53 protein-coding genes and 1 tRNA gene (1 of these 54 running past the window's edge) are annotated in these 57,412 nt (G+C 75.4%); 34 read left to right on the forward strand and 20 right to left on the reverse strand.

Translation table 11 applies throughout. From position 1 onward, the window contains the following. From H9657_RS18990 to rsmD, 4 genes are all read left to right on the forward strand, one after another. Positions 1-498, forward strand: a 498-nt coding sequence (locus tag H9657_RS18990; RefSeq protein ID WP_263598881.1) for a helicase-related protein, incomplete at its 5' end; no start/stop codon positions are given. 47 nt (positions 499-545) lie between these two features. Continuing rightward, positions 546-1,232 (forward strand): ABC transporter ATP-binding protein, encoded by a 687-nt coding sequence (locus H9657_RS07195; protein WP_191781868.1) that lies wholly within the window; start codon positions 546-548, stop codon positions 1,230-1,232. Between the two features lie 11 nt (positions 1,233-1,243). After that, complete coding sequence (locus tag H9657_RS07200; RefSeq protein WP_191782208.1) at positions 1,244-2,890, forward strand: DUF6297 family protein; 1,647 nt, start codon at positions 1,244-1,246, stop codon at positions 2,888-2,890. Then, entirely contained in the window at positions 2,887-3,459 is a 573-nt protein-coding gene (rsmD, locus tag H9657_RS07205) for a 16S rRNA (guanine(966)-N(2))-methyltransferase RsmD (protein WP_191781870.1), read from the forward strand. Before H9657_RS07200 ends, rsmD begins: the two co-directional genes overlap by 4 nt. Positions 3,460-3,522: 63 nt before the next feature. On the opposite strand, the gene H9657_RS07210 is transcribed toward rsmD, so the two are convergent. The 3 genes from H9657_RS07210 to H9657_RS07220 are packed head-to-tail and all read right to left on the reverse strand — an operon-like array spanning position 3,523 to position 6,517. Then, positions 3,523-4,710 (reverse strand): PP2C family protein-serine/threonine phosphatase, encoded by a 1,188-nt coding sequence (locus H9657_RS07210; RefSeq protein WP_191781872.1) that lies wholly within the window; start codon positions 4,708-4,710, stop codon positions 3,523-3,525. Positions 4,711-4,717: 7 nt separating this feature from the next. After that, positions 4,718-5,512 carry an alpha/beta fold hydrolase gene (locus H9657_RS07215; RefSeq protein WP_191781874.1) on the reverse strand — a complete coding sequence of 265 codons (795 nt, stop codon included), beginning with the start codon at positions 5,510-5,512 and terminating at the stop codon, positions 4,718-4,720. Positions 5,513-5,560: 48 nt separating this feature from the next. Beyond that, the gene (locus H9657_RS07220) at positions 5,561-6,517 is read right to left on the reverse strand and encodes a GlxA family transcriptional regulator (protein WP_191781876.1); all 957 of its coding nucleotides are present in this window, start codon (positions 6,515-6,517) and stop codon (positions 5,561-5,563) included. 72 nt (positions 6,518-6,589) lie between these two features. On the opposite strand from H9657_RS07220, the gene H9657_RS07225 reads away from it, so the two are divergent. Then, the gene (locus tag H9657_RS07225; protein ID WP_191781878.1) at positions 6,590-7,276 is read left to right on the forward strand and encodes an HD domain-containing protein; all 687 of its coding nucleotides are present in this window, start codon (positions 6,590-6,592) and stop codon (positions 7,274-7,276) included. A 71-nt stretch (positions 7,277-7,347) separates the two neighbouring features. Beyond that, positions 7,348-8,298 carry a class A beta-lactamase gene (bla, locus tag H9657_RS07230; RefSeq protein ID WP_318241361.1) on the forward strand — a complete coding sequence of 317 codons (951 nt, stop codon included), beginning with the start codon at positions 7,348-7,350 and terminating at the stop codon, positions 8,296-8,298. A gap of 25 nt (positions 8,299-8,323) precedes the next feature. Here the strand turns inward: bla and H9657_RS07235 are convergent, their stop codons facing one another. Continuing rightward, on the reverse strand, positions 8,324-9,553 hold the full coding sequence (locus H9657_RS07235; RefSeq protein WP_191781882.1) for a saccharopine dehydrogenase family protein: 1,230 nt from the start codon (positions 9,551-9,553) through the stop codon (positions 8,324-8,326). A 4-nt stretch (positions 9,554-9,557) separates the two neighbouring features. After that, positions 9,558-10,187, reverse strand: coding sequence for a GNAT family N-acetyltransferase (locus tag H9657_RS07240; RefSeq protein ID WP_191781884.1), 630 nt, complete (start codon positions 10,185-10,187; stop codon positions 9,558-9,560). Positions 10,188-10,248: 61 nt separating this feature from the next. Between H9657_RS07240 and coaD the strand changes: the two genes are divergently transcribed. The 6 genes from coaD (at position 10,249) to mutM (ending at position 13,945) form a co-directional block, all read left to right on the forward strand. Beyond that, positions 10,249-10,755 carry a pantetheine-phosphate adenylyltransferase gene (coaD, locus tag H9657_RS07245; RefSeq protein ID WP_191781885.1) on the forward strand — a complete coding sequence of 169 codons (507 nt, stop codon included), beginning with the start codon at positions 10,249-10,251 and terminating at the stop codon, positions 10,753-10,755. Further along, positions 10,752-11,252, forward strand: a complete 501-nt coding sequence (locus H9657_RS07250; RefSeq protein ID WP_191781887.1) for a hypothetical protein — start codon at positions 10,752-10,754, stop codon at positions 11,250-11,252. The genes coaD and H9657_RS07250 overlap by 4 nt, the downstream gene beginning before the upstream one ends. A 254-nt stretch (positions 11,253-11,506) precedes the next feature. Beyond that, entirely contained in the window at positions 11,507-12,007 is a 501-nt protein-coding gene (locus H9657_RS07255; protein ID WP_225214852.1) for a YceD family protein, read from the forward strand. A 2-nt stretch (positions 12,008-12,009) separates the two neighbouring features. Continuing rightward, positions 12,010-12,207, forward strand: coding sequence for a 50S ribosomal protein L32 (gene rpmF / locus H9657_RS07260; RefSeq protein WP_191781891.1), 198 nt, complete (start codon positions 12,010-12,012; stop codon positions 12,205-12,207). Positions 12,208-12,253: 46 nt separating this feature from the next. Next, positions 12,254-12,979 carry a ribonuclease III gene (gene rnc / locus H9657_RS07265; RefSeq protein ID WP_191781893.1) on the forward strand — a complete coding sequence of 242 codons (726 nt, stop codon included), beginning with the start codon at positions 12,254-12,256 and terminating at the stop codon, positions 12,977-12,979. Between the two features lie 3 nt (positions 12,980-12,982). Then, on the forward strand, positions 12,983-13,945 hold the full coding sequence (gene mutM / locus H9657_RS07270) for a bifunctional DNA-formamidopyrimidine glycosylase/DNA-(apurinic or apyrimidinic site) lyase (RefSeq protein ID WP_191781895.1): 963 nt from the start codon (positions 12,983-12,985) through the stop codon (positions 13,943-13,945). Positions 13,946-13,975: 30 nt separating this feature from the next. On the opposite strand, the gene H9657_RS07275 is transcribed toward mutM, so the two are convergent. Then, the gene (locus H9657_RS07275) at positions 13,976-14,920 is read right to left on the reverse strand and encodes a phosphoglycerate dehydrogenase (protein WP_225214853.1); all 945 of its coding nucleotides are present in this window, start codon (positions 14,918-14,920) and stop codon (positions 13,976-13,978) included. 85 nt (positions 14,921-15,005) lie between these two features. On the opposite strand from H9657_RS07275, the gene H9657_RS07280 reads away from it, so the two are divergent. Then, complete coding sequence (locus H9657_RS07280; RefSeq protein WP_191782170.1) at positions 15,006-15,632, forward strand: response regulator; 627 nt, start codon at positions 15,006-15,008, stop codon at positions 15,630-15,632. Between the two features lie 20 nt (positions 15,633-15,652). On the opposite strand, the gene H9657_RS07285 is transcribed toward H9657_RS07280, so the two are convergent. The 5 genes from H9657_RS07285 to H9657_RS07305 are packed head-to-tail and all read right to left on the reverse strand — an operon-like array spanning position 15,653 to position 23,529. Beyond that, positions 15,653-17,404 carry a sensor histidine kinase gene (locus H9657_RS07285; RefSeq protein ID WP_225214891.1) on the reverse strand — a complete coding sequence of 584 codons (1,752 nt, stop codon included), beginning with the start codon at positions 17,402-17,404 and terminating at the stop codon, positions 15,653-15,655. Between the two features lie 17 nt (positions 17,405-17,421). After that, on the reverse strand, positions 17,422-19,233 hold the full coding sequence (gene cydC, locus H9657_RS07290; RefSeq protein WP_191781901.1) for a thiol reductant ABC exporter subunit CydC: 1,812 nt from the start codon (positions 19,231-19,233) through the stop codon (positions 17,422-17,424). Continuing rightward, positions 19,230-20,927, reverse strand: a complete 1,698-nt coding sequence (cydD, locus tag H9657_RS07295) for a thiol reductant ABC exporter subunit CydD (protein ID WP_191781903.1) — start codon at positions 20,925-20,927, stop codon at positions 19,230-19,232. The genes cydC and cydD overlap by 4 nt, the downstream gene beginning before the upstream one ends. An 18-nt stretch (positions 20,928-20,945) precedes the next feature. After that, entirely contained in the window at positions 20,946-21,995 is a 1,050-nt protein-coding gene (cydB, locus tag H9657_RS07300) for a cytochrome d ubiquinol oxidase subunit II (RefSeq protein WP_191781905.1), read from the reverse strand. A 10-nt stretch (positions 21,996-22,005) separates the two neighbouring features. Then, positions 22,006-23,529 carry a cytochrome ubiquinol oxidase subunit I gene (locus tag H9657_RS07305; RefSeq protein WP_191781907.1) on the reverse strand — a complete coding sequence of 508 codons (1,524 nt, stop codon included), beginning with the start codon at positions 23,527-23,529 and terminating at the stop codon, positions 22,006-22,008. 466 nt (positions 23,530-23,995) lie between these two features. Between H9657_RS07305 and H9657_RS07310 the strand changes: the two genes are divergently transcribed. The 12 genes from H9657_RS07310 to H9657_RS07365 all read left to right on the forward strand — a co-directional run bounded on the left by H9657_RS07310 (position 23,996) and on the right by H9657_RS07365 (position 35,998). Further along, the gene (locus H9657_RS07310) at positions 23,996-27,307 is read left to right on the forward strand and encodes an Rne/Rng family ribonuclease (protein WP_225214854.1); all 3,312 of its coding nucleotides are present in this window, start codon (positions 23,996-23,998) and stop codon (positions 27,305-27,307) included. A gap of 309 nt (positions 27,308-27,616) precedes the next feature. After that, on the forward strand, positions 27,617-27,925 hold the full coding sequence (gene rplU, locus H9657_RS07315; protein WP_208195757.1) for a 50S ribosomal protein L21: 309 nt from the start codon (positions 27,617-27,619) through the stop codon (positions 27,923-27,925). 58 nt (positions 27,926-27,983) lie between these two features. After that, positions 27,984-28,238 carry a 50S ribosomal protein L27 gene (gene rpmA, locus H9657_RS07320; RefSeq protein ID WP_191781913.1) on the forward strand — a complete coding sequence of 85 codons (255 nt, stop codon included), beginning with the start codon at positions 27,984-27,986 and terminating at the stop codon, positions 28,236-28,238. Between the two features lie 107 nt (positions 28,239-28,345). Then, the gene (gene obgE / locus H9657_RS07325) at positions 28,346-29,863 is read left to right on the forward strand and encodes a GTPase ObgE (RefSeq protein WP_191781915.1); all 1,518 of its coding nucleotides are present in this window, start codon (positions 28,346-28,348) and stop codon (positions 29,861-29,863) included. 73 nt (positions 29,864-29,936) lie between these two features. After that, the gene (gene proB, locus H9657_RS07330; protein ID WP_191781918.1) at positions 29,937-31,085 is read left to right on the forward strand and encodes a glutamate 5-kinase; all 1,149 of its coding nucleotides are present in this window, start codon (positions 29,937-29,939) and stop codon (positions 31,083-31,085) included. A gap of 79 nt (positions 31,086-31,164) precedes the next feature. Next, complete coding sequence (locus H9657_RS07335; RefSeq protein WP_191781920.1) at positions 31,165-32,469, forward strand: glutamate-5-semialdehyde dehydrogenase; 1,305 nt, start codon at positions 31,165-31,167, stop codon at positions 32,467-32,469. 129 nt (positions 32,470-32,598) lie between these two features. Further along, positions 32,599-32,754: a hypothetical protein gene (locus H9657_RS07340; protein ID WP_191781922.1), complete on the forward strand. Its 156-nt coding sequence runs from the start codon at positions 32,599-32,601 to the stop codon at positions 32,752-32,754. Positions 32,755-32,756: 2 nt separating this feature from the next. Beyond that, positions 32,757-33,374, forward strand: coding sequence for a nicotinate-nucleotide adenylyltransferase (gene nadD / locus H9657_RS07345; protein WP_191781924.1), 618 nt, complete (start codon positions 32,757-32,759; stop codon positions 33,372-33,374). A 124-nt stretch (positions 33,375-33,498) separates the two neighbouring features. Beyond that, a complete protein-coding gene (locus H9657_RS07350; protein ID WP_191781926.1) occupies positions 33,499-34,665 on the forward strand; it encodes a hypothetical protein in 1,167 nt (388 codons plus the stop codon). A gap of 68 nt (positions 34,666-34,733) precedes the next feature. Continuing rightward, complete coding sequence (gene rsfS, locus H9657_RS07355) at positions 34,734-35,117, forward strand: ribosome silencing factor (RefSeq protein ID WP_191781928.1); 384 nt, start codon at positions 34,734-34,736, stop codon at positions 35,115-35,117. Beyond that, a complete protein-coding gene (locus tag H9657_RS07360; RefSeq protein WP_191781931.1) occupies positions 35,114-35,812 on the forward strand; it encodes a histidine phosphatase family protein in 699 nt (232 codons plus the stop codon). The genes rsfS and H9657_RS07360 overlap by 4 nt, the downstream gene beginning before the upstream one ends. A gap of 113 nt (positions 35,813-35,925) precedes the next feature. Beyond that, positions 35,926-35,998: transfer RNA gene (locus tag H9657_RS07365), tRNA-Ala, on the forward strand. Between the two features lie 102 nt (positions 35,999-36,100). On the opposite strand, the gene H9657_RS07370 is transcribed toward H9657_RS07365, so the two are convergent. Continuing rightward, on the reverse strand, positions 36,101-36,391 hold the full coding sequence (locus H9657_RS07370) for a hypothetical protein (protein WP_191781933.1): 291 nt from the start codon (positions 36,389-36,391) through the stop codon (positions 36,101-36,103). A 244-nt stretch (positions 36,392-36,635) separates the two neighbouring features. Between H9657_RS07370 and H9657_RS19610 the strand changes: the two genes are divergently transcribed. Next, entirely contained in the window at positions 36,636-37,661 is a 1,026-nt protein-coding gene (locus H9657_RS19610; protein WP_191781935.1) for a glycoside hydrolase family 11 protein, read from the forward strand. 59 nt (positions 37,662-37,720) lie between these two features. Here the strand turns inward: H9657_RS19610 and H9657_RS07380 are convergent, their stop codons facing one another. Both H9657_RS07380 and H9657_RS07385 read right to left on the reverse strand, forming a co-directional pair. Then, positions 37,721-37,957, reverse strand: coding sequence for a hypothetical protein (locus H9657_RS07380; protein WP_191781937.1), 237 nt, complete (start codon positions 37,955-37,957; stop codon positions 37,721-37,723). After that, positions 37,954-38,454, reverse strand: coding sequence for a MarR family winged helix-turn-helix transcriptional regulator (locus H9657_RS07385; RefSeq protein ID WP_191781940.1), 501 nt, complete (start codon positions 38,452-38,454; stop codon positions 37,954-37,956). Before H9657_RS07385 ends, H9657_RS07380 begins: the two co-directional genes overlap by 4 nt. Before the next feature lie 133 nt (positions 38,455-38,587). Between H9657_RS07385 and H9657_RS07390 the strand changes: the two genes are divergently transcribed. Continuing rightward, on the forward strand, positions 38,588-41,263 hold the full coding sequence (locus tag H9657_RS07390) for a phosphoenolpyruvate carboxylase (RefSeq protein WP_191781942.1): 2,676 nt from the start codon (positions 38,588-38,590) through the stop codon (positions 41,261-41,263). A gap of 113 nt (positions 41,264-41,376) precedes the next feature. On the opposite strand, the gene H9657_RS19615 is transcribed toward H9657_RS07390, so the two are convergent. The 3 genes from H9657_RS19615 to H9657_RS07405 form a co-directional block, all read right to left on the reverse strand. Continuing rightward, positions 41,377-42,873 carry an AAA family ATPase gene (locus H9657_RS19615; protein ID WP_191781943.1) on the reverse strand — a complete coding sequence of 499 codons (1,497 nt, stop codon included), beginning with the start codon at positions 42,871-42,873 and terminating at the stop codon, positions 41,377-41,379. Positions 42,874-42,948: 75 nt separating this feature from the next. After that, complete coding sequence (locus tag H9657_RS07400) at positions 42,949-43,455, reverse strand: NUDIX domain-containing protein (protein WP_191781945.1); 507 nt, start codon at positions 43,453-43,455, stop codon at positions 42,949-42,951. A gap of 37 nt (positions 43,456-43,492) precedes the next feature. Continuing rightward, the gene (locus H9657_RS07405; RefSeq protein WP_191781947.1) at positions 43,493-43,894 is read right to left on the reverse strand and encodes a VOC family protein; all 402 of its coding nucleotides are present in this window, start codon (positions 43,892-43,894) and stop codon (positions 43,493-43,495) included. Positions 43,895-44,001: 107 nt separating this feature from the next. On the opposite strand from H9657_RS07405, the gene H9657_RS07410 reads away from it, so the two are divergent. After that, positions 44,002-45,024, forward strand: a complete 1,023-nt coding sequence (locus tag H9657_RS07410; RefSeq protein WP_191781949.1) for a sigma-70 family RNA polymerase sigma factor — start codon at positions 44,002-44,004, stop codon at positions 45,022-45,024. Between the two features lie 112 nt (positions 45,025-45,136). On the opposite strand, the gene H9657_RS07415 is transcribed toward H9657_RS07410, so the two are convergent. Continuing rightward, on the reverse strand, positions 45,137-46,786 hold the full coding sequence (locus H9657_RS07415) for a DEAD/DEAH box helicase (protein ID WP_191781951.1): 1,650 nt from the start codon (positions 46,784-46,786) through the stop codon (positions 45,137-45,139). 154 nt (positions 46,787-46,940) lie between these two features. Then, positions 46,941-48,701 carry an alpha/beta hydrolase gene (locus H9657_RS07420; RefSeq protein WP_191781953.1) on the reverse strand — a complete coding sequence of 587 codons (1,761 nt, stop codon included), beginning with the start codon at positions 48,699-48,701 and terminating at the stop codon, positions 46,941-46,943. Positions 48,702-48,819: 118 nt separating this feature from the next. Here H9657_RS07420 and H9657_RS07425 point away from each other — a divergent pair, with 118 nt between their 5' ends. Further along, on the forward strand, positions 48,820-49,452 hold the full coding sequence (locus H9657_RS07425; RefSeq protein ID WP_191781955.1) for a CYTH domain-containing protein: 633 nt from the start codon (positions 48,820-48,822) through the stop codon (positions 49,450-49,452). Between the two features lie 15 nt (positions 49,453-49,467). Here H9657_RS07425 and H9657_RS07430 read toward each other — a convergent pair whose 3' ends face one another. Further along, positions 49,468-50,529 carry a glutathione S-transferase family protein gene (locus H9657_RS07430; RefSeq protein WP_191781957.1) on the reverse strand — a complete coding sequence of 354 codons (1,062 nt, stop codon included), beginning with the start codon at positions 50,527-50,529 and terminating at the stop codon, positions 49,468-49,470. Between the two features lie 175 nt (positions 50,530-50,704). Here H9657_RS07430 and H9657_RS07435 point away from each other — a divergent pair, with 175 nt between their 5' ends. From H9657_RS07435 to H9657_RS07455, 5 genes are all read left to right on the forward strand, one after another. Beyond that, complete coding sequence (locus H9657_RS07435) at positions 50,705-52,453, forward strand: hypothetical protein (RefSeq protein ID WP_225214855.1); 1,749 nt, start codon at positions 50,705-50,707, stop codon at positions 52,451-52,453. A gap of 43 nt (positions 52,454-52,496) precedes the next feature. Then, complete coding sequence (locus H9657_RS07440) at positions 52,497-53,288, forward strand: LLM class F420-dependent oxidoreductase (RefSeq protein WP_191781959.1); 792 nt, start codon at positions 52,497-52,499, stop codon at positions 53,286-53,288. Positions 53,289-53,375: 87 nt separating this feature from the next. After that, positions 53,376-55,286 carry a metallophosphoesterase family protein gene (locus H9657_RS07445; protein ID WP_191781961.1) on the forward strand — a complete coding sequence of 637 codons (1,911 nt, stop codon included), beginning with the start codon at positions 53,376-53,378 and terminating at the stop codon, positions 55,284-55,286. Positions 55,287-55,435: 149 nt separating this feature from the next. After that, positions 55,436-57,046, forward strand: a complete 1,611-nt coding sequence (locus tag H9657_RS19620; RefSeq protein ID WP_191781963.1) for a D-alanyl-D-alanine carboxypeptidase family protein — start codon at positions 55,436-55,438, stop codon at positions 57,044-57,046. A 19-nt stretch (positions 57,047-57,065) separates the two neighbouring features. Further along, positions 57,066-57,412: the 5' portion of a metal-dependent transcriptional regulator gene (locus H9657_RS07455; RefSeq protein WP_191781965.1), read on the forward strand. 331 nt of this gene lie beyond the right edge of the window; the window shows 347 of its 678 coding nt (coding positions 1-347); its start codon is at positions 57,066-57,068; the stop codon falls past the right edge of the window.

A 57,412-nucleotide genomic window follows, 5' to 3' on the forward strand; every position in this document is an offset into this window, starting at 1 on the left:
GCGGCCTGCGCGGGGGGCGAGGCGCCCGTGCTCGTGTCGACCACGGTCGTCGAGGTCGGCGTCGACGTGCCCGACGCGACCGTCATGGTCGTCCTCGACGCCGACCGCTTCGGCATCTCCCAGCTGCACCAGCTGCGGGGTCGGGTCGGACGTGGCACCCGGCCCGGGCTGTGCCTGCTGGTCAGCTCCGCGGCGCCGGGTACGGACGCGCACACGCGACTCGAGACGCTCGCGGCGACGACCGACGGCTTCGAGCTGGCCGCCCTCGACCTCGAGCTGCGGCACGAGGGCGACGTCCTGGGCGCCGCGCAGCACGGACGCGGCAGCTCGCTGCGGCTGCTGCGGGTCACGCGGGACGCCGACGTCATCGGGCGGGCACGGACCGACGCGCGCGCGCTCGTCGAGCAGGACCCCGACCTCGAGGCGTGGCCGGCCCTGCGAGCGGCGATCGAGGCGTCGCTGGCGGGCGAGCGCGAGGAGTTCCTCGACCGGGCCTGACCCCCGTGCGGCGCGGGGACCCGTGCCGCGCTGACTACCCTGACGGCATGGCTCCGGTGGTGCGCGTTCGAGATCTGCAGGTCGGCTACGGCGCGGCGCCCGTGTGCGCCCCGGTGTCCTTCACGATCGACGAGGGGCAGGCGCTCGCCCTGGTCGGCGCGAACGGGTCCGGGAAGTCGACGGTGCTCAAGACGGTCCTCGGCCTGCTGGAGCCGCTGGTCGGCAGCGTCGAGGTCCTCGGCCGCCCGGTCGACGAGCGCGAGACCTGGTTCCGGCGCGAGGTCTCCAGCGTGCTCGACGACGACGCCTACTTCCCGGCGCTGACCGTGTCGGAGCACCTGTACCTGACCGCCCGCGGCCACGGGGTCCTCGGTGCGCAGGACGAGGTCGAGGTGCTGCTCGAGGAGTTCGGGCTCGCCGACCACGCGCGGGCCACGCCCGTGTCGCTGTCCTCGGGTCAGCGGCGCCGGCTGCTGCTGGCCGCCGGGTTCGCCCGGCCGCGGTCGCTGCTGGTCCTCGACGAGCCCGAGCAGCGGCTCGACCAGCGGATGCGCGCGCGGCTCGCCGACCGCCTGCGCGCCGAGCGCGAGGCGGGCGGCGCCGTGCTCCTCGCGACGCACGACCCCGACCTCGTGGCCGCCGTCTGCACGCGCGCGGTGCACGTCGCCGACGACCGGTCGCGGGTCCTGTCGCCCGCCGAGGCCGCGGACCGGATCGCCCGGGTCGCGCTGTGACGGGCCCCGCCGTGAGTCCGGCGGGCCCGGCCGGGGCGCCGCACGACGCGGCCGGCGACGAGCTGCCCGACGACCCGCGGGTCGGGGACTTCGACCTGGGCGAGGTGCCGTCGGCCCGCTCGATCCGCCGGTTCACGGCGCAGGCCGCGCGCGCGAAGGCCGGCGCGAGCCTCGGGTCGCTGCTGACCGACGTCTACACGGCGGTCACCAGCGTCGTGATCTCCGTGCTGATCGTGCTCGGTGTGGTCCAGCAGCTCGGGAGCGCGCTGCCCGCGGCGCCGCCCGCCCGCGCGCCGGGCGGCCTGAGCCTGCCTGCGCTCGTCGCACTGGTGCTGCTCGCCGCGGCCGGCGCGCTCCTGTCGACCGCCGGTCGGCTCGGCCCGGTGGGGGCCGAGGGTGCCCAGGCGGCCTGGTGGCTGCCGCTGCCCGTCGACCGCCGCGGCCTGCTGCGTCCGTCGGCCCGGCGGGTGCCGCTCGTCGCGGCGCTCGCGGGCGCGTCCGTCGTGGTGGTCCTGGAGGCGGGACTGCTGGCCCGCACGGGAGCGGACCTGCTGCGCGCCGGGCTCCTCGGCGCGTGCCTCGCGGGCGTCGTCGTGCTCGTCGCGGCGCTCGCGCAGACGCGTGGCGTGCCGCGCCGGGGCATCGCGCTCGCGGGCGACGTCGTGCTGGTGGCCGCCCCCGTGCTGGCCGCCCTCGTGGTGCTCACGGGCCGGACCCCCACCGCGCTGCCGTCCCCCTCGTGGCTCGTCGTCGCGGGCGCCGCCGTGACCGCGGCCGTGCTCGCGACGGCGGTCGACCGCCGGCTGGGCGTGCTGCCCGGCAGGACCCTGCGCGAGGGCGGCTCGGTCGCTACCCAGGCCGTCGGGGCCGTGGTCTCCCTCGACTCGCGCGAGCTGGGACGGGCGCTGACGGGCGGCGTCGCACCCTCGCTGCGGCGACGCGTCTCGCGGCTGCGCACCGCGCGAGGTCCGGCGACGGCCCTGGTGACGGCGGACCTCGTCGTCCTGCGCCGCTCGCTGCGGCACGTGGTGCAGCTCGTCGTGGCCGCCGGGCTGCCCGTGCTGGCCACCGCCGTGCCGCAGCTCGCGAGCACGGTCGGCATCCTCGTCGCGGTGCTCGCGGGCGGGTGGATGGCGGCCAGCGCGAGCGCCGAGGGGGCCCGTTGGGCCGAGATGGCGCCGGTCCTGGACCGCCTGCTGCCGCTGGGCCACCGCACTGTGCGCCGGCTGCGGATGGTGGTGCCGGGCGTCGTGGCGGTCATCTGGTCGGTGGTGGCGTTCACGGCGGTCGGGAGCTGGGCGGGGGCGACGCAGGACTGGCTCATGCTCGGCGTCGTCGCGGCGCCGGTGTGGGCCGCCGCGGCCGTCCGGGCCGCCTACCGTCCGGCCCCGCGCTGGGACAAGCCGCTCGTCGCGACGCCGGCCGGTGCGCTGCCCACCGGGGTGCTGACGGTGATCGCGCGGGGGCCCGACCTGGTGGCGTTCTGCCTGCTTCCCCTGTGGATCGCCATCGGCCTGGGCACGGTCTCGACGCTCATGGTGACGGCGCAGGTGTGGCTGTCGGTGATCGCGGTGATGATCGCGTCGTCCACCGCGGAGAAGGGCTGGATGGAGCGCATGCTCGACGACCAGGAGCAGCGCAAGGGAGCCGGCGCGTGACCCGGATCGTCGCCGGCAGCGCGGGCGGGCGGACCCTCGCGGTCCCGCCGGCCGGCACGCGGCCCACGAGCGAGCGGGTGCGCGAGGCGCTGTTCTCCCGGCTCGAGCACCTCGACGCGGTCGACGGCGCCCGGGTGCTGGACCTGTACGCCGGGTCCGGTGCGCTCGGCCTGGAGGCCGTGAGCCGCGGCGCGGCGCACGTCGTGCTCGTGGACGCCGCACGCGGCGCCGTCGACGTGTGCCGTCGCAACGCCCGCTCGCTGGGGCTGGCCGAGCGCGTGGACGTCGTCGCCGACCGCGTCGACAGGTACCTCGCGCGCGTCGCCCCGGCCGACGGCGCCGCCGCCGCGACGTTCGACCTCGTGCTGCTCGACCCGCCCTACGACCTCGCCGACGACGCGCTCGCGGACGCGGTCGCGGCGGTCGCGCGCTGCACGGCCCCCGGCGCGGTGGTCGTGGTCGAGCGCTCGTCGCGTGCGACGGCGCCGCGGTGGCCGGCGCCGCTCGTCGCGCTGGCCGACCGCCGCTACGGCGAGACGCAGGTGTGGTTCGCGGAGCACCCCGCCTGAGGGCGCGACGCCGCGGTCACGTGGCGCCGGACCTGGTGGCGCCGGAACGCGCGTGGTGCCGGATCACTCGACGGCGACGGTCACGACGGCGATGTCGTCACGCGCGTCGCCCGACTGGTACGCCATGACGTCCCGGAGGATCGCGTCGGTCACGTCCGCCGCAGGGCCGCGGTGCTCGTCGACCACGGCCGTGAGGCGGTCGTCGCCGTAGAGCTCGCCGCGTCGTCGCCGCGCCTCGGTGACGCCGTCGGTGTACAGCACGAGCGCGTCGCCCGGGCGCAGGGGGACGTCCGTGTCGGTGAACGCCGGCTGCGGGAACACGCCCAGCAGGGGACCGTGCCGGCCGACGCTCGTGGCGGGGCGCCCGCGCCGCCGCAGGAGCGGCAGCGGATGGCCGCCGCACGCGACGGTCGCCTGCCACGCCCCGTCGGCGCGGCGCAGCCGCGCGACCACCGCGGTGCAGAAGCGACCGGTGTCGGCGCTGCGCAGGACCTCGTCGAGCGTGCGCAGGACGTCCCTCGGGGCGTCGTGGTCGACGGACGCCGCCCGCACGGTGTACCGGGCGAGCGCGGTCACGGCCGCCGCGTCGGCACCCTTGCCCTGGACGTCGCCCAGCACCACGACCCAGTCGTCCGTCGACACCTGGAAGACGTCGTAGAAGTCGCCTCCGACGTGCCGGCCGTCGCCCGCGGGCCGGTACGCGGCCGCGACGTCGAGCCCCGGGACGTGCGGCGGGGTCGGCGGGATGAGCGTCTGCTGGAGCGTCTGCGCCAGCTGGAGCGCCCGCGCCTCGGACTCCTCGGCGCGGCGCTTGGCAGCCAGCACCTCCAGCTCGTAGCGCCGCCGCTCGGTGGCGTCGAACACGGCCGTCCGGACGACGAGGGGCACGCCGTCGGCGTCGTGGTCGAGCACCGAGTTGACGAGCACGGGCAGCCGCCGCCCGTCGGAGCAGACGATCTCGAGCGCGATCTCGCGCGCCGAGCCCTGCAGGCGCAGCGTCGGTGCGTAGTGCGTCTCGTGGTAGATCCGCCCGCCGACGGGCAGCAGATCGACGAACCGGCGTCGCCCCACGAGGTCCTCGCGGCGGTAGCCCGTCCAGGTGAGGAACGTCTCGTTCACGCGCACGACGAGCCCGTCGGGCGTCGTCGAGAGGTACCCGCACGGCGCGCGGTCGTACAGCAGCGCGGGGTCGTCCTGCCGCAGAGCCTCGCGGAAGGCGGCGTCGGAGGCGTCGCTCGGGGGGCTCGTCACGGTGCCCTCAGCGCACGAACTCGGCGATCGCGGCCGTCGTCGCCGCCGGTGCGCTCAGCTGGGGGCAGTGGCCGGTCGCGTCGAGCAGGACGAGCCGGGCGCCGGGGACGGCGTCGCGCACGTACTGCCCGACCGCCACGGGCGCGATGACGTCGTCGGTGCACTGCAGCACGAGCGTCGGGACCGTGACGCGCGGCAGGTCGGCGCGGTTGTCCGACAGGAACGTGACGTGCGCGAACCGGCGCGCGATGTCGGGGTCGGTGCGGCAGAAGCTCGCGGTCAGCTCGGCACCGAGCTCGGGGCGGTCAGGGTTGCCCATGATGAGGGGCGCCATCACGCTCGACCAGCCGAGGTAGTTGCTGTCGAGCGAGTCGAGCAGCTCGGTGATGTCCGCCTCGGTGAAGCCGCCGGTGTAGCCGTGGTCGTCGGTGTACCGGGGCGAGGGGCCGACGAGGACGAGCTTGTCGAAGTGCTCGGGCTCGGCGACCGCCGCCAGGACCCCGATCATCGCCGAGACCGAGTGCCCCACGAGCACGACGTCGTGCAGGTCGAGCTCGCGCAGGATCTCCAGGACGTCGTCGGCGTAGCCCTGCAGCGTGCCGTGGCGCACGGGGTCGTACGCCGACAGGTCGGACGCGCCGGCGCCGACGTGGTCGAAGGTCACGACCGTGAACGCGTCCTCGAACGCCGGGGCGACGTGACGCCACATGTTCTGGTCGCACCCGAACCCGTGGACGAACACGATCGGCTGCGCACCGGGAGCACCCGAGACCCGGACGTGGTGGCGGTCGAGCACGGTCACCCGACGAGGCTAACCGGCCCAGGTCGGGGCCGCAGAGCCGCCCGGCCGTCAGCGCGCCCGGGCCCCGAACGAGCGCCGGTACCCGGTCGGTGTCGTGCCCAGCAGCCGGCGCGTGTGCAGGCGCAGGTTGTCGCCCGTGCCCAGCCCGGTCCGTCGGGCGACCTCCTCGACGCCCATCGTCGCGTCGGTCTCGAGCAGCTCCCGGGCCCGGTGGACGCGCTGCTCGGTGAGCCAGTTCAGGGGCGAGGTGCCGGTCTCGGCGCGCCAGCGCCGCGCGAGCGTGCGGGTCGAGACCAGCGCGCGGCGCGCCAGGTCGTCGAGCGTGAGCGGCTCGGCCAGGTGGTCGAGCGCCCACGCCCGGGTGTCGGCCAGCGAGCCGTTGCCGATCTCGGGGACGGGCGTGGCGACGTACTGGGCCTGACCGCCCTCGCGGTGGGCGGCCACGACGAGGCGCCGCGCGACCGCGCGCGCCGTCCGGGCGCCGTGGTCGCGCCGGACGACGTGCAGGCACAGGTCGATGCCTGCCGCCATCCCCGCCGAGGTCAGGATGTCGCCGTCGTCGACGAACAGGACGTCCGGCACCACCGTGACCTGAGGGTGGGCTGCCGCGAGGTCGTCGGTGTGCTCCCAGTGGGTGGTCGCGGGGCGGCCGTCGAGCAGCCCGGCAGCGGCGAGCGCGAACGCGCCCGTGCAGATCGAGACCAGGCGCGCGCCGCGGCCGTGGGCGGCGCGGAGCAGGTCGAGCGCCGCAGCCGGGGGTGTCCCCGGGGCCGGCGAGAAGCCGGGCACGACGACGGTGCCCGCGTCGCGGAGCGCCTCGGGTCCGGCGTGCGGCGTCACGGTGAGGCCGGAGCTCGTCGTGACCGGTGCGCCGTCCGCCGTGACGAGCTGCACCGCGTACGGCGCGCCGGTCCCGGAGAAGACCTCGAGGGGGATGGCCATGTCGAAGGCGACCACGCCGGGCAGGGCGAGCACCGCCACCGGGTGGACCTGCTCACGCGGCATGTGGCGTGATCCTACGGAACCCTGGCGATCAGGACGGTGGGCGAGTGCGCCCGGCCCCGGGACGATCGGGTCATGACGACGCGCGCGCCGCTCCTGCCGGCCCTGCAGGACGAGCTCCTCGACGCCGGGGGCCTCGTCCTGCCGCCCGGCGGTGTGCCGCGAGCGGCCCTGGCACTGGCTCGGCACCTCGAGCCGGACTACCTCCTGCACCACAGCGTGCGCAGCTGGGTGCTCGCGCGCGTCGCCGCCGCCGCGCGGGGTTGGCACGTGCGGGCCGACTTCGACGACGAGGTCCTCTTCGTCGCGTGCGTCCTGCACGACACCGGGCTGCACGTGCCGTCCCGCGGCGACCGGCGCTTCGAGGTCGAGGGCGCCGACCTCGCGCGGTCCTTCGCGATCGACCAGGGCCTGCCGCAGCGCGCGGCGGACACCGTGTGGGACGCGGTCGCGCTGCACACGTCGGTCGGCATCGCCGAGCACAAGCAGCCCGAGGTCGCGCTCGCCCGCGCGGGCATCGCCATGGACTTCGGCGCCGGTGCCGAGGTCGTGCCCGGCGAGCTCGCGTCGGTCCTCGTGACGCAGCTGCCACGCCTGGACCTCTCGCGCCGGATCGTCGATGCCATCGTCGCGCACGCCGGCGACAGCGAGGTGCGCGCACCCGCCGCCAGCCTGCCGGGTCTGCTCGTGCGTGAGCGTCGCGAGCCGCCGCACGTCACGACGATGGAGCGTGCGGCGGCCGCCGGTCGGTGGGGCGCCTGAGGTGCGCCCGGGGCCGCCGCCCCGTGGCCCGGAGCTGGTCGGAGCGCGTCGGATGTCGCAGGATGTTCGTCGTGCCACGAACGCCGAGCCCGTGCCGCGCCCTCGTCGTGGGCCTGTTCCTCGCCCTCGTGGTCACCGGCTGCGGCGCTTCCCCCCAGGTCGCCCCCACCATCACCGGCACCGCGAGCAGCCCCGGCAGCACGCCGGCGGCCGCCGCGCCGACGACCACCCCGTCCCCGTCCCCGCTGCCGCTCGACGAGCTCGAGGCCCGTTACGACGCCCGCGTGGGCGTCCACGCCGTCGACACCGGCACCGGCGCCGCGGTTGTGTGGCGCGACGACGAGCGCTTCGCGTACGCCTCGACGATCAAGGCGCTCGCGGCCGGCGCGCTGCTGGACCTCGTCGGCGTCGACGGCCTCGGCCGGCAGGTACCGGTGGAGGCGGACGACCTCGTCGTGTTCTCGCCCGTTACCGAGACGCGGGTGGGCGGGACCATGACGCTCGCCGAGGTCGCCGAGGCGGCCGTCACACGCAGCGACAACACGGCCGCGAACCTGCTGCTGGAGGCGCTCGGGGGACCGGCCGCGCTCGACGCCGCGCTCGCGGCGCTGGGCGACGACGTCACGGTCGTCTCGCGCACGGAGCCCGACCTCAACGAGGCGGCGCGCGGTGACGAACGGGACACCACGACGCCGCGTGCGCTGGCCGAGGACCTGCGCGCCTACGCCCTCGGCGACATGCTCGACGACGACGAGCGGGCCGTCCTCACCGCGTGGCTGACCGGGACGCGCACGGGGGACGCGCTCGTGCGCGCGCGGCTGCCCGCCGACTGGGTCGTGGGCGACAAGTCCGGGACCGCCGGGTACGGCACGCGCAACGACGTGGCGGTCGTCTGGCCGCCGGGCGGCGCGCCGATCGTCGTCGCGGTCATGTCCGACCGCGCGGACCGGGACGCCGAGCACGACGACGCCCTGGTCGCCGAGGCGGCGGCGGCTGCCGTCGCCGCGCTGGGCCGGGGCTGAGCCGGCCCGCCGCGGGACGGCCCGGTCAGCGCTCGGCCGCCTCGTAGGTGTGCCCCGCGGCCCGGAGGCGCTCGACGAGCACGTCGCCGACGCCGGTCGTCGGCGTGAGGGACCCGGCGCGGTCCGGGAGGCGGTGACCGTCCAGCGCGAGGGCGAGCGCCGCCTCGCCGAGCATGACGGCGGTCGCGGCGTAGCCGGGGTCGCCCTGACCGGCCGCGAGCGCGCGGTAGCGCCGGCCCGTCGTGGTGACCGCGTGGACGTCCATCCGGAACCAGCCGTCGCGGCGCGTGGCGGCGTCCGGGCCGGTGCCCGGGGCCGGCAGCACACGGTCGAGGAGGGTGCGTGCGGGCGGGACCGTGAGCGCCGCCAGGGCCAGCGGCAGGCCGACGGTCAGCCCGACGGCGGCCGCGGCCCCGCGCAGGCCCCGGCCGGTCGCCGCGACCTCCTCGTATCGCAGGTCCCGCCCGTACGCCCAGCCCTGCAGCGCGTTCGACCGCCGCACCACGCGCGTGTTGAACGACCCCATGGGTGACGTGGCGACCCAGCGACCGTCGACGGTCCGTCCGGGCGCCGGCGTGTCGCGCGGCTGCGTCGTGGCGGGCTCGGCGGCACGGTCCGGGCTCAGCGCGTACGGGTCGGCCAGCAGCCGGCGGACGGACGCGTCGCGCACCGCGAGCTCGGCGATGCCGCGCACGGACGCGACCGTCCCCCCGCTCACGCCCCCGCGGGCGCTCGCGACCAGGCGGACGTGCCCGAGGGTGCCGGCGTCGTCGGCCGCGACACGGCGGTGCAGCGCCAGCACGGCCAGGTCCGACGGGACGGCGTCGTACCCGCACGCGTGGACCAGGCGCGCGCCCGTCGCGCGGGCGACCTCGCCGTGCGCGTCCGTGGCGCGTCGGACGAACGGGACCTCGCCGGTGAGGTCGGCGTAGTGCGTCCCCGCGCGGGCGCACGCCTCGACGACCGGCAGCCCCGACCTCAGGTACGGCCCGACGGTGGTGACGACCACCTGCGTCGCGGCGGCCAGGGCGCGCAGGGAGGCGTCGTCGTCCACGTCCGCGACGACGAGGGGCCAGCCCTGCGCACCGGCGGGGAGCCGGGCGCGCACGCGGGCGAGCCTGTCGCGGGACCGGCCGGCCAGCGCGATGCGGGTCCCCGCGGGCGCGGCCCGCGCGAGGTGCTCGGCGACGAGCGTCCCGACGAACCCGGTCGCGCCCAGGACCACGACGTCGTGCTCGCGTGCGCTGCCGGCCATCCGGTCAGGCTGGCGGTGCGGGCGGCGCGGTGCAACCGGGGCCGTGCAGGACCGTGAGCCCGGGTCCGTCGACGCCGAGGGTCCGCGTCCCCGCGCGCGCGAACCCGTGCCGCTCGTAGAACGGGACGTTGCGCGGGTCGGTCGTCGCGAGCCACGGCGTCCCCGCCTCGCCCCGCAGGGCGTCGAGCCCGTGCCGGAGCAGCCGGCCCCCGAACCCGCGCGACTGGTGCTCCGGGTGCACGGCGAGGTAGTTGAGGTAGGCGCCCGGCTCAGCGGGGGCGAGCGCGCCGGTACCGCCGAGGGCCTCGAGCACCTGCGCGGCTCGCGTCGCACCGACGAGCGCGCGCAGCACTCCCGCCGGTGACGGCAGGGTCGTGGCGCCGGTCCCCACGTCCGTGCCCGGTGGACGCCACGCGGCGACCGCGACCACGTGCTCGTCGACGACCAGCACGTCGAGGCGTCCCGTCGCCAGGTACCGCTCGAGCGACGGCCCCAGCCAGGCGGCGCACGCGTCCGCCCGGGTCGACGCGTCCGGCAGCACCCAGCGCATGAGCGGGTTCTCGTCGTAGGCGAGCGCGCAGACCGTGCGCAGGGACGGGACGTCCGCGGACGTCGCCGGACGGATCGTCGTCACAGCGCGACCCTAGCGAGCCGCTGCCGGGTCCGTCAGGGGGTCGTGACGTAGGTTGGCGTCCGTGAGCACCGCCGTCTGCCCCGGGTCGTTCGACCCGATCACGCTCGGTCACGTGGACGTCGTCCGGCGTGCGTCGTCGATGTTCGACGAGGTCGTGGTGGCCGTGGCGCACAACGCGTCGAAGCGGTCGCTGCTGCCCCCTGACGAACGCGTACGGCTCGCGGTCGACGCCCTGGGCGGGATGCCGGGCGTGCGGGTCGTGGCGACCGACGGTCTGCTGGTGGACCTGGTGCGCGACGTGGGGGCGCGTGCGGTCGTCAAGGGCCTGCGCAGCGGGGCGGACCTCGACGCGGAGCTCGCGATGGCACTCATGAACCGCCACCTCTCCGGGGTGGAGACCGTGTTCGTCCTGGGAGACCCGGGGCGCGCGCACATCGCGTCGTCCCTGGTGAAGGACGTGGCACGGCACGGCGGACCGATCGACGACATGGTGACGCCCGCGGTGGCGGCGGCAGTGCGACGTGCACTGGCACCGGCCACGGGCGTCGGGGGAGAGGACGGACGATGACGGAGCACGTGGACGACGGCGAGGAGCGCACGGAGGGCGTCGGGGGTGTGCTCGACGCGCTCGAGGACGCGGTGACGCAGGCGCGCGCGATGCCCATGTCGTCGTCGGTCCTGGTCAACCGCGCGGAGCTCCTCGAGCTCGTGGACCAGGTGCGGGCGGCGCTGCCGTCGCAGCTGCACCAGGCGGACGAGGTGCTCGCCGACGCGGACGCCGCGCGCGCCGCGGCGCAGGCCGAGGCCGACGCGGTGCTCGCGCGTGCCCGGACCCGTGCGGCCGAGCTCGTCGAGCAGGAGAGCGTCGTCACGGAGGCGCGGTCGCGCGCGGCGGAGATCGTCGCGCAGGCGCAGGCCACGGCGGAGTCCCTGCGGCGCGACGCCGACGACTACTGCGACCGTCGTCTGGCCGACTTCGAGATCGACCTGGGCAAGATCCTGGCGCAGGTGCAGGCCGGCCGCGCGAAGCTCGCGGGCCGGCTGCTGCCCGGCGACGGTGCGTAGCCCGGTCGTCCGTCGCGGCCTCGTCGTGCCACGCAGCCCGCTCGGTTTGGGACCGCGGCCGATGGTGCCGTAGAGTTTCCGGTTGGTCCTGCCGGTCTGGCGTGGGCCGAGTCGTCATTGCCGCAACGAGGCACCGCGCGCCCTGCGCACGGTGCCACCTGGAACGAGGGGACCGGACCGTGCGCCCATCCCACCTCGATCCCCGTTCGCCGTTCGTGCTCGAGACGCACGAGCTCGGCCGACGTCCGGGATCGATGCGGAAGGTGCAGCGGACGGTCGCGGCACCCGACGAGCTCGGCAGCGGCATGATCGGCATCCCTGCCGGGAACGACCTCGAGCTGGATCTCCGGCTCGAGGCGGTCATGGAAGGGGTTCTGGTCACCGGCTCGATCCGCGGCGAAGCCGTCGGGGAGTGCGTCAGGTGCCTGGAGCGGGTGGTCGAGCCTGTCGACGTCCCGCTGCAGGAGCTGTACGTGTACCCCGAGCGTGCCGACGTCGCGGAGGCGAACGGTGACGACGACGAGGACCTGCGCGAGCTGGAGGGCGACCTGGTCGACCTCGAGCCCGCGTTGCGTGACGCGGTCGTGCCCGCGCTGCCCTTCCGGCCCCTGTGCCGGACGGACTGCCCGGGACTGTGCTCGGAGTGCGGGGCGCGGCTCGCCGACGACCCGGACCATGCGCATGAGACGATCGACCCCCGGTGGGCCGCCCTCGGCGGCCTGCAGGGCACTGACGACGAGAAGAGAGAGAGCTGACCGTGGCGGTTCCGAAGCGCAAGATGTCGCGCAGCAACACCCGTGCGCGTCGGTCGCAGTGGAAGACCACTGCCACGACGCTCACCAGCTGCCCCCAGTGCAAGTCGCAGACGCGGCCGCACATCGCGTGCCCGACGTGCGGCGCGTACAACGGCCGTCGCTACGTCGAGGCCGTGCGCAGCGAGCACGAGGCCGTCTGACCCTCACGGGCCCGATGACCGGCACAGCCGTCGACACCGACGTCGCGTGAGCGCGGCAGCGCAGTCGCTCCTCGAGAAGCTCGGGGTCCACCTGGACCCCGAGCTTCTCGTGCTGGCGCTGACGCACCGCTCGTTCGCCCACGAGGCCGGCGGCATCCCCACCAACGAGCGCCTCGAGTTCCTCGGTGACACCGTCCTGGGGCTCGTGGTGACCGAGCACCTCTACCGGACGCACCCCGCGAACTCCGAGGGCGACCTCGCCAAGATGCGCGCCGCGACCGTGTCGCAGCGCGCGCTCGCGCAGGTCGCCCGGACGCTGGACCTCGGCAGCTACGTGCTGCTCGGCAAGGGTGAGCTCGCCACCGGCGGCAAGGACAAGGACTCGATCCTGTCCGACACGCTCGAGGCGATCTTCGGTGCGGTGTACCTCTCGCACGGTCTCGAGCCCGCACGGGTCCTCGTCGACCGGCTCGTCCGGCCGACCCTCACCGCTGCCGCGGACCTCGGCGCGGGGCTCGACTGGAAGACCTCGCTGCAGGAGCTGTCCGCCGCGCTCGGGCTCGGTGCGCCGTACTACGAGGTGACCGGCGAGGGGCCCGACCACGCCCGCACGTTCACCGCCCACGCCGTCGTCGGCGGCGAGGTGCGCGGCTCCGGCACCGGCCCGGCCAAGAAGGTCGCCGAGCAGGAGGCCGCGTCGGCCGCCTGGGCGGCCCTCAACGCGCTGCGCGAGGCCACGGGGGACGAGGTCCCCGCGACCGACCCGGCCTGACGGGTGCCCGAGCTTCCCGAGGTCGAGACCGTCCGCGACGGGCTCGCACGCCACGTCCTGGGCCGCACGGTCACCGACGTGCAGGTGCGCCGCGACTACTCGGTGCGACGGCACGAGGCCGGCCCGGTCGACTTCGCGGCGCGGCTCGTCGGCCGGCGCCTGGAGGCCGCGGTCCGTCGAGGCAAGTTCCTGTGGCTCGTGCTGGACGACGGCCCGGGCCGGGGGGACGACGCCCTGATGGCGCACCTCGGGATGAGCGGTCAGCTGCTCGTGCGCGGTCCCGCCGCCGGGGCGGCCGGGACGGCGGCCGACCCCGTCGCCGCACCAGGGCCCGCGGGCTGGGTCGAGCACCCTCACCTGCGCGTGCGCCTCGCCCTCGACGACGGCTCGGCGCTCGACTTCGTCGACCAGCGGACGTTCGGCCACCTGTCGGTGCCCGACCTGGTCCCCACCGCCGACGGTGCGGCGGGCGGGCACGGGTCACCGCGTCCCGTCCTGCCGGCCCCGGTCGCGCACATCGCCCGGGACCTGCTGGACCCCGCGCTGGACCGGACGGCGCTCGTCGCGGCGGTCCGCGCGCGGCGCACGGAGGTCAAGCGCGCCCTGCTCGACCAGACGCTCGTGTCCGGCGTCGGCAACATCTACGCCGACGAAGCCCTGTGGCGTGCGCGCCTGCACGGCACGCGGCCCACGGCCGCGCTGCGTGCCACGGACGTCGAGCGCGTGCTCGACGCGGCCGCCTCGGTCATGACCGAGGCGCTCGCGCAGGGCGGGACGAGCTTCGACGCCCTGTACGTCAACGTCAACGGGGCGTCGGGCTACTTCGACCGGTCGCTGGCCGTCTACGGGCAGGAGGGCCGGCCGTGCCCCCGGTGCGGGACGCCCGTGCGGCGCGACGCGTTCGCCAACCGCTCGTCGTACACGTGCCCGCGCTGCCAGCCGCGCCCCCGGCCCCGCCGCCGCTGACCTCACGGACGTCGGCGGCGGGACGGGCCCTCAGCGCCGGACCACGTTGCGCAGGGGCGTGCCCGCGACGAACCGCGCGAGGTTGTCGGCGACGAGGTCCTGCCAGCCGACCGGGCGGCCCCCGGCGGCGTGCGGGCTGACCAGGACGTGCGGCTCGTCCCACAGCGGCGAGGTGGCCGGCAGCGGCTCGGTCGCGAACACGTCGAGCGCGGCACCCGCGACGCGCCCCGCGCGGACCGCGTCCAGCAGCGCGTCCTCGTCGAGCGTGGAGCCCCGGCCGGCGTTGACGACCCAGGCGCGGCTCGGGAGGAGGTCCAGCACGTCCCGGCCGATGGCGTGCCGGGTGGCCGGGAGCGCCGGCAGGAGGCCCACCAGCACATCCGTGCGCGGCAGGGCCTCGGTCAGGTCCGCGGGGGTCACCACGGGGAACCCGTACCGGTCGCCGGCGGTCGTGGCGACGCCCGTGACGTGCGCCCCCAGGCCGGCCAGCAGCGGTGCCAGGCGCGCCGCGATCGACCCGAACCCCCACACGGTGACGTGGGCGTCGAGGAGCGTGCGCACGGCGTCGGGGGAGTGCAGCGGCTGCAGACCGCCCAGGTCGTCGGCCCACCGGTGCTCCGCCTGGGCGCGGACCATGGACGGCACGGACCGCACGCACGCGAGCACGAGCGCCAGCACGTGCTCGGCGACGGTCGCGTCGTGCAGGCCGCGCCCGTTGGTCACGACCACGTCCGGTGCGAACCCGGCCGCGAGCACGGCGTCCGGCCCGGCCGCGAGCGTCTGCACCCAGCGCACGCGCGGCGCCGCTGCGGCGAGCTCGGCGAGGCGGTCGGCGGGGTTGCCCCACACGACGATCGCGTCGGCGTGCGCAGCCTGCGGCGGAGGTGGTCCCGCCACGTCGTAGGGGACGCACTCGACGCCCCGGGGGGCGCTCGGCGCGCCGTCGACCGTCGTCGGCAGCAGGATCAGGCTCATGGGTCGATACGATGCCATCGTGTCAACCACGAGCCAGTCGACGCCGCCGCCCGCCTCGGGCGGTCGGCCCGGCCCCATCTCCGTCATGATCGTCGACGACCACGAGGTCGTCCGGCGTGGCATCGCCGAGGTCGTCGAACGGACCGACGGGATGACCGTCGTCGCGGAGGCCGGTTCGGTCGCCGACGGTGTCCGTCGTGCCACGCTCGTGCGGCCCCAGGTCATGCTCGTCGACCTGCAGCTGCCGGACGGCACGGGCATCGACCTGCTCCAGGCGGTGCGCGAGACGCTGCCCAGCGCGCGCGCGATCGTCCTGACGTCGTTCGACGACGACGACGCGCTGGCCGCCGCGCTCGACGCCGGCGCGTCCGCCTACCTCCTCAAGAGCGTGCGCGGCGCCGAGATCACCGACGTCATCCGTGCCGTCGCCGCCGGGCGCACGCTGCTGGACGACCGGACGGTGGCCCGCCGCCGCGCCGGTCACGAGGACCCCACCGAGTCGTTGACGCCCAGCGAGCTGCGCGTCCTCGACCTCATCGGCGAGGGCATGTCGAACCGCGAGATCGCCGAGCGGCTCGGTGTCGCGGAGAAGACCGTGAAGAACCACATCACGTCGCTGCTGGCGAAGATGGGCCTGCAGCGCCGGACGCAGGTCGCGGCGTGGGTCGCGTCGCGCAAGAACTCCGGGTGGCGGGCCGAGCCCGGGCACTGAGCTCCTGGCGGTGACGCCGCTCAGCCGAGCGGCGCCCGCCACGTCAGGAGCGTGCCCGTGCCGCGCGGGGACGTCCCCAGGGTGAACGTGCCGCCGTGCTGGCGCGCGCGCGACGCGAGGTTGCTGGTGCCCGAGCTGCGCTCGCGCAGGGCCGGCAGGCCGACCCCGTCGTCCTCGACCTCGACCTCGACGTCGCCGGTGGGCCCCGAGCCGCGCACGACGACGCGCACGCTCACGGACGACGCGTGCGCGTGGCGCGCGGCGTTCGCGAGGCCCTCGCGCACGACCGCCACGACGTCGTCGGTCAGCTCCTGCTCGAGCCGCTCGTCGATCCGGTCCTCGGCCTCGCCGTCGCCGGGCGTGAGCCCCTCGCCGTCGAGGGAGAGCACGAGCGACGGGGCGAACCCGAGCCCGGTGCGCGCGAGCGACGTCTCGCGGCGCAGCCGCTCGACCAGGCCCGTCGCGGCGTCGGGGTCGCGCAGCGCGTAGACGATCTGGCGGATCTGCCGCACGGAGCTGTCGACGTTGTCGAGCGCGTCCTCGACGATGCTCATGAGCTCCTGCGGGTCGACGCCCCTGGCGGCACGTCGCCGCACGGTCTCCAGCTGCATGCCGGTGGCGAACAGCTGCTGGATCGCGAGGTCGTGCAGGTCGCGCGCGATCCGCTCGCGCTCGTCGAGCAGCGCCGCGACGTCCTGCGCGTGCCGGGCCTCGGCCAGGACGTACGCGAGCGCCGCCTGCGCCGCGAACGACTCCGCCGTCGCGAGGTCGCTGTCGTCGAACGGCGTGCCGCCGATGCGGCGCAGCAGCACCAGCACGCCCACGCCGCGGCCGGACGAGTGCAGCGGGGCGAACATCGCCGGCCCGAAGGCGCGCATCTCCTCGAGCTTGACGGTGCGTGACGCCGAGAGCGACGGCGTCAGCAGCCCGCGCCCCTCCTCGAGCACGGTCCACGCGCGGCCGCCGCGCGGCATGACCAGGCCCGTGAGCTCGGCCGCGCGGTAGCCGTCCGCGAGCTCGATGAAGAGCTCCCCGCCCATGCCCGGCAGGGCGAGCGCCGCGGTGTCGGCCCCGGCGACCTCGCGCGCCGTGCGGGCGACGTGCTCGAGGGCGGACTCCTCGTCGACGCCCTCGAGGAGCATCGTCGTGATGTCCTGCCCGGCACGCAGCCAGTGCTCGCGCCGCTCGGACTCCGCGTACAGCTGGGCGTTGGAGACCGCCACGCCCGCCGCCGCGGCGAGCGCGACGACCATGTGCTCGTCGCGCTGGGTGAACCCGCCGCCCCCGTCCTTCTCGGAGAGGTACAGCTGGCCGAACACGTGCTCGCCCACCTTGACCGACGTGCCGAGGAAGGACCCCATCGGCGGGTGGTGCGCGGGCCAGCCCTGGAAGGCGGGGTGCTGCGTGAGGTCGTCGAGGCGCAGGACGCCGTCGACGGGGATCTGCCCGAGCACGCCCTGCGCGTGCGGGGGGTGGCGCATGGCGCGGGCGACGGCCGTCGGGACGCCCGTGTAGACGAACGTCGTGGACGTCCCGGTGTCGTCGAGGACGTTGATGGCGGCGAACCGGGCGCACGTGAGCTCGGCGGTGACCTGCACGAACCGGTCCAGCACGGCCGGGAGCTCGAGCTGCCCCGCGACGGCGAGCATCGCGCTGAGCAGGTCGGTCAGCGCGTCCCCCGTCAGGGGTGTGGGCTCCGGCGGTGCGTCGAGGATCACCCCGTGCTCGAAGGGCGCCCCGGCGACGGGCAGCCGGCCGGCGACCTGGCGCATCTCGCCCCGGTGCTCGCTCACGACGTCTCCTGCTGCTCGGACTGCACGGCCTCACCGTAGTCCGGCACGTGGGCCACGAGGTGCGCGTGCGTGCCGCGCGCGGCGACGCGTCCGTCCGTGAGCCACAGGACCTCGTCCGCGGCCGCGAGCGGGCCGAGGCGGTGGCTGACGACCAGCACGCCGCGCGCGGTGCCCTGCCGCGTCGCGGGAGCGTGCCACAGCTCGTGCAGCACCGCGTCGGCCGTGGCGGCGTCGAGGTGCTCGGCCGGCTCGTCGACCAGCAGCAGCGGTGCGTCGGACAGCAGGGCGCGCGCCAGCAGGAGGCGGCGGCGCTCACCGCCGGACACGGTGCGCGCGTCAGAGCCGACGAGCGTGTCGAGACCGTCGGGCAACCCCGCGAGCCAGGGACCGAGCCCCACCCGCCGCAGCGCGTCGGTCGCCTCGGCGGGCGTCACGTCGCCGCGGGCCACCCGCAGGTTCTCCAGGACGGACGTACCGAACACGTGGGCGTCCTCACCGGTCATGACGACGTCACCGACCACACGCCCGGGACCTGCCGTCGACAGCGGGACGCCGTCGAGGGTGACGCTGCCCGCGACGGGGGGCAGGAGACCCGCGAGGGTCAGCAGGAGCGTCGTCTTGCCCTCCCCGCTGGGCCCGACGACCGCCAGGCGTCCGCCGGGCGCGAGCGTGAGGTCGACGTCGCGCAGCGCGGGTGGGCGACCCGGCCAGCCGCAGGCGAGGCCCGTCGCGACGAGCACGGGCCGGCGTCCCGGCGTCGGGAGGTCCACCGCGGCCGCCGCGGGCCGCGGGCCGCTCGTGGGCGCGGGCGCCGAGCCCGGGGCGTCGAGGAGTGCGAGCACCCGGGCCGCGGCGGCACGTGAGCGCTGCAGCTGCACGGCGGCCGCCGGCAGCAGCGACGTCGCCTCGAACGCCGCCAGCGGCGTCAGGACGACGACGGCCAGCTCGACCGGCGAGACCAGCCCCGCCCCGACGGCCGGCACACCCGTGACGAGCGCCGCGACCACGGCCGCGCCGACCGCGAGCTGGCCCACCGCCGCCGCGAGAGCCGCCGGGCGGGCTCCGGCGTCCGCCGCGCGCGCCAGGTCCGCGTCGGCGGCGCGCAGCGCGTCCAGCTCACCGCCCAGGCGTCCCGACACCGCGAGCGGACCGGCGTCGTCGAGCACGCCCAGCGACGTCGCGCTCATGCGGGCCCGCGCCTGCACGCCGCGGGCCTCGGCCGTGCGTGCGCCACGTGCCGTGAGCCAGGGGGCGAGGACCCCGGCGGCGAGCAGGCAGACGCCGAGCGCCAGCCCCGCGGGGGGCCAGAACAGCGCCATCGCCACGGTCGTGCCGGTGCCGAGCGTCAGGGCGACGGCCGCGGGCAGCAGGCCGCGGACGACCACGTCGCCGACGGCGTCCACGTCGGCGCCCACACGGGCCAGCAGGTCGCCGCGCCGCACCGCGAGCAGCGTCTGCGGGGACCCGGCCGCGAGCCGCTCGTAGAGGGTCGCGCGCAGGTGCGCCATGCCCCGCAGCGCGATGTCGTGCGACACCAGCCGCTCGAGGTACCGCATGACCCCGCGCCCGATGCCGAACGCCCGGACCGCCACGGTCGCGACGGAGAGCTCGAGCACGGGTGGCATCTGTGACGCCCGCGCGATGAGCCAGGCGGACACCGCGGCGAGCGCGACCGCCGAGCCGAGCGCCAGCGTCCCGAGCAGGACCGCCAGGGCGGCACGTCGCGGGTCGACGTCGAGCAGCCGCACGGCGCGACGCAGCGTGCCGGGCGCGGGTCGGGCCGCGGGGAGCGGGGCCGGCGCCGTCATCGCGGCGCTCCGGGGTCCCCGGTCGGCGCACCAGCGCCGGTCGTCACGGCGTCGGGGGTCGACGCGACGTGGACGACGTCGTCGGCGCGGCTCGCGAGCGAGGCCCGGTGCGCGACGAGCAGCACGGCACAGCCCGCCGCACGCAGCGCGTCGAGGGTCGCGAGCACGACCTGCTCGCCGGCGGCGTCGAGGTGCGCCGTCGGCTCGTCCAGCACGACGACGGGGCTCGGGCGCAGCAGCGCGCGGGTCAGCGCGAGACGCTGCCGCTGACCGACGCTCAGGCCGGTCCCGCCGCTGCCCAGCACGGTCGACCACCCGTCGGGCAGCGACGCGACCACCGCGTCGAGACCGGTGAGCGCTGCGGCGCGGTCGCGCTCGTCGGGTGTCGCCGCGCCCAGGACCTCGGCGAGCGTGCCCGGCTCCAGCACCGGACGCTGGGGGAGCCACGTCACCTGGCGCCAGTAGTCGTGCAGGTCGACGTCGGCGAGGTCGGTCGCGGTGCCGTCCGCTGCGACGAGCGTGACGCGTCCGGCGTCCGGGGCGAGCAGCCCGAGCAGCACCTCGACCGTCGTCGACTTGCCCGCGCCGGACGGGCCGACGAGGGCGACGACCCGGCCCGGGACGAGGTCCACGTCGACCGGTGCCGGTGCCCAGCCGCCTCGCGAGCGCACCGCGACGCCGCGAGCGCGCACGGCACCGTGCGCGAGGTCCGGGGCCGGGCGCGTGCCCGCCTCGGGGACCGGGACCTCGAGCACCGCGAAGGCGCGGTCGGCGGCCGCGACGCCGTCCGTCGAGGCGTGGAAGTGGGCGCCCACCTGCCGCAGCGGGAGGAAGACCTCGGGCGCCAGCACGAGCACGGCGAGCCCGGTGACGAGGTCGATCTCGCCGTAGACGAGGCGCAGGCCGATGCCGACCGCCACGAGCGCGACGGACAGGGTCGTCAGGAGCTCGAGCACCATGCCCGACAGGAAGGCGATCCGCAGCGTGCCCATGGTGGCCCGACGGTGCGCGTCGCCGAGCTCACGGACGCGCGCGACGGGGCCGCGCTCGCGGCCGAACGCCCGCAGCGTCGTCAGCCCGGCGAGCAGGTCCAGCACCTGCGAGGCGAGGCGTTGCATGGTGGCCAGCCCGCGCTCCGAGCGCCCCTGGGTCATGACGCCCACGAGCCACATGAACACCGGCACGAGCGGCACGGTGACCGCGATGATCACGGCCGAGACCCAGTCGAGGCCCAGCACCACGCACAGGGTCGCGGGCGTGAGGGTGGCGGCGAGCACGAGCTGGGGCAGGTACCGCACGAAGTACGGCTCGAGCGCCTCGAGCCCGCGCGTCGCGAGCGTCACGAGTCCGGCGGGGTCGCCGGGCGCGGCCCGCCGCGGCCCGACGGCGGCGGCGTGCGCGACGACGCGCTCACGGAGCTGGGCCACCGCGCGCGTCGCGGCACGGTGGGCGTAGCGCTCCTGGACGGCGGCGGTCAGCGCGCGCAGCACGACGACGAGCACGAGCCACCCGACGAGCGGCGCGACCTGCGCGAGCGACGCACCCTCGGCGACCGCCGAGCCGAGCGCGTGCGCCAGGAGCAGCGCCTGCGCCACGACCAGGGCACCCGTGACCAGACCGAGACCGACGGTCAGGGCGAGGTAGCCGCGCGCCGAGCGCGCGTACCGCAGCAGCCGGGGGTCGAGGGGCTTCACGCGTCTCGCGACCCCGCGTCAGGACCGCGAGACGACACGGTCGAACGTGAGGCCCGTCGCCTCGGGGATGTGCTCGATCGTCAGGCGCTTGCGGAAGACCCAGTACGTCCAGCCCTGGTAGAGCAGCACGACGGGCGTGAGGAACGCCGCGACCCACGTCATGACGGTGAGCGTGTAGTCGGTGGACGACGCGTTGTCGACCGTGAGGGAGTTCGCGGGGTCGAACGCCGGCATGACGTCGGGGAACATCGAGCCGAAGATGAGGACGACGGCGGCGACGATCGCGACGGCCGAGCCCGCGAACGCCAGGCCCTCGCGGCGCAACCGCGTGGCGGCGACGACGAGGACGAGCGCCGCCGCGGCGACCAGGACGGCCGCCCACGTCCAGCCCTTGCCGCTGTACGCCAGCTGCGCCCACACGGCCCACGCGCCGGCGAGGACGAGCGTCGCCACGGAGCTGCGCGCGGCGAACGCGCCGGCACGCTCCCGCATGTCGCCGTCCACCTTCATCGCGAGGAAGATCGCGCCGTGCGTGAGGAAGAGGCTGAGGGTGACGAGCCCGCCGAGCAGCGCGAACGGCGACAGCAGGGCGAAGAACCCGCCGACGTACTGGTGGTTCGCGTCGAGCTCGACGCCGCGCACGAGGTTCGCGAACGCGACGCCCCACAGCAGCGCGGGCACGAACGAGCCGAACATCAGCGCGCGGTCGGCCCACGCCCGCCACACGGGGTCGTCGATCTTGCCGCGCCACTCGAAGGCGACGACGCGCACGATCAGCGCGATCAGGATGAGGAACAGCGGCAGGTAGAAGCCCGAGAACAGCGTGGCGTACCACTCGGGGAACGCCGCGAAGGTCGCGCCGCCCGCCGTGAGCAGCCACACCTCGTTGCCGTCCCACACCGGGCCGACGGTGTTGATCATCAGCCGGCGCTCCTTCTCGCGGCGCGCCTTGTCACCCCGGGGCAGGATCGCCAGCAGCATGCCGACGCCGAAGTCGAAGCCCTCGAGGACGAGGTACCCGGTCCACAGGACCGCGATGAGGAGGAACCAGACGACGGGGAGGTCCATGACGGTCTCCTCAGTAGGCGAAGGACAGCGGACGGGCGGTGCCGTCGGCGTCGTCGGACGGCGGGTTGGCCTCGGGGCTCGGGTCGTGCTCGGTGTCCGCGACGCCCTGGACCGCGTAGCGCTTCATGAGCCGGAACCACACGACCATGAGCACGCCGTACAGCAGCGTGAACCCGACCATCGAGAACAGGACCATGCCGGGGCTGACGACCTCGCTGACGCCGCGCGCCGTCAGCAGCCACACGCCGTCGACGCCCGACGCGTCGGGGTTGGGCGCGACGACCCACGGCTGACGGCCCATCTCGGTGAAGATCCAGCCGAACGCCGAGGCGAGGAACGGCGTCGCGATGGCCGCCAGGCCGAGCCGGCCGAACCAGACGTTGCCGGTGACCGAGCCCTTGCGGCGCAGCAGCCACAGGGCCGCCAGCGACAGGGCGGCGGAGCCGGCCCCCAGCCCGATCATGAGCCGGAACGACCAGTAGGTCACCGCGAGGTTGGGGTAGAAGCGCGTGTCCTCGTCGACACCGGACGACACGCCGTTGGCCTCGTCCCACTCGGTGATCCACTGCGAGTACTGCTCCTGGAGCTCGTCCACGCCGCGGATGGGCGCGTCGAAGTCGTTCGTCGCGAGGAACGACGTCAGGCCCGGCACCTCGAGGATGTGGCGCACGCCGTCGCAGTCGTTGGTGAGGTCGCCGATCGCCAGGATCGAGAACGGTGCGCCGTTCTGGGAGGTGCACAGGCCCTCGGCGGCGGCCATCTTCGCGGGCTGCTGCTCGAACATGAGCTTGGCCTGCCAGTCGCCCGACAGCGCGACGCCGGCGCCCGAGACGAGCATCGTGACGAGCCCGAGCACGACGGCCGGGCGGTAGACGTCGCGGGCCTTGTCGGTCTGCCCCGTGCGGACCAGCCGCACCATCCACCAGGCCGCGATGCCGGCGACGAAGGTGCCGGCGGTGAGGAACGCGGCCGAGATCGTGTGCGGGAACGCCGCCAGGAGGGTGGAGTTGGTGAGGACCGCGACGATGTCGGTCATCTCCGCCCGGCCCGTCTCCATGTTGAACGTGGTCCCGACGGGGTGCTGCATCCAGGAGTTGGCGGCCAGGATGAAGTAGGCCGAGAGGTTCGTCGCGATCGCCACGGCCCAGATGCACGCGAGGTGGATCTTCTTCGGCAGCTTGTCCCAGCCGAAGATCCACAGGCCGAGGAAGGTCGACTCGACGAAGAAGGCCGCGAGCGCCTCCATCGCCAGGGGGGCGCCGAACACGTCGCCGACGAACCGCGAGTACTCGGACCAGTTCATGCCGAACTGGAACTCCTGCACGATGCCGGTCGCCACGCCGATCGCGAAGTTGATGAGCAGGAGCTTGCCGAAGAACTTGGTGAGCCGCAGCCACCGCTCGTTGCCGGTGCGGACCCAGGCGGTCTGCATGATCGCGACCAGGGGCGACAGGCCGATCGTCAGGGGGACGAAGATGAAGTGGTAGACGGTCGTGATGCCGAACTGCCAGCGGGCCAGGTCGAGGGCGTCCACGGGGTCTCCGGGCGGGTGCGAGGGGCGGGTCGTGCTTGCCGGACGGGCGGCGTCCGGAGGCGCGACGGGGGCGCGCGCGTACCGGTACCGCCACTTCGAAGGTAGGCCTGGTGGCCGCCGCGCGCCGGGACGAAGGTCCCGCGTGCTGACGACACGTCGTGATCTCACCCGCGGACGAACGGCGGAGCCGGGGTCCTGTGCGATACTCGTCACTGGTCCTGGCGCCCACACCGTCGGGACCGACGAGCTCGCCGCAGCAGTGACCGTGCAGGCCAGCCGCCGCCCCGCCCTCGGCGGGCTCCAGCCCGGAGCCCCGAGACGGCCTGGCAGGCGATGGCGCCGGACGGGCGGCAGCCGGACCGACGACTTCCGTCGCCGCACCGGGTCCACCGGCCGCGAGCGACGACCGACCGCCCGGGGGCGCACGTCGTGTGGGCGGGGCCCCCGGTGCTCAGGAGTACGCGCTTTGTCTCCCGTGAACAGCCCCGAGAACACCGACGCCGTCGACGCAGGCGATGCGGCCCCGAAGAAGCGGCGCCGCCGTGTCGTCCGGGACGTCGTGACGCCCGGCACCCCGGCACCCGCCGAGGCGCAGGCCGACGTGGCACCCGCCGCGCCGCCCGTCGAGACCGCCCCGGTCGCGGCCGAGCCGCAGGCTCCCGCTCCGGCGGAGGCGCCCGAGCCCGCAGCGGCGCCGGCGGCGACGACCCGCGCCCGGCGCTCGCGCCGTGTGACGCGCACCGTCGTGCTCGACGACGTCGCCGCCCCGACGGTGCAGGACGCGCCGGTCGCGGACGCGCCCGTCGTGGAGGAGGTCCCGGACGCGCCGGTCGAGGTGGACGAGCCGCAGGACGACGAGGCGACGGCGGACGTCGCCGCGGGCGACGAGCCCGCCGCGGTCGAGGAGCCGGCACCCGTCGACGAGCCCGAGGCCGTCGACGTCGCCGCGGAGAACACCGACGAGAAGGCGCCGCGCCGACGCCGTTCCGGTCGCCGAGGTGGTCGCACGGGCCGGTCCGCGCAGGACGCGGGCACCGACGAGGCCGCGGGCGACGTCGCCCCGGCCCCCGTCGAGGAGCCGACGGACGCACCGCGCACGGACGCGCCGCTGGACGTGCTCGCCGAGCTGGGCCCGGTCCGCACGGAGGAGCCGGAGTCGCGCGCACGACTCGCGACGACCGCGCTGCTGTTCCAGGCGCCCGAGCCCACGTCGCGGCCGCGCCGCCGGCGTGCGCAGTCCTCGGCGGGTTCGCCGCAGGAGATCTCGGAGTCGGCGCGCGCCGAGGCCGAGGAGCAGCTCGCGGTCGACGACGCCGCGGCGGACGAGAGCGTCCGCACGGTCGTCGAGGACGCCCCCGACGAGAGCGCCGGCCGGACGCGACGGCGTCGCGGCGGTCGCGGGCGCAAGGCCTCCGCCGACGTCGAGGACGCGCAGCCCGCCGACGACGGCGACACCGACGAGCTCGAGCCGCCTGCCGCCGAGACCCCCGCCGGGGCCGACGAGGGCGAGGGCGACGACGACGCACGCGACGACGACCGTGAGGACGACGGGGCCGACGACGACGCGTCGTTGCCGCGCCGCCGCAGGCGTCGCGGCGGTCGGGGCCGCCGCGGGCGCGCCGACGCGCCCGGCAGCGACGAGAGCACCGACGAGCAGACGACCGAGGACGAGCCGGAAGCGCCCGCCGAGGCCGAGACGTCCGAGGACGCGGGCGACGACGACGGCAGCGGGTCGAGCCGCCGCCGTCGGCGCCGTCGCCGCGGGGCCCGCGGCGAGGTGGCCGAGGAGCCGCGTCGGCGCACGAGCAGCGACGAGGTCACGGCCCTGCGCGGGTCGACGCGTCTCGAGGCGAAGCGCCAGCGGCGCCGCGAGGGGCGCGACGCCGGCCGTCGCCGTCAGGTCATCACCGAGGCGGAGTTCCTCGCCCGTCGCGAGGCCGTCGAGCGGACCATGGTCGTGCGCGAGCTCGACGCGCGCACCCAGATCGCGGTCCTCGAGGACGGGGTGCTCGTGGAGCACTACGTCTCGAACCAGGCGCAGGCGTCGATGGTCGGCAACGTGTACCTCGGTCGCGTGCAGAACGTGCTGCCGAGCATGGAGGCGGCGTTCGTCGACGTGGGCAAGGGCCGCAACGCGGTCCTGTACGCGGGTGAGGTGAACTGGGACGCCGCCGGGCTCGAGGGCGGCCAGCCGCGCCGCATCGAGCAGGCCCTGAAGTCCGGCGACGCGGTGCTGGTCCAGGTGACCAAGGACCCCATCGGCCACAAGGGCGCTCGACTGACCAGCCAGATCACGCTCGCGGGCCGGTACCTGGTGTACGTGCCCGGCGGCGGGATGACCGGCATCAGCCGCAAGCTGCCCGACACCGAGCGCTCGCGCCTCAAGAAGATCCTGCGCGACCTCGTGCCCGACTCGGCCGGCGTCATCGTGCGCACGGCCGCCGAGGGGGCGAGCGAGGACGAGCTGCGCGCCGACGTCGCTCGTCTGCAGGGCCAGTGGGAGGCGATCGAGAAGAAGCGCAAGACCGCCAACGCCCCCGCGCTGCTGCAGGGTGAGCCCGACATGGCGATCCGCGTCGTGCGCGACATCTTCAACGACGACTTCTCCTCGCTCGTCGTGCAGGGCGACGACGCCTGGTCGACCATCTCGACGTACGTCGGCGAGCTGGCCCCCGACCTGGCCGCGCGGACCGAGAAGTGGACCGGCACGCAGGACGTCTTCACGGTGCACCGCGTCGACGAGCAGCTCGCCAAGGGGATGGACCGCAAGGTCTGGCTGCCCTCGGGCGGTTCGCTCGTCATCGACCGGACCGAGGCGATGACCGTCGTCGACGTCAACACCGGCAAGTTCACCGGTGCGGGCGGCACGCTGGAGGAGACGGTCACGCGGAACAACCTCGAGGCCGCCGAGGAGATCGTGCGCCAGCTCCGCCTGCGCGACATCGGCGGCATCATCGTCATCGACTTCATCGACATGGTGCTGGAGTCGAACCGCGACCTGGTGCTGCGTCGGCTCGTCGAGTGCCTGGGGCGCGACCGCACCAAGCACCAGGTGGCCGAGGTGACGTCGCTCGGGCTGGTGCAGATGACGCGCAAGCGCGTCGGCCAGGGGCTGGTCGAGGCGTTCAGCGAGACGTGCGAGCACTGCCACGGACGTGGGTTCATCGTCCACACCGACCCCGTCGGCAAGGGCGGTCGTCCTGAGGTGCACGGGCAGCCGACCCCGGAGCCGGGGGAGTCCAAGCGGGCGCGCCGCAAGCGCGGCTCGGCCGAGCCGGCCGCGTCGGCACCGCACCCGGCCCTGCCGGTGCTCCCCGAGGCGCGGGAGGCCGTCAAGGCGACGCTCGCCACGATCGCCGCGGCCGCGGCCCACGCGCACGAGCACGAGGCCGCGCCGGGCGACACCGCGGCGCCTGCGGCAGCACCTGCGCAGGAGGCACCTGCGGCACCTGCTGACGCCCCCGAGGTCGCGTCGCCCGTCGACGTCGCACCGGTCGAGGCGGAGCCGGCCGAGGCGCCCGTGGAGGCGCCCCGCGCCCCGCGCCGCGCACGATCAGGTGGTGCGCGCAAGCTCGGGACGCTCGACGTCATGGCCGAGCTGAGCACGGCGGGCGTCGAGCCCGCCGCGGCGGGAGCCGTCCCGACGGCCGCCGTCGAGACGGACGCGCCGCTCGAGCTGCACGCGGTCGCGCCCGAGGTCTTCGAGGACGCCGACGGCGAGCCCGATGCCGTGGTGGACCCGGGGACGGAGGGGGCGCCGGCGCCCGACGAGGGGTGACGGCACGCGCGACGCCCCGCCGAGAGGTGCGGTCCGCCCCGCTCGTTTGACCGGGCGCAAGCGGGTCCGTACCCTAGAACGTCGGTGCGTCGCGCGCGTACCGGGAGCGGTGTGTGCCGGATTCCTCGAGGAGACTCGGGCCGGTCACGGCGCAGGTCCCGGTGCAGGCGCCGCGGATGGCATCGCCGACGCGAACCCCCTGCCCCCGAGGTGGGGCGGTGCGCGGGTACCGGCGGGTCACGCGGCACCGACGAGCAGGACGCACGAAGCACCGATGAGCAGGTCCGACGAGCAGAGATGAGCAGCAACGTGGTGTACGCGATCGTGAAGGCTGGCGGCCGCCAGGAGAAGGTCGCCGTCGGCGACGTCGTCGTCGTCGACCGCCTCGCCGCCGGGGCGGGGTCGTCGGTCCAGCTGCCGGCGCTCCTGCTCGTCGACGGTGAGAAGGTCACCACCGACGCCGCGGCACTGGCCAAGGTGACGGTGACGGCGGAGGTCGTGCGGGACGAGAAGGGTCCCAAGATCGACATCCTCAAGTACAAGAACAAGACCGGCTACCGCAAGCGCCAGGGTCACCGCCAGAAGCTGACGCGCCTGAAGGTCACCGGCATCCAGTGATCCCCGGCCGCTCACGCGGCCGTCCCCCCTTTCGCAGCATCCGGAGAGCAGGTCAGTCATGGCACACAAGAAGGGCGCGAGCTCCTCGCGCAACGGTCGCGACTCGAACGCCCAGCGCCTCGGCGTCAAGCGCTTCGGTGGTCAGGTCGTCAAGGCCGGCGAGATCATCGTCCGCCAGCGCGGCACGCACTTCCACCCGGGCGACAACGTCGGCCGCGGTGGCGACGACACGCTGTTCGCGCTGACCGCCGGTTCGGTGGCGTTCGGCACGCGTCGTGGCCGCAAGGTCATCGACATCGTCGCGTCCGTCTGAGGTCGCGACACAATCCCAGCTTCACGGTCGAGGGGCGCACCGGTGCGGTGCGCCCCTTCGTCGTGTGACGATCACCATCTGCATGAGAAGACGAAGGAGGTCCAGCCGTGGCGACGTTCGTCGACCGTGTCGTGCTGCACGCGACCGGCGGTGACGGTGGGCACGGTTGTGCGTCCATCCACCGCGAGAAGTTCAAGCCGCTCGCCGGACCCGACGGCGGGAACGGCGGCAACGGCGGCTCCGTGATCGTCGAGGTCGACCCGCAGGTCACGACGCTGCTGCCGTTCCACCACCTGCCGCACCGGCGCGCCGCGTCGGGGACCCAGGGCATGGGCGACCACCGCAGCGGCTCGACCGCCGAGGACCTCGTGCTCGGCGTCCCGGACGGCACGGTCGTCAAGGCGCCCGACGGCACGGTCCTGGCCGACCTCGTCGGTGCCGGTTCGCGGTACGTCGTCGCGGCCGGTGGTCGGGGAGGGCTCGGCAACGCCGCGCTCGCGTCCCCGCGCCGCAAGGCCCCGGGGTTCGCCCTGCTGGGGGAGCCGGGGGAGACGGCCGAGGTCGTCCTCGAGCTCAAGACCATCGCCGACGTCGCCCTCGTCGGCTTCCCGTCCGCAGGCAAGTCGAGCCTCGTCGCCGCGATCTCCGCTGCGCGTCCCAAGATCGCCGACTACCCGTTCACGACCCTCGTGCCGAACCTCGGGGTCGTCCAGGCCGGCGACTTCCGCTACACGGTGGCCGACGTGCCGGGGCTCATCCCCGGGGCGTCGCAGGGCAAGGGTCTGGGTCTGGAGTTCCTGCGGCACATCGAGCGGTGCGCGGTCGTCGTCCACGTGCTCGACTGCGCGACGCTCGAGTCCGGACGCGACCCGGTCTCCGACCTCGACGTGATCGAGGCGGAGCTCGCCGCCTACTCCGAGGACCTCGAGGTCGCGGCGGGCGGTGTGCCGCTCGTCGAGCGCCCCCGCGTGGTCGTGCTCAACAAGATCGACGTGCCCGAGGCGCGCGAGCTGGCCGACCTGGTCCGCGCCGAGCTCGAGGGCCGCGGTCTGCCCGTGTTCGAGATCTCGGCAGCCAGCCACGAGGGCCTGCGCGCGCTGACGTTCGCGCTCGCCGAGCGGGTCGCGGCCGCGCGCCGGGCGGCCCCGGCCGCCGAGGCGACGCGTGTCGTGCTGCGCCCCCGCGCCGTCGACGACTCCGGCTTCACGGTGAAGCGCCGCGAGGGCGGCGGTCAGGTGTGGTTCGCGATCCGCGGCGAGAAGCCCGAGCGGTGGGTGCGTCAGACGGACTTCGCGAACGACGAGGCCGTCGGCTACCTCGCGGACCGGCTCGCGCGTGCGGGTGTCGAGGACGCGCTCTACAAGGCCGGTGCGGTCGCGGGCGACGAGGTGCGCATCGGGCCCGACGAGAACTCCGTCGTGTTCGACTGGGAGCCCACGCTCCTGACGGGCTCGGAGCTGCTCGGCGGGCCGCGCGGCAGCGACGTGCGCCTCGAGGACCGGTCCCGGCCCACACGTGGGCAGAAGCGCCGCGAGTACACCGAGCGCATGGACGCCAAGGCTGCGGCCCGCGCGGAGATGTGGACGGAGCGCGAGCAGGGCGTCTGGACCGACCCGGACGTGTGAGCACCCCTCCCGGACGCGTACGGCGCGTCCGGGAGGCGGTCGCTGCACGGCGGTGCCCGCGCGGCGAGGCATCATGGGTGCCGTGAGTGCCGCCGCCCTGTCGGGACGTGACCAGCTGCCCGGAGCGGGCCGGATCGTCGTCAAGGTCGGCTCCTCGTCGCTGACGAGCGCGGACGGGCACCTCGACCCGCAGCGGCTCGCCGCCGTGGTGGACCTGCTCGCGGCGCGGCGTGCCGCCGGCACGCAGGTCGTGCTGGTGTCGTCCGGCGCCATCGCGGCGGGCATCGGCCCGCTGGGCCTGGCCGCACGGCCGCGCGACCTCGCGACGCAGCAGGCCGCCGCCTCGGTCGGCCAGGGGCTTCTCGTGGCGCACTACACGCGCGCGTTCGCGGCCCACGGGCTGACGGTCGCGCAGGTGCTGCTGACCGCCGAGGACACCTGGCGACGCGGTCAGTACCGCAACGCGCACCGGGCGCTGACGCGGCTGCTCGACCTGGGCGTCGTGCCCATCATCAACGAGAACGACGCGGTCGCCACCGACGAGATCCGGTTCGGCGACAACGACCGCCTCGCGGCGCTCGTGTCCCACCTGGTGCACGCGGACGCGCTGGCCCTCCTCACGGACGTCGACGCGCTGTACACGGGACCGCCGTCCCGCGCCGGCTCGCAGCGCATCGCGCAGGTGCGGGGCCTCAGCGAGATCGAGGGGATCGACGTCACGGCCCGCGGCAGCGCCGTCGGCACGGGCGGCATGCTGACCAAGCTCGAGTCGGTCGCGATCGCGACGCAGTCCGGCATCCCGGTGCTCCTGACGTCCGTCGCGCAGGGCGCCGCGGGGCTGACGGGGCAGGACGTGGGCACCTGGTTCGACGCGACGGGTCGCCGTCGCTCGATCCGCCTGCTGTGGCTCGCGCACGCCGCGCGCACGCGGGGTCGGCTGGTCCTCGACGAGGGCGCCGTCCGTGCGGTCGTCGACCGCCGCACGTCGCTGCTGCCCGCCGGTGTCACCGGCGTCGAGGGGGAGTTCGAGGCCGGCGACCCGGTCGAGCTGGTCGACGCGGCGGGTGCCGTCGTCGCCCGGGGCCTGGTCGCCTACGACGCGCAGGAGGTGCCCCAGCTGCTGGGGCGCAGCACGGGCGAGCTGCGCGAGGCGCTCGGCGCCGGGTACGACCGTGAGCTCGTGCACCGCGACGACCTCGTGCTCGTCCGCCGGCGCGGCTGAGCACGGTCACGCGGGGGACGAGCGGGACCGAGGTGCGGACAGCCGTGGTCCCGCGCCGGGGCGCGGCTAACCTGGCGCCATGACCACGTCGCTGGAGCAGTCGACGCCCGCCGTCCTGGACGACCCCGAGGTCGCCGTCCTCGCCGTCGCACGACGCGCGCGGGAGGCCTCGCGCGCGCTGGCCACGGCGACGCGTGCCACGAAGGACGCCGCGCTGCGTGCGCTGGCCGACGCGCTGGTCGCCGCCACCGACCGCGTGCTGGCCGCCAACGCGCAGGACCTGGAGCGTGGCCGAGCGAACGGCATGTCGCCCGGGCTGCTCGACCGACTCGCGCTGACGCCCGAGCGGGTCGCGGCGATCGCGGACGCCCTGCGCGAGCTCGCGGCGCTGCCCGACCCCGTCGGTGAGGTGGTGCGCGGCTCGACGCTGCCCAACGGCCTGCGCCTGCGGCAGGTGCGCGTGCCGATGGGCGTGGTCGGCATGATCTACGAGGCGCGTCCCAACGTCACGGTGGACGCCGCGGGCCTCGCGCTGAAGAGCGGCAACGCGGTGGTCCTGCGCGGCGGCTCGGCGGCCGCGAGCAGCAACGAGGTGGTCGTCGAGGTCCTCGCGGACGCGCTCGTCGCGCAGGGCCTGCCCGGCGACCTCGTCCAGTCGGTCGACGCCTGGGGGCGCCCGGGCGCCGTCGCCCTCATGCACGCCCGTGGCCTCGTCGACGTGCTGGTGCCGCGCGGCGGCGCCGACCTCATCGCGACCGTCGTGCGGGAGGCGACCGTCCCGGTCATCGAGACGGGCGTCGGCAACTGCCACCTGTACGTCGACGCGAGCGCGGACCAGGCGGACGCCCTGGCGATCCTGCTCAACTCCAAGACGCAGCGCGTCGGGGTGTGCAACGCGCTCGAGACGCTGCTGGTGCACCGTGACGCGGCCGACGCGTTCCTGCCGTCGGCGCTCGCCGCGCTGGGTGCGGCGGGCGTCACCGTGCACGGGGACGACGTGACCCTGCGCCACGCGCCGCGGGACGCGGCGACGGTCCCCGCGACGGACGTCGACTGGGCGACCGAGTACCTGTCGCTCGACCTCGCGGTGCGCGTGGTCGACGGCCTGGACGCCGCGATCGAGCACGTGCGTCGGTGGTCGACGGGCCACACCGAGGCGATCGTGACGCAGGACCTGCGCGCCGCCGAGCGGTTCGTGGCGGAGGTCGACGCTGCCGCCGTGATCGTCAACGCCTCGACCCGGTTCACGGACGGCGGGCAGTTCGGTCTGGGTGCGGAGATCGGCATCTCGACGCAGAAGCTGCACGCTCGCGGCCCGATGGGCCTGGCCGAGCTCACCACGACCAAGTGGGTCGTGCACGGCGACGGGCACGTGCGCCCCTGACGTGCACCGTCGTGGCGTGGTCCGGGGCCACCGGCGCCGCGTGCGACACTGGGTCGTTGCGGCTCCGGGAGGGAGTTCGGACGCCGCGACGGACACACAAGGACCGACGAGGACCAGCAGGAGGACCACGTGCACGCCACCCTCATCGCCGCCGCAGAGACGGCCGCCGAGCACAACGAAGCGCTGCCGTTCGCGCCCGCCGTCTTCGGCGTCGGCGCGTTCGTGGGCCTGCTCGCGATGCTGCTGGTCACGTACGCGTTCCGCTCCGTCGGGTCGCGCCACTGACGGTGCCGGCCACCGCGGAGGTCCCCACCCGCCCACGCCTCGGTGTGATGGGCGGCACGTTCGACCCCGTGCACCACGGGCACCTGGTCGCGGCCAGCGAGGTCGCGGCCCGCTTCGACCTCGACGAGGTCGTCTTCGTCCCGACGGGCAACCCCACGTTCAAGCAGCACGTCGAGGTGTCGCCCGCCGAGCACCGGTACCTCATGACGGTGATCGCGACCGCGTCGAACCCGCGCTTCACCGTGAGCCGCGTCGACATCGACCGCGCGGGCCTGACCTACACGGTCGACACCCTCCGGGACCTCAAGACCGAGCGTCCGGACGCCGACCTCTTCTTCATCACCGGCGCCGACGCGATCGCGCAGATCCTCACGTGGAAGGATGCTGCCGAGCTGTTCGACACGGCGCGGTTCGTGGCGGTCACCCGCCCGGGCCACGCGCTGTCGGTGGACGGCCTGCCCGCCGGGCGGGTCGACGTGCTGGAGGTCCCCGCCCTGGCGATCTCCTCGTCCGACGTCCGTGCGCGTGCCCGCGCAGGGGAGCCGGTGTGGTACCTCGTCCCGGACGGGGTTGTCCAGTACATCGCCAAGCACAGGTTGTATCGAGGTCGTCATGAGTGAACCCGGAGAGCGTCGTCGCCGTCGTGAGATGGAGCGTGCGGCCCAGGACGGTGGGCAGGGCCCCGGTGCCCAGCCCGCCCCGCCCACGGGGGACGATGCGGCTGCCCCGAGCTCGCGTCGGGCCATGCGCAGCCGGCTGGTGACACCACCGGCCGGCACGTCGTCGGCCGGTCCGACGGGCACCCCCGCGTGGTCGTCGGGCGCCGGCCAGCAGCCTGCGCGTCCCGGCCCCGTCTCCGCCGGCCCGCCCGCGGCGGGCTCGCGCGCGCCGTCCGACGACGGCTCGCGGTCGCGGCGCTCGTACCGCGACTCGGCGCTCGACCCGACCTCGGCCCCGCGTGCGGCGACGCCGCCCGCGGCACCGCCGGCTGCCCGTCCCGCCGCCCGTCCGGTCACCGCCTCGGCGCCCGCGCCCCGGCCGGCGACCTCCCCGGCACCCCCGCGGTCGGCACCCGCGCCGTCTCCCCGGCCGGCGCCCGCGCCGCCGACCCCACCCGTCTCGTCCGACTGGGGCGCGCGGGGTCAGGCCGCACCCGACCGGCGCGCCGCGTCCCGCCCTGTCGCGGCACCGCAGCCGGCACCCGCCGGCACGTGGGGCCAGCCGTCCGCGGCGCCCGCGCCCGTCGCGACGCCGCGTCCGGCCGAGGGCACCGGATGGGGTCGTGAGAGCGGACCTGCCCCGTCGACGGGTGCGCCGAGCTGGGCCGGGGGTGCCTCGTCGGCGTCCGCGGCGCCGCCGCGCACGTCCGCGTGGGGCTCGGGGACGTCGGCACCGCCGGCGGGTCCCGCCCCGGCCGCGTGGACACCGTCCTCGCCGGCGCAGGCACCTGCCGCGGCACCGTCGGTCACCTCGTTCCAGTCGTCGGCGCCCAGCGCCCCGTCCCGCCCCGCGCCGTCACCGGTCTGGACGCCGGGCGGCGCTCCGGCCACAGCGACGCCGGCCGAGCCCGCCGCCACGCAGGCACCGGAGAGCGAGCGGTCGCCGGACGCGTGGACGCGTACCCCGGACGCGCCGCCGGCTCCCGAGCCGGCAGCCCCGCCGTGGGCGGCGTCGCGGGCGGCCGGCGCCGCGCACGACGACGACCTGCACGACGACGACGACGAGGACGACGAGCCGTCGCGCCGTCTGCACCCGTACACCTGGCTGCACGTGCTGGTGCTGGCGCTCGTGGCGTTCGTCCTCGGCTTCCTCATCATGCTGCTCGTCATCCAGACGCGCTCCGACGGCACGGGCACCGAGGCCGCGGCCGCGCCTGCGGTCGCGACGGTCTCCGTCGCCGGCCCCGCCTGACGTCTCCCGCACCACCCGCGGCGTCGCACCACCCGGTCGACGCCGTCCCCACGACACGAGGAGCCCATGTGCCTGCGAGCACCCGCGCGATCGAGCTGGCCCACGCGGCAGCGCGCGCCGCTTCCGACCTGAAGGCGCAGGAGATCATCGCGCTCGACGTGAGCGAGCAGCTGGTCCTGACCGACGTCTTCCTCATCGCCTCCGGCACGAACGAGCGGCAGGTCGGCGGCATCGTCGACGCCGTCGAGGAGGCCCTGCACCACCTGGGCGCCAAGCCGGTGCGCCGTGAGGGCAAGGCGCAGGGGCGGTGGGTGCTCATCGACTTCGGCGAGATCGTGGTGCACGTGCAGCACGCCGAGGACCGCGTGTACTACGCGCTCGAGCGGCTCTGGAAGGACTGCCCGCTCATCGAGCTGCCCCCCGAGGAGCGTGGCGAGCAGGCGGACGCGTGACGCAGCGCCTGCTGCTGTGGCGGCACGCGCGCACCGCGTACAACTCGCAGGCGCGCCTGCAGGGCCAGATCGACATCCCGCTGGACGAGGTGGGGCACTGGCAGGCCCGGACGTCGGCCGCCCGGTTGGCCGTCCGGCACCGGCCGGTGCGCATCGTCGCCTCGGACCTGACGCGGGCCGTCGAGACGGCGACGTACCTCAGCCGCGCGCTGGACGTGCCCGTCGAGCTCGACCCCCGGCTGCGTGAGCGGGCGTTCGGAGCCTGGGAGGGCCTGACGGGCCAGGAGATCGAGGCCGGCTGGCCGGGGGAGTTCGTGGCGTGGCGCGCGGGCGGCGATCCGGCCGGGGTCGGTGCCGAGTCGCGCGCGGACGTGGCAGCACGCGTGTCCGCGGCGGTGCTCGACCAGGTGGCCCGCACACCGGGTCGGGGCGACGTCGTCATCGTCTCCCACGGTGCGGCGCTGGGCTCGCTCGTGGCGGAGCTCCTCGGCCAGGCGCCGGCATGGCGCGGCCTGGTCGGCATGCACAACGCCCACTGGGCGGAGATGACGTCGTCGGGCTCGGGTGTCGAGCCCGCCTGGCGGCTGCTCGGCTACAACATCGGCCCGACCGACGCGTCGGCGGACTGGAACGCCGGCCCGGACCCGGAGCCGGCGGAACAGGACGCGGACGACGCGACCCGCGACCCCGACTGACGGCGCGTTGCACGTCACACGACGATCGCCCGGACGCGATTGGCGCTTCGCCGCTCGTTCGTCCTAGACTCTCGGGGCGCCCCCAGGGGCGTCGAGGTCCGCTCGCGGACCACGGGGCTGTGGCGCAGCTGGTAGCGCACCTGCATGGCATGCAGGGGGTCAGGGGTTCGAATCCCCTCAGCTCCACGTCGTACGAAGCGGGACATCCACCACGGATGTCCCGCTTCGTCGTTCGTCGGGGTGGGAGCAGGCGCGGGTGGCCGGGACGTCCCGTCGGCTCTGCTCCCGTCAGCGCAGCTGCACGGGGAAGACCTCGGTGCGGGCGACGACGCGGTCACGCTCGGCAGCCAGGTGCACCCGCCGGGGATCGGCCAGGTACCCGTCGAGAGCCGCACGGTCGGCGAAGCGGTAGACCTGCACCTCGTGCGGGTGCCCGTCGGCGCCGTCGCCGACCACGCGCTGCAGCACCTGCCCGCCGTGGCCCGCGACCAGCGCGAGGACGGTGTCCTCGTAGTGCGTCATCGCGTCCTCGTGGCCCGGCGCCGCCCACAGGAGGCAGCACAGCGTGAGCTCGCTCATGGTGAGCAGTCTGCCGTGGTCCGTCGGTCACGCGCAGGGCCGGCGGCGGTGCCTCGTCGCGCCGCCGAGTCGTAGGGTGATTTGACTCCAGTGTGATGATCCAGCACACTCGCCGGGCGGCTGCGGCCCGTCGGCGGAAGCCAGCGGGTGCGGCCGTCCGGAAGGCGCGGGCCGCCGGTCCCGACGTGGGGACGCGGTGGACTTCCGAGGACGTTCCCCGCTTGACGCACGAAGGAGTGCTTCCATGTCCTCTGTCCCCACCCGCACCGCGCACCGGACGCGACGTCCGGTGCGCTCGCTGATCGGCGCCGTCGCCGTCGGCGCGCTGCTGGCAGGCGGTGTCGCCGCCGCCGCCCCCGCGATGGCTGCCACGATCAACAGCAACCAGACCGGCACCAGCGGCGGCTACTGGTTCTCGTTCTGGACCGACAGCCCCGGCACCGTGTCGTCCGGCATGAACGACGGCGGCAACTACACGACGAACTGGCAGAACACGGGCAACTTCGTCATCGGCAAGGGCTGGTCCAAGGGCGACAGCTCCAAGGTGGTGTCCTACTCGGGGTCGTTCAACCCGTCCGGCAACGCCTACCTGACGCTCTACGGGTGGACCAACGGTCCGCTCATCGAGTACTACATCGTCGACTCGTGGGGCACCTACCGCCCGACCGGGACGTTCAAGGGCACCGTCACGAGTGACGGCGGCACCTACGACATCTACGAGACGACGCGCGTCAACGCCCCCTCGATCGAGGGGAACAGCTCGACGTTCAAGCAGTTCTGGTCGGTCCGCCAGCAGAAGCGCGTCGGCGGCACCATCACCGCCGGCAACCACTTCTCCGCGTGGGCGTCCAAGGGCATGCAGCTGGGCAACCACAACTACATGATCCTGGCGACCGAGGGCTACCAGTCCTCCGGCAGCTCGAACATCACGATGTCGGCGGGCTCGGGCGGCGGCGGCAACACCGGCGGCGGCAACACGGGCGGTGGGAACACCGGTGGTGGCAACACCGGCGGCGGCACCGGGTCGTGCACCGCGACCGCGACCAAGGCCGAGAGCTGGGGCGACCGGTTCAACGTCACGTACACGGTCTCGGGCAAGTCGAACTGGTCCGTCACGGTCTACCCGAGCAACGGGCAGTCGATCCAGAGCTCGTGGGGTGCCAACCGCAACGGCAACACCTTCACGCCCAACGGCTCGAACAGCTTCGGCGTGACGTACTACAAGGGCAGCAACAACGTCGACTGGACGCCCACCGGCGTCTGCTCGTAGTCGTCGTGCGCGGGGGCGTCGGGGCTGCGGCCCCCGCGCCCCCGCGGTGCGCCCGGGCGTCAGGGTGCGGCGGCGGCCGGCGGTGCGGCCGGGTCCTCGCTGCTCGCGCGCCCGGCGACGAACGCGTCGAGGGCGGGGCCCTGCGCCCGCACGCAGTCCACGAGCTCGTCGCCCGTGCACGTCCACAGGCCCACGGTGATGTGGTCACCGTCACGCTCGAGCACGCGCCACACCGCGCCCGAGTCCTCCCACCGGCGCAGCACCGCGACGGCGTCCTGCGGTGCGTGCGTCGTCACGTGCGCCCGACCTCGTCCAGCGGCGGGGTGAGTCGCCCCTCCGGGTCGAGCCGCTTGAGCATCGTGCGGGTCAGGTCCTCGAGCCGGTGGACCTGCTCGGGCGTCAGGGCGTCGAGGACCAGGGCGCGGGCCGTCTCGACGTGGCCCGGAGCGGTGCGCACGACCAGGTCCCACCCGTCCTGCGTCAGGTGCGCGTTGGTCGCGCGACGGTCGTCGGGGCACGGTGCGCGCTCGACCAGCCCGCGGTCCTCGAGGCGGCGCACGACGTGCGACAGGCGGGGGAGCGTCGCGTTGGTGCGCCGGGCGAGGTCGGACATGCGCAACGTCCGCCGCGAGGCCTCGGACAGCATCGCGAGCACCTGGTACTCGAAGTGCGTGAGTCCCGCGTCCTGCTGCAGCTGGGAGTCGAGCTGCGCGGGCAGGAGCTCGGCCACGGCCACGAGGCCCAGCCAGGCGCGCAGCTCGTCGGGTGTCAGCCAGCGGGTCTCGGGGGGCACGGCACCATGCTACCTCAACAGTTGACGCGACAACTTGGATGAGGAGCTCTCGTCATCCGCGGGGGGGCTCCGGGACCGCCCACCCGTCGGTCGCCCTCACCGAGCACGACCGGAAGTCAACTACCTTTCTCCCGTGAGTGAAGCGGAGATCGGGTCGGACGTCCCTCGCGGCGTCGTCAGCCATGAGGTACCGGAGCTCCTGCGCAACGACGTCCGGCTGCTCGGCGAGCTGCTCGGCCGCGTGCTGCGCGACGCCGGTGGGGAGGACCTGCTCGAGGACGTCGAACGCCTGCGCGAGCTGGCGATCGCGTCGCACAGCGAGCCGAACGGCCATGCGCTGGACGAGGCCGAGGCGCTGGTCGCGGGGTTCAGCCACGCGCGCGCCGAGCAGGTGGCACGTGCCTTCACCTGCTACTTCCACCTGGCCAACCTGGCCGAGGAGTACCACCGGGTGCGCGTGCTGCGCGACCGCGAGTCGCGGCTCTCGCCGCACGAGCTCGCGCCCGACGACTCGCTGCCCGCCGCGTACCAGCAGCTGGTCAGCGAGGTCGGCGAGGAGACGGCACGCGAGCGCCTGCGCGACCTCGAGTTCCGGCCGGTGTTCACGGCGCACCCGACCGAGGCCCGCCGTCGCGCGGTCTCCCGGTCGATCCGTCGTGTCGCCGAGCTCGTCGCCGAGCGGGACACGCTGAACATCGGCGGCACCAGCCTCGCCGAGAACGAGCGGCGGCTCCTGGCCGAGATCGACACGCTGTGGCGGACGTCACCCCTGCGTGCCGAGAAGCCCACCGTGCTCGACGAGGTCGCCACGGTGCTCTCGATCTTCGACGCCACGCTCGCCGACGTCCTGCCCACGGTGTACCGCCGCCTCGACGACTGGCTCCTCGAGGACGCGGCCGGCACCACCACGCCCGCGGTGAGCCCGTTCGCGCGGCTCGGGTCGTGGATCGGCGGGGACCGCGACGGCAACCCCAACGTCACGGCCGAGGTCACCCGCGCGGCGGCCGCCATGGCGTCCGAGCACGCGCTCGGCGCGCTGCTGGCATCGGCCCGCCGCACGGCCGACTGCCTCACGCTCGACGCCGCGGGGACGCCCCCGTCGGCCGAGCTCGGCGCGCTGTGGCAGCGCCAGCGCTCGCTGTCGGACGCGATCACGTCGCGGATCGCCGGCTCCGCGCCGAACGAGCCGCACCGCCGCGCGCTGCTCGGCATCGTCGAGCGCATCGCGGCCACCCGTCGGCGCGACGCCGACCTGGCGTACGCGAACGCCGACGAGCTCGAGAAGGACCTGCTGATCGTGCAGGACTCGCTGCGGGCCGCCGGCGCCCGCCGGGCCGCCTTCGGCGACCTGCAGCGGCTCATCTGGCAGGTGCAGACCTTCGGCTTCCACCTCGCCGAGCTCGAGGTGCGCCAGCACTCCCAGGTGCACGCCGCGGCGCTGGCCGACATCGACGCCCACGGCATCGACGGCGACCTGCAGCCCATGACGCTCGAGGTGCTCGACACGTTCCGGGCGCTCGGCACCGTGCAGCGACGGTTCGGGGTCGCCGCGGCGCGCCGCTACATCGTGTCCTTCACGCAGTCGCCCGAGCACCTGCCGGCCGTGTACCGCCTCGCCGACCTGGCGTTCGGTGGTCCCGAGCACGCGCCGGTCATCGACGCCATCCCGCTGTTCGAGACGTTCGCCGACCTGCAGAACAGCGTCGACCTGCTCGACGCCGCGCTCGAGCACCCGCGCGTGCAGGAGCGTCTGGCGGCCAACGGCCGGCGCGTCGAGGTCATGCTCGGGTACTCCGACTCCTCGAAGGACGTCGGCCCGTTGTCCGCGACGCTCGCGCTCGACGACGCCCAGCGGCGCATCGCCGACTGGGCCAAGCGCAACGACATCGTCCTGACGCTCTTCCACGGCCGCGGTGGCGCCCTCGGGCGCGGCGGCGGCCCCGCGAACCGCGCCGTCCTGGCGCAGCCGCCGGGCTCCGTCGACGGCCGCTTCAAGCTGACCGAGCAGGGCGAGGTCATCTTCGCCCGCTACGGGGACCCGGACATCGCGACCCGGCACATCGAGCAGGTCACGGCGGCCACGCTGCTCGCCGACGCGCCGAGCGTCGTGCGGCGCAACGACGAGGCGGCCGCCCGGTTCGCCGATCTCGCGTCCCGCCTCGACGTGGCCTCGCGCGAGCACTTCCACCGCCTGGTGCGTGCCGACGGGTTCCCCTCGTGGTTCGCGCAGGTCACGCCGCTCGAGGAGATCGGGCTGCTCCCGATCGGGTCGCGGCCGGCACGACGCGGGCTGTCGGTCTCGTCGCTCGACGACCTGCGCGCGATCCCGTGGGTCTTCTCGTGGTCCCAGGCGCGCATCAACCTGGCCGGCTGGTACGGCCTGGGCACCGCACTGGCGGCCATCGGGGACGTCGAGGAGCTGCGCGCCGCGTACGCCGAGTGGCCGCTGTTCGCGACCATCATCGACAACGTCGAGATGTCGCTGGCCAAGACCGACGAGCGCATCGCCGCGCGCTACCTCGCGCTCGGCGACCGGGACGACCTCGCCCAGCTCGTCCTCGACGAGATGCGGCTGACGCGGCAGTGGGTGCTCGCGACGACCGGCAGCACGGACGTCCTGTCCCGGCGTCGGATCCTGGGACGTGCCGTCCAGCTGCGCAGCCCCTACGTCGACGCGCTGTCCCTGCTGCAGCTGCGCGCCCTGCGCGGCCTGCGGACCGGTCAGGAGCAGGCGTCGACCGACGACCTGCAGCGGCTGCTCCTGCTCACCGTCAACGGCGTCGCGGCGGGCCTGCAGAACACCGGCTGACCGCACCGCACGAGGACGCCCCGGACCGGGCGGTCGACCGTCCGGTGCGGGGCGTCCTGCGTCGTCGTCGGTGCAGGGCTGGCTGCCGCGGTGGTTTAGGTGCCGCGGCCGCCTCAGCGAGCGGGGACGGTGCGCGTCGCGGCCCACGCGCGCAGGGCCATGACACGCTCGGACATGACGACGGCGAGCGGTCGCGTCGCCCGCAGCTCCTCCAGCACGGTCCCCGCGTCGAGCGCCCGGCCGTAGGCGTGCGCGGCGTACGTCGCGGCGACCACAGCCTGCTCGACCTCGGCGCCGGAGAAGCCGTCCGACGCGGCCACGAGGTGCGCGGTCTCGTCGTCGCGCAGCGTCAGACCCCGGCGGGCGGCGTGCAGCCGCAGCAGGCCCGACCGTGCCTCCTCGTCGGGCAGGTCGACGAAGAAGAGCTCGTCGAAACGGCCCTTGCGCACGAGCTCGGGCGGGAGCGCGGAGATGTCGTTGGCCGTCGCGGCCACGAAGACGCGCGAGCCGCGGTCCGCCAGCCAGGTCAGCAGCGTCCCGAGCACGCGCCGCGCTGACCCGCCGTCGGAGTCGCTGCTCGCGACGGCCTTCTCGATCTCGTCGACCCAGAGCACGCACGGCGCGAGCGCGTCGGCCGCCGCGAGTGCGTCGCGCAGCCGGCGCTCGGACTCGCCCACGTACTTGTCGTGCACGCCGGCGAGGTCGAGGCGCAGCAGCGGGACCCCGAGGATCGACGCGGCCGCGCGCGCGGCGAGCGACTTGCCGCACCCCTGCACGCCGAGCAGCAGCACGCCGCGCGGGGCGTCGAGGTGCGGCGCCGAGCCGTCCATGGCCGGGCGACGCAGCAGCAGCCACCGCACGACCCGGTCGAGCCCCACGACGTCCGCCGGCGCGACCGTCGCGTACTCGTAGGACAGCACGCCGTCCGCCGCGAGCGCGTCGAAGCGCGCGCGTTCGACGACGGGCACGTCGCGGACGGTCAGCGCGCCGTCGTCGACGATCGCGCCGTGCGCCAGGCGCCCCACGTCGGAGCGCGACAGCCCCGCGAGCCGCTGCACGAGGAGCTCGCGCGCCTGCGGGTCGACGTGGGGGTGGAGGCCCGTGACGTTCCCCCACGCCGCGACCGTGCGGTCGACGATGAGAGCGCGCTCCGCGGGCGTGGGGAACGAGACGGGCACCCGCACCGCGAGGTGCTCGACCTCGGGCGGCAGCGTGAGCGCGTGCGACACGAGCACGAGCGTGCTGCGCAGGCCCATGGGGCGCAGCGCGGCGTCCTTGAGGAGGCGCACGACGACGGGGTCGTCGAACCACGGGTGCAGGTCCAGGAGCACGTAGACGGCGGGCGCCACGCCGTCGACGATCGACCGCAGCAGGGCCGGCGGGTCGGCGTTGTGCAGCTGCGCACCGCCCAGGTCGACGTCCATGCGCCGCAGCCCGTCCGTGACGCTCCAACGGAACACCGGCCGCCCGGCGCGGCCACCCGGGGGGCGTGACGCGGCGCGCAGCACCAGCTCGACCGCGTCCGCCTCGTCCTCGGTCTCCAGCACGACGATCGGGGTGCGGGCGGCGACGAGCGCCGCGATGTCGTCGCGGGTGGGATCCGGGTGCACGCCGTCACGCTAGCGGTGCGTGCGGTCCGTCCGGCGTGAGGTGCGGGCCGGACGCGCGAGTTCCACCCGCTCGCCTCAGCGGGGCAGCGACAGGACCGCGGGCACGGGCGCGCCGGCGGCGAGCAGGTCCAGCACGACGCGCTCGTGCGGGACCACGGGCTCGGGCAGGGCGCGCAGCGGGAACCAGCCCATCGCGGAGGCGCGGTGCGCCTCCCGGAGCGTGGGCTCACCGCTCCAGGCCGTCACCTCGAAGAAGACGTCGACGCGCTGCTCGACCTGCGGCCCATTCCGTTCGAACCGGTGGATCGTGGTCAGGGGACGCAGGGCGTCGGCGGGCACGACGACGCCCGCCTCCTCCGCCGCCTCGCGGACCGCGGCCTCGTGCACGGACTCGCCGGGGTCCACGTGACCGGCGAGCACGGCCCAGCACCCGTCCATGTAGCCGGTGCCCGCGCGGCGCTGCAGGAGGACCTCGTCGCGGCCCTCACGGGTGCCGCGTAGGACCACGTACGCGGCGGCGACCAGCAGCGTGCGCTCGCCGAGGTGGTCGTCCGGCTCGTAGGCGTCGGGGTGCGGGGGCATGGGCGCGAGTCTGGCACGCGGGTGCGACAGCGGCGGCTCAGCCTCCCGCGACGTGGTCCATGTGCAGCAGCTCCCAGACGTGGCCGTCCGGGTCGGCGACGGCGCGCGCGTACATCGACCCGTCGTCCTGGCGCGGCCGGAACTCGGAGCCGCCGCGGGCGAGCGCGGCCGTCGCGAGCGCGTCGACCTCGGCGCGCGACGACGCGGTCAGGCAGAGCAGGACCTGCGTGCCCGTGCGGGCGTCGGCGACGGGCAGGGGCGTGAAGTCGGCGAACCGGTCGCGGTCCATGAGCATCACGCAGATCGCGTCCGACACGACGAGGCAGACGATCTGCTCGTCGCTGAACATCTCGTTCACCGGCAGCCCGAGGCCGGTGTAGAACGCGCGCGACGCCGCGAGGTCGTGGACCGGCAGGGTGAGGAAGAGGATGCGGTCCACGGGTGCTCCTGCCGGTGCGGGGTGCGGCGACACCGGTGCCGACCCGCGCCGACGTCGCGGATCATCGGGGGGTGTGCCGTGTCGGTGGTCGCGGCTACCGTCGTGGTGTGACGACGACCACACCCGCACATGCGTCCGGGGCCGCGCCGAGCGCCGCACCCGGTGACCTGACCGCCGACGAGTTCGCCGAGCGGCTCGCACCCATGCGGCGCGAGATCCTCGCGCACTGCTACCGCATGACGGGCTCGGTGCACGACGCCGAGGACATGCTCCAGGAGACCTACCTGCGGGCGTGGCGTGCGATGCGCGGGTTCGAGAACCGCTCGTCGCTGCGCACGTGGGTGTTCCGCATCGCGACGAACACGTGCCTGACCCACCTCGAGGGTCGGCGCCGCCGCCCGTTGCCGACCGGGCTCGGCGCACCGGCCGCCGACCCGCGGGACCAGCCGCGCGAGGACCTCGGCACGCCGTGGCTCGAGCCGCTGCCGGACGCGCTGGTGTGGGCGCAGCCGCCCGTCGACCCCGCCGAGACGACCGTGCACCGCGACTCGGTGCGCCTCGCGTTCGTGGCCGCGCTGCAGCACCTCACGGCGCAGCAGCGGGCCGTCCTGCTGCTGCGCGACGTCCTCGCGTGGTCGGCGGCCGAGGTCGCGGACGCGCTCGACCTGTCGGTCGCCGCCGTCAACTCCACGCTGCAGCGGGCGCGCGCGCACATGGCCAACGTGCACCACCTGACGCCGATGGAGCCCACGGACCCGCGCCACCGGGCGCTCGTCGAGCGGTACGTCGCGGCCTTCGAGGCGTACGACGTCGCGGCCATCGTGGACCTGCTCGCGGCCGACGTGGTGTGGGAGATGCCGCCGTTCCCCGGCTGGTACGCGGGGCCGCAGGCGGTCGGCGAGCTCATCGGCACCTGGTGCCCGGCCCAACGTCCGGGGGACATGCGCATGGTGCCGACGTCGGCCAACGGGCTGCCGGCGTTCGCGATGTACATGCGCGACGCCCGAGGGCGCCACGCGGCGTTCCAGGTGCAGCAGGTCACGGTGACGGACGACGGTGTCAGGCACGTGACCGTGTGGTTCGGGGCCCCGCTGTTCGCGCGGTTCGGCCTGCCGGCCTACCTGGACTGACGGGCGCGGGTCCCGCCCCGCGGGCCGGCCCGGGAAGCAGCGAGCCCGGAGGCCGACGGTCCCGATGCCTCGGGGACCGCCGAGCTCCGGGCTCGACGTGCGTGGGTGGACGTCAGGCGGCGGAATTGCCCGCGCCGGACCGGCTGCGACCGCGGCCACCGCGGCGACGGCGCGGTGCACCCGCGGCGTCGGACGGCGCCGAGCCGGCGTCGCGCCCGGCCGACGGGCCGGTGCCGCGCTGCGGCGTCGCGGCCGTGCGGGGGTCGTGGCTGCGCACGGCGTCGGGCCCGCCCGAGGTCCAGACGACGGCGGGACCCGCCGGCCGTGACGCGGCACGCGTGCCCGGGCGGCGCCGTGCGGCGCCGTCGGGCTGGGACGCGGCACGGGGGCTGCCGGCCTCCGGGGAGCGGCCGCGGCCGGGTGCCGCCTGGCCACGCGCGGACGAGGAGCGGCCGCGCGTCGCCGACTGCCCACGGCCTGCGCCCTGCTGGCCACCGCCGGACCGCCCGCGGCCCCCGGAGGTGGAGCGGTCGTCCGACGTCGCGGGAGCAGCCACGTAGCTCGTCGGGGCGGGCGTGCCGCCGTTGTCGGCGCCGACCGTCCCGGGTGCGTCGGCGAGCTGACGCACGAGCGCGTCACCGGGGCGCACCGAGACGGGCGTCACGGTGATGCCCGCGGCACGCGTCATGGCGCGCACGTCGGCGCGCTGCTCGGGCAGCTGGAGCGTGAGGACCGTGCCGGACGCCCCCGCGCGGGCCGTGCGGCCCGAGCGGTGCAGGTACGCCTTGTGCTCGGCCGGCGGGTCGACGTGCACGACGAGCTCGACCTCGTCGACGTGGATGCCGCGCGCCGCGATGTCGGTGGCGACGAGCACCCGGGCCTCGCCGGACGAGAACGCGGCGAGGTTGCGCTCGCGCGCGCCCTGGCCGAGGTTGCCGTGCAGGTCGACCGCGGGGATGCCGGCGAGCGTGAGCTGGCGGGCCAGCTTCTTGGCGTGGTGCTTGGTGCGCATGAACAGCACGCGGCGACCGGAGCCCGCCGCGAGCATCTCGACGACGGCCTTCTTGGCCGTCGCGTCGGCCACCTCGAGCACGTGGTGCGTGCTGGCGACCACGGTCTGGGCGGCCGGGTCGACGGCGTGCTCGACCGGCGTCGTGAGGTAGCGGTCGACGAGCGTGCCGACGCCGTTGTCCAGCGTCGCCGAGAACAGCAGGCGCTGCCCGCGCTTCGGGGTGCGGTCCATGAGGCGCCGCACGACCGGCAGGAACCCCAGGTCGGCCATGTGGTCGGCCTCGTCGAGCACGGTGATCTCGATGCCGTCGAGCGTCACCAGGTTCTGGCGGAGCAGGTCCTCGAGGCGGCCGGGGCACGCGACGAGGACGTCGACGCCGCGGTCGAGGGCGGTGACCTGGCGCGACTGAGCGACGCCACCGAAGATCGTGGCGGTGCGCAGGCCCGCGGCCTTGGCCAGCGGGGCGAACACGGCCTCGATCTGCGTCGCGAGCTCACGCGTGGGGCACAGCACGAGCGCACGCGGCCGGCGTGCACGGCGCGGGGTGCCGGACGCGGCGAGGCGCGTCACGACGGGCAGGGCGAACGCGAGGGTCTTGCCGGAGCCGGTGCGCCCGCGGCCGAGCACGTCGGCGCCGCGCAGCGTGTCGGGCAGCGTCGCCGTCTGGATGGGGAAGGGGGTCGTGATCTGCTGGTCCGCGAGCGCGCGAACCAGCGCCTCGGGCACGCCGAGGTCGGTGAAGGTGGTCACAGGGATGGTGCCTCTCGGGCTGTTGACGTCAGGGTCCGCCGCACGATTCCCGGGGGGACTCCACGACGCGGGCGCGCGGTCGATCGCGCTGCCTCTGGGGACAACTGTCTCACACCCGGCGTCCGGCGCCCGGTCGGGCGAGCGTCGTCGCAGGTCAGCGCGCCGCGATCGAGCTGCCCTGCGGCTCGTCCAGCAGCGTGCGCAGCGTCGAGGTGGCCGCTGGGGACCACCCCGGAGGGGGCGCCACGGCGGCCCACGCGTCGGCCCACTCGCCGACGTACGTGTGCCCGTGCCCCGCCGGTGCCTGGCCGGCGACGAAGAAGTCGATCGTCACCCGGAAGAAGGTCGCCACCGGGAACCAGGTCACGTCGGGAAGCACGTCGGCGCCGCGCTTCTCCCGCAGCCAGTCGGGCCGGTCGAGCAGCAGGTCCGTGGACCACCACACGACGCCGTCCGACGGGTGCTGCAGGTACACGACGCGCGGCCGCTCCCACGTCGCACGGCCCTCCGCGAACGACGCCGCGTCGTCCCGCAGGGTGAGCCCCCAGCGCACCGTCCTGCCGCCGTCGAGCACGGGGTGGATCTCGAGCGTCCCGGGGTCGCGCTCCGCGGTGAGGTGCGCCCACACCGGGGTGAAGCCCGGGGTGCCGGCCCACACGGCGCCGTCGGTGCGGGCGGCGACGTCCTCGAGGCTCGCGAACGCACCCTGCGACCCGTAGCTGCCCAGCGAGATCCCGGAGGCGTACAGCGCGGGGCGCTCGTCGGGCGGCAGCTGGGACCAGCGGGCGTGCACGGCCTCGAACAGCGCCCGGCCGGCGGCCGGCGGCGTGGCGCGGTCGCTGACGAAGGTGACCCAGCTCGGCATGTAGGAGTACTGCATCGCGGCGATCGCGCTGTCACCGCCCCACAGCTGCTCGACCGCGGCCGCACCGGCGGGGTCGACCCACCCCGTGCCCGTCGTGGTGGTGACGACCAGCACCGCGCGGTCCCACGCGTCGGTGCGGTCCAGCTCGGCGACCACGCGCGCGGCGATGCCGTCGAGGTCGGGGCCGGTGTCCAGCCCCGCGTAGACGCGGATGGGCTCCATGACGTCCCGGTCGAGGCCGACGGACCGCGAGAAGCCGGCCAGCTCGGCCGTGCTCGGCCCGCCGGAGACGAACCGGCGGCCCTCGCGTCCCAGCGACGACCACGGGCTCAGGGACTCCGGGGAGCCGCTCCGCTGGGGCGCGGTCGGCTGCTCGCTGCCCTCCCACGTCTGCTCGTCGAGCTGCGCGTAGGTGGTCTCCAGGACGTGCCGGACACCGGCGACCACCGTGCCGTCGACGAGCAGGTACGTCGCGACGAGGACGACGGCGACCGCGACGAGCCGCGCGGGGACCGGCGGCAGCAGCCGCCCGACGAGCCGCGCCACGGCCAGGGTGACCCGTCGCAGCCCACGCGCGGCCAGCACCAGCAGCAGCGCGAGGGCTGCGGCGAGGGCGACCACGCGCAGCGGCCGCACCGACACCGGAGGGCCCATGTCGAGCAGGACGCGCGATCGCGCCTGCCAGTCGCCGTCCACGACCAGCGCCCCCACGACGACCGCGACGGCGAGCGCCGCGCAGACCCACCGCACGAGGCCGCGCCGGTGGGCCGGCCACGGTGCGCGCAGGCCGATGCGGCGTCCGCCCCACCCGACGGCCGCGCCGCACGCATAGCCGATCGCGGCGCACACGCCGGCGATCACGCCCTGGTACAACGGGCTGCGGGGCATCAGCGACGGCCCGAGGGCAGCCGCGAAGAGCACGACCGCGCCGACGAGCCCGGCGGGGGAGAAGCGTGCCCACCACCGCCCGCCCGCCGCACGGAGCCGGGCCGCACGCCCGCGGGCTGCGGGCGGCGCGTCGTCCGTGGTCCGCGGCGCGGCAACGGTCATACCTTGCACTGTGCCACGGGACGTGCGCACGCGCGGCTCGTCGCTCCCGGCGGGACGACGGGGTCGGTACGGTGTGCGCAGGCGGCCGCCGGGGCCGTCGGGGCACGGACGGGTGGCCATGAGCGACACGGGTAACGGCGACTTCGAGTTCGAGCGGCGGTTCCTCGCGCGTGACGTCCCGGCCGAGCTGCTCGACGCGGAGCCCGCGCTCATCGTCCAGAGCTACTACCTGGCCGACGAGGGGTACGCGCTGCGCGTGCGTGCGCAGGCCTCCGCGGTCGCGGGCGTCGACGTCGGCCTCGACGAGGTCACGCTCCTCGAGCGGTACGCCGACCGGGTCGACTTCTGCGCCGTCACGGTCAAGGGGCCGATGAACGGCGGGACCCGCTACGAGGCCGAGCGCGAGATCGACCCGCAGGTGGGCGTCCAGATGGTGCGGCGCGGCGGGGCCCGGGTCGCGAAGGTCCGGCACTCGGTGTGGCTGGGGGAGGACGGCTGGGTCGTCGACGTGTTCGCCGGTGCGAACGCGCCCCTCGTCGTCGCCGAGGTCGAGCGCGGCGGGCCGGTCACCGACCTGGCGATCCCGGACTTCTGCGTCACCGAGGTGACCACGGACCCGCGGTTCGCCAACGACGGGCTCGCGCACGCGCCGTTCGCGCGCTGGGCGGACGCGTGGGCCGCCGAGCTCGCGCAGCGGGGGCCGACCTTCCTCCCGGGATTCGGGCACGACCACCGCATGACCGGCTTCTGACCCGCGGCGGTCGCGTCAGCCGGCTCCGTGCCCGGCCGGCACCCGCTCGCCGTCGGGCACGGGACCGGGCGGCGTCCCGTCGCCGAACGGTCGGCCGCCCAGGGCCTCGCGGCCGTGCGGCGTCAGCCACCCGCGCAGCTCGGGCCCGCGCGGCACGATGCCGGACGGGTTGATGTCACGGTGGACCTCGTAGTAGTGCCGCTTGATGTCCACGAAGTCGACGGTGTCCCCGAAGCCGGGCGTCTGGAACAGGTCCCGCGCGTACGCCCAGAGCGCCGGCATCTCCGACAGCCGGTGCCGGTTGCACTTGAAGTGCCCGTGGTAGACGACGTCGAACCGCACGAGCGTGGTGAACAGGCGGACGTCGGCCTCGGTGAGTGTGTCGCCGACGAGGTAGCGCCGGTCCGTCAGCCGGGCCTCGAGGCGGTCGAGCGCGTCGAACAGGCGCGTGAACGCACGGTCGTAGGTCTCCTGCGAGCCGGCGAACCCGCACCGGTAGACGCCGTTGTTGATGTCGCGGTAGATCTCGTCGCCCAGCTCGTCGATCTCGGCGCGCAGCGCCTCGGGGTACAGGTCCGGCGCGCCGGGCCGGTGATGGGCGGTCCACTGCGTCGACAGGTCGAGCGTGATCTGCGCGAAGTCGTTGGTGACGACGGCGCCCGTCGGCACGTCGACGACCGCGGGGACGGTGATCCCGCGTGAGTACTGCGGGTCGCGCGCCAGGTACGCGTCGCGCAGCCGCTCGACGCCCAGGACGGGGTCCACACCGCCGGGGTCGAGGTCGAAGGTCCACGAGCGCTCGTCATGGGTCGGCCCGCACACGCCCATCGACAGCGCGTCCTCGAGCCCCAGCAGGCGCCGCACGACGATCGCCCGGCTCGCCCACGGGCACGCGCGCGACACGACGAGCCGGTACCGGCCGGCCTCGACCGGCCACCCGTCGCGCCCGTCGGCCGTGATGCGGGTCGTCAGGTAGCGGGTGTCACGTTCGAAGCCGGCACCCGGCGTGGCGTACACGCCCGGTCGCTCGTGCGCGCTCCGGCCGTCGGCGGCAGGGGTGGGGGAGGACTCGTCCATCGTCGGATGATGCCTCCCCGCGCGCGTCCACGCAGGTCCGGCGCCACGTCCGGCGCATCGCTGCGGGCGGTCCGTCCCGGATCGCACCGCTTCGCCGGGCGGGCGAGGGCCAGGTGACCTGCCTACAGTGGCTGGCCGACGGCGAGCACGCCGTCCGGGCGGCGGAAGGAGTCGGGTGCACGTGGTGGAGCAGGTGGCTGGTGCGCGGGTGCGCGCGACGACCGTGGCGGGCGCGCTCGTGGTGGCGCTCCTGGCCGGGTGCAGCTGGGGGACGGCCGACGTGGCCGGTCCGTCTGTCGCGCCGACGGTCACCGCGTCACCGACCCCGCAGGCCCTGAGCGCCACACCGGCCGACGCCGCGCCCGCGTCCGTCGTCACGGGGGACGAGGCGCAGGCCGCGCTGGCGACGTCCGCCGCGCTGCTGGCCGAGGCACCGGTCGTGGTGCTCGCGACGGCCGGTGACGCCGCCGCCGTGCTCACGGCCGCGTCCGCGGCCGTGGCGACGGGCGCACCCGTCCTGCTGGCGGCCGACGGCATCGACGTCGGCGCCGAGCTCACGCGACTGGGTGCGCAGCACGCGCTCGTGGTGGGGGAGGTCACGCCCGAGGTGCTGCCCGCCGGCCTGGCCACGGTCGCGGTGCCCGCCGGTGCCGACGCCGACGCGCTCACGCAGGCCACCGGCCTCTCCTTCGGTGACGTCTCGCCGGTGCCCGCCGGGGGCGAGGGGGCGGCGGTGCGGGCGCTCGCGGGCCCCGGTCCCGCGGTGCTCGTGCCCGAGGGCCAGGCGCCGACGCCGGCCGACGCGTCCGGCGCCGCGACGGACCCGTCCGTCGCGCCCACGCCCGGCGGCGGCACCGCGACGCTGCCGCCCACCGCGCCCGTCGTCGCCACCGGCGTGCTCGCGCTCGCGGACGGCACGGTCCCGGCCGCGGCGGCCGCGACGCTGCGCGCCCTCGGGGTCCCGGTCGCGGACGTGCCGGGCGGCGACCCGCGCGCGACGTCGGGCGCTGTGCAGGCCGTCGCGGCGGCGGCGCCGACTTCCGTGATCGCCTTCGGCGAGACGTTCGGGACGCCCGAGCTGCTGGCGGCGCGCACGGCGACCGCACGCACGGGCGTCGAGCTGCCCGGCGGCGGGCAGGTCGTCTTCCCCGCGGTCCCCGGTCAGGCCGGCAAGCGGTACGTGGCCTTGTACGGCACCCCGGGGTCCGGTGCGCTCGGCGTGCTGGGGGAGCAGGACGTGCCGGCGACGCTGGCGCGCGCCGCCCAGCACGCGGACCTCTACCGGGGCCTGACCTCGGACACCGTGGTGCCCGCCGTCGAGATCATCGCGTCCATCGCGTCGGCGGGCCCCGAGGACGACGGCACCTACTCGCGCAAGCGGTCGGTGGACGACCTGCGCCCGCTCGTCGACGCGGCCGGTGCCGCCGGCCAGTACGTGGTGCTGGACCTGCAGCCGGGCCGTCAGGACTTCCTCACCCAGGCGCAGGCGTACACCGAGCTCCTCGAGCTGCCGCACGTGGGGCTCGCGCTGGACCCGGAGTGGCGCCTGGCGCCCGACCAGGTGCACCTGCGCCAGATCGGGTCGGTCGGCATCGACGAGGTGAACGCGACCGCCGCCTGGCTGGCACAGCTCACGCGGGACAGGAACCTGCCGCAGAAGATGTTCGTGCTGCACCAGTTCTCGCTGCGGATGATCTCCGACCGTGAACGGCTCGACACGTCGCACGACGAGCTCGCGCCTCTCATCCACGTCGACGGGCAGGGCGGCCAGCCGGCCAAGGCCGGCACGTGGGCGGCGCTGCGCAACGGCGCACCGGGCGTGCACTGGGGCTGGAAGAACTTCTACGACGAGGACGTCCCGATGCTGGACCCGGCGCAGACGTACCAGGTGCAGCCGGTGCCGGACCTCGTCACGTACCAGTGACGCAGCCCGCGCCGCGGCGGGGACCGCGCGCTAGCGTGAGCCCGTGACCCAGACCCCCGCGACCGGCGTGCGCGTCGGCGTCCAGATCCAGCCCCAGCAGGCCGACTACGGCCAGATCCGCGACGCGGTCCTGCGCGCCGAGGACCTCGGTGTCGACATCGTCTTCAACTGGGACCACTTCTTCCCCCTGTACGGCGACCCGGACGGCAAGCACTTCGAGTGCTGGACCATGCTGGGCGCGTGGGCCGAGCAGACGAGCCGTGTCGAGATCGGCGCGCTCGTGACGTGCAACTCCTACCGCAACCCCGACCTGCTGGCCGACATGGCGCGGACCGTGGACCACATCAGCGGCGGCCGGCTGATCCTGGGTATCGGTGCCGGGTGGTTCGAGCGGGACTACGACGAGTTCGGGTACGAGTTCGGCACGGCGGGGTCGCGCATCGCCGACCTCGCGGCGGCGATGCCGCGCATCAAGGCCCGCTGGGCGGCGGGGAACCCCGCGCCGACGCGGGACATCCCCGTGATGATCGGTGGCGGCGGTGAGCGCAAGACGCTGCGCGTGGTCGCCGAGCACGCGGACGTCTGGCACTCGTTCGGCGACGTCGAGACGCTGCGCCGCAAGAGCGCGATCCTCGACGAGCACGGTGCCGCGGTCGGCCGTGACACCGCGTCGGTCGTCACGCGTTCCCTCGCCGTCGACGGGTCGGACCCCGACGAGGTCGGCGACGAGCTGCTCGCCGCCGGCGTGCGGCTGTTCACGTGCAGCGCGGGCGGCCCGGGCTACGACCTGACGAACGCCGCGGCGTGGGTGCGCTGGCGCGACGCCCGCGCCTGAGCACTCGCGCGTCGGAGGTGGGCAGGACGCGGCACCACGCCGCTGCTGCGGCTGTGACGTGCGCGAGCGCGTCTAGGCTCGGAGCCGATGGCTGATCCGACGAGCGACGTCCCGACCACCCGGCGGCTCGACCGCGCCCGGCGTGCGGTCGGCCGGGCCGCGCGTGCCGCGCGCGCGTGGCGGCCGCGGCACGGGTGGCCCGCGGCGATCGGTCTCGTCCTCGCCGCGCTCGTGGCGTCGGTCGTCTTCGGGGTGACCACCGCGTCCGTGCAGGGGGCGCTCGGACCCCACGTCACGCGGTACGACGTCACCACGGACGCGACCGTCACCATCGACTTCGGCCCGCTCGGCACGCTCCAGATCGACTCGCCGCTCCCCGCGACGCTCGGGGTCCGGGCCACGGTGCAGGAGATCCCGGCGAGCGTCACGGAGCTGGGCGAGGCGCGCACGCTGCAGGCGCTCAGCGAGGACCTCAACGCGTACGTCGCCTTCTTCTCGGGTCCCGCCGCGGCCGTGCAGGACGTCGCCTACGCGCTGGTGCGTGACGCCGTGGCGCGATCGGCGGCAGCCTTCGTCGTCCTGGTCGCCGCCTGGTTCCTGCTGCGGTGGCTGCTGGGGCCCGACCGGCGACGTGAGCTCGTGGACCGCCTCGCCCCGCACGCGCGCGCGTGGCAGGCGGCCGCGCTGGCCGTGGTGGTCGGCGGGACGCTGCTGACCTCGAGCGTCGCACCCGGTGACCGGCCGGCCGTGCCGCAGGCCACGTCCGCCGTGTTCGACGGCACGCCCCTGGCCGGCGCGCGCGTCACGGGGCGGCTGGGCGGCGTCATCGACACCTACGGCGGCTACGCGGTGGACGCGTGGCGCGCGAACGAGGACTTCTACCGTAGTGCCGAGGACTCGCTCGTCGCCGCGTGGGAGGACCGCGCGGCCGAGGAGGAGCAGGCCGCGCAGGAGGCGGCGCAGCAGGACGCGGCCGACCGTGCCGCGGCGCTGCTCGCGGGACCCGACCAGGACGAGGGCGCGGACGAGACGTCGACGGACGGTGGAGGCGGTGACCCGGACGGTGCGGCGCAGGGCGCCGGGCAGGACGAGCCCGCCCCGACCGACGATCCCGACGGGCGCGACGACCCCGCACCGTCCCCGACCGCGAGCCCGTCACCGACGGCGCCGCCGGTGGACCCGGTCGTGCTCGTCGTCGTGTCGGACCTGCACTGCAACGTCGGGATGGCGCCGCTGATCGGGCGGCTCGCGGAGCTCGCGGGGGCCGACGCGGTGCTCGACGCGGGCGACACCACGATGAACGGCACGTCGGTCGAGCAGTACTGCGTCACGTCGTTCGCGCGCGCCGTGCCGCCGGGCGTCGCGCTGGTCACCTCGCCGGGCAACCACGACTCGCGCGAGACGACCGCCAACTACGCCCGCGCGGGCGCCACCGTCCTCGACGGCGGCGTGGTCGAGGTCGCCGGGGTGCGCATCCTCGGGGACCGGGACCCCAACGAGACGCGCGTCGGTGCCGGCGGGACGGCCGCCGCGGCCGACGAGACGCCCGCGGAGGCCGGCCGCCGGCTCGCCGAGACCGCGTGCGACGACGGTGAGGTGGACCTCCTGCTCGTCCACACCCCGGCCGTCGGCGACGCGGCGCTCGAGGACGGCTGCGTCCCTGCGCAGGTCTCCGGCCACTTCCACCGGCGGATCGGACCCGAGCAGGTCGGGCTCGGGGTGCGCTACGTCTCGTCGAGCACCGCGGGGGCGACCCTCAACCAGCCCACGGTCGGCCCCCTGAGCGGCGTGGCCGAGCTGACCGTCCTGCGCTTCGACCCCGCGTCGCGGCGGATCATGGACTACCAGGTCGTGAGCGTCGCGCCCGACACGAGCGTGACCGTCGCGGAACGCCGGCCGTGGCCGGAGATCGTCGAGCCGCAGGACGAGGAGGTGCCGGGTTTCGGCCCGGAGGGTGACGGCACCGCTCCTGGGGACGACGGGGCGCCCGAGGGGTGAGGTCCGCGCAGGTGCGCGGATGAACTCGGCGCCCCGGGGTTGCGCTCCCGCGGATCGGGTGGTCGCCTGGATCGGTGCGTCGGGCACGGCTCATCGCAGAGCCGCGCGGGACGCGCGCGGGGGGAGCACGCGTGCGGCGGATGTCGGTCGTGGCGACCGTAGGGGTCGTGGTGGGTGTGGCGCTCGGTAGCGCCGCGCCCGCGTCCGCCGGTCCGGGCGAGGACGTGCTGCGCCCCGGCGAGCAGCTCACGGCCGGTCAGGCCCTGCTGGCCCCGGGCGGCGAGCACGTCCTGGTCCTGCAGCCCGACGGCTCCCTCGGCATGTACGCGCTCGACGACGTCGTGCGGTGGTCATCCGGTCACGGTGTGCCGGGCGCGACCCTGACCACCGACGCCGGCGGTGACGTGCGGCTCGTGGCACCCGACGGCACCGTCGTGTGGACCACCGCCACCGGAGGGTCCGACGGGACGCTGCGGATGCGCGACGACGGCGACCTCGTCGTGGAGCGCCCGGACGGCACCACGGTGTGGAGCAGCGGGACGACCGTGGTGCCCTCGACCCTCGTGGGTCCCGGACGTCTCGAGCCCGACGACCTGCTGGCCTCCCCGGACGGCCGCCACACGCTGGCCGTGGACCCCGTCGCGGGCCTGCAGCTGCACGGCCCCGACGGCGCCGTGCGCTGGACGCCCCCGCAGCCGGTGGCTGATCCCGCGACGCGGTCGTCCGGCGCGGCCCCGGCGGGACGGTCGCAGGCCGCGACCGCAGCCGCGCAGCCGGCGACGACGCTCGAGCTGCGCGCGGACGGCAACCTCGTGGCCCTCGACGCGGACGGCGACGCCGTGTGGCGCAGCCGTACCTCGGGGCACGGGCCCGCGTCCCTCGTGCTGCAGGACGACGGCAACCTCGTGCTGCTCGGACCCGACGGTGAGCCCGTGTGGAGCGCGGGCACGGCGATCGGCCCCGCGGCCCTCGAGCCGGGCGCGGAGCTCGCTGCGGGCGCGATCCTGGGCTCGCCCTCGGGTCACCTCGGCCTGCGGGTCGAGGAGGGTGCACTGGTCGCCAGCTGGGACGGCGCGCCGTTCTGGTCGTCTCCCACGGACGCCGCGGTCGGCGTGCGCCTGCAGGAGGACGGCGACCTCGTGCTGCTGGACGCCGCGGGCGCGCCGTTCTGGGGGACCGGTACCGGCGGGCACCCGGGTGCGCGGCTGACGATCGAGGAGACGGCGGTCCTGCTCATGTCGCCCGAGGGCGAGGTCCTGTGGCAGGCCGAGGCGCCGGAGTCGGTGGCGCCGAGCGGTGTGCCGGTGTCGCCCGTCCCCACGGGCCCGCAGCCGTCGGACTGCGCACTGGTCGACGGACCGGTGACGGCGGCCGACGTCGTGCGGACGCGCAGCGGCATCAGCGTGCACCCGTGCCTCGCCGACGCGCTCGACGCGCTCGTCGCGGCCGCGGCTGCCGACGGCGTCGAGCTGGGCGGTGGCGGGTGGCGCAGCCCGGAGCAGCAGATCGCGCTGCGGCGTGCGCACTGCGGCCCGAGCGACGCCGACGTGTACGACAAGCCGGCGTCGGCGTGCTCGCCGAGCACGGCCCGCCCCGGCAGCTCGCGGCACGAGCGCGGGCTCGCCATCGACTTCACGTCGGGGGGTCGCTCGCTGACGCGGGGGTCCGCGGCGTACGCCTGGCTGGTCGAGCACGCCGACGCCTACGGGCTGGAGAACCTGCCGGGTGAGGCCTGGCACTGGAGCGTGGACGGATCCTGAGCCCTCTACGCTGGGCGTCGTGTCCGAGAGCGCTGCCCCCCTGTCCGCGGTGAGCCAGGACTACCTCAAGGTCATCTGGGGCGCGCAGGAGTGGTCCGACGTGCCGGTCACCACCAAGCTGCTCGCGGGGCGCCTCGGTGTGGGTGCGTCCACCGTGTCGGAGACGGTCAAGCGCCTCGCGGACGCCGGTCTGGTGTCGCACCGCCCGTACGGTGCGGTGGAGCTGACGACCGCCGGGCGTGCGCACGCGGTCGCGATGGTGCGGCGGCACCGCCTCATCGAGACCTACCTCGTGGAGAAGCTGGGCTACGGCTGGGACGAGGTGCACGACGAGGCCGAGGTCCTCGAGCACGCCGTGAGCGACCG

It is taken from the genome of Cellulomonas avistercoris (assembly GCF_014836445.1).
Taxonomy (GTDB): Bacteria; Actinomycetota; Actinomycetes; order Actinomycetales; family Cellulomonadaceae; genus Cellulomonas; species Cellulomonas avistercoris.

What these genes read in the sequence shown, in the direction of transcription:
- H9657_RS07280 (WP_191782170.1), top strand. Translation starts at nt 15,006, where the DNA reads ATGATCGTCGACGACCACGAGGTCGTCCGGCGTGGCATCGCCGAGGTC.
- H9657_RS07220 (WP_191781876.1), bottom strand. Translation starts at nt 6,517, where the DNA reads ATGCCGCGTGAGCAGGTCCACCCGGTGGCGGTGCTCGCCCTGCCCGGC.
- H9657_RS07420 (WP_191781953.1), bottom strand. Translation starts at nt 48,701, where the DNA reads ATGACCGTTGCCGCGCCGCGGACCACGGACGACGCGCCGCCCGCAGCC.
- H9657_RS07400 (WP_191781945.1), bottom strand. Translation starts at nt 43,455, where the DNA reads ATGCCCCCGCACCCCGACGCCTACGAGCCGGACGACCACCTCGGCGAG.
- H9657_RS07370 (WP_191781933.1), bottom strand. Translation starts at nt 36,391, where the DNA reads ATGAGCGAGCTCACGCTGTGCTGCCTCCTGTGGGCGGCGCCGGGCCAC.
- H9657_RS07235 (WP_191781882.1), bottom strand. Translation starts at nt 9,553, where the DNA reads ATGGCCGGCAGCGCACGCGAGCACGACGTCGTGGTCCTGGGCGCGACC.
- H9657_RS07350 (WP_191781926.1), top strand. Translation starts at nt 33,499, where the DNA reads ATGCGCAGCCGGCTGGTGACACCACCGGCCGGCACGTCGTCGGCCGGT.
- H9657_RS07250 (WP_191781887.1), top strand. Translation starts at nt 10,752, where the DNA reads ATGACGGAGCACGTGGACGACGGCGAGGAGCGCACGGAGGGCGTCGGG.
- H9657_RS07275 (WP_225214853.1), bottom strand. Translation starts at nt 14,920, where the DNA reads ATGAGCCTGATCCTGCTGCCGACGACGGTCGACGGCGCGCCGAGCGCC.
- H9657_RS07255 (WP_225214852.1), top strand. Translation starts at nt 11,507, where the DNA reads ATGCGGAAGGTGCAGCGGACGGTCGCGGCACCCGACGAGCTCGGCAGC.
- proB (WP_191781918.1), top strand. Translation starts at nt 29,937, where the DNA reads ATGGGTGCCGTGAGTGCCGCCGCCCTGTCGGGACGTGACCAGCTGCCC.
- H9657_RS07285 (WP_225214891.1), bottom strand. Translation starts at nt 17,404, where the DNA reads ATGCGCCAGGTCGCCGGCCGGCTGCCCGTCGCCGGGGCGCCCTTCGAG.
- rpmA (WP_191781913.1), top strand. Translation starts at nt 27,984, where the DNA reads ATGGCACACAAGAAGGGCGCGAGCTCCTCGCGCAACGGTCGCGACTCG.
- H9657_RS07425 (WP_191781955.1), top strand. Translation starts at nt 48,820, where the DNA reads ATGAGCGACACGGGTAACGGCGACTTCGAGTTCGAGCGGCGGTTCCTC.
- H9657_RS07225 (WP_191781878.1), top strand. Translation starts at nt 6,590, where the DNA reads ATGACGACGCGCGCGCCGCTCCTGCCGGCCCTGCAGGACGAGCTCCTC.
- H9657_RS07335 (WP_191781920.1), top strand. Translation starts at nt 31,165, where the DNA reads ATGACCACGTCGCTGGAGCAGTCGACGCCCGCCGTCCTGGACGACCCC.
- cydB (WP_191781905.1), bottom strand. Translation starts at nt 21,995, where the DNA reads ATGGACCTCCCCGTCGTCTGGTTCCTCCTCATCGCGGTCCTGTGGACC.
- H9657_RS07430 (WP_191781957.1), bottom strand. Translation starts at nt 50,529, where the DNA reads ATGGACGAGTCCTCCCCCACCCCTGCCGCCGACGGCCGGAGCGCGCAC.
- cydC (WP_191781901.1), bottom strand. Translation starts at nt 19,233, where the DNA reads ATGACGGCGCCGGCCCCGCTCCCCGCGGCCCGACCCGCGCCCGGCACG.
- H9657_RS07445 (WP_191781961.1), top strand. Translation starts at nt 53,376, where the DNA reads ATGGCTGATCCGACGAGCGACGTCCCGACCACCCGGCGGCTCGACCGC.
- H9657_RS07195 (WP_191781868.1), top strand. Translation starts at nt 546, where the DNA reads ATGGCTCCGGTGGTGCGCGTTCGAGATCTGCAGGTCGGCTACGGCGCG.
- H9657_RS19610 (WP_191781935.1), top strand. Translation starts at nt 36,636, where the DNA reads ATGTCCTCTGTCCCCACCCGCACCGCGCACCGGACGCGACGTCCGGTG.